The 57,671-nt window shown below is 67.8% G+C and carries 51 protein-coding genes and 1 tRNA gene (1 of these 52 running past the window's edge); 22 read left to right on the top strand and 30 right to left on the bottom strand.

The window, feature by feature from the left end; translation table 11 throughout:
- Positions 1 to 43 precede the first annotated feature (43 nt).
- The 12 genes from TY25_RS23535 to uraD form a co-directional block, all read right to left on the bottom strand.
- Positions 44 to 916 carry an NAD(P)-dependent oxidoreductase gene (locus tag TY25_RS23535; protein WP_042259275.1) on the bottom strand — a complete coding sequence of 291 codons (873 nt, stop codon included), beginning with the start codon at positions 914 to 916 and terminating at the stop codon, positions 44 to 46.
- Complete coding sequence (locus TY25_RS23540; protein WP_042259277.1) at positions 913 to 1,716, bottom strand: hydroxypyruvate isomerase family protein; 804 nt, start codon at positions 1,714 to 1,716, stop codon at positions 913 to 915. Before TY25_RS23540 ends, TY25_RS23535 begins: the two co-directional genes overlap by 4 nt.
- Positions 1,713 to 2,093 carry an allophanate hydrolase-related protein gene (locus TY25_RS23545; protein ID WP_029895475.1) on the bottom strand — a complete coding sequence of 127 codons (381 nt, stop codon included), beginning with the start codon at positions 2,091 to 2,093 and terminating at the stop codon, positions 1,713 to 1,715. Before TY25_RS23545 ends, TY25_RS23540 begins: the two co-directional genes overlap by 4 nt.
- A gap of 145 nt (positions 2,094 to 2,238) precedes the next feature.
- Positions 2,239 to 3,306 carry an XdhC family protein gene (locus TY25_RS23550; protein WP_042259279.1) on the bottom strand — a complete coding sequence of 356 codons (1,068 nt, stop codon included), beginning with the start codon at positions 3,304 to 3,306 and terminating at the stop codon, positions 2,239 to 2,241.
- Between the two features lie 13 nt (positions 3,307 to 3,319).
- Positions 3,320 to 4,762, bottom strand: a complete 1,443-nt coding sequence (locus TY25_RS23555) for an NCS2 family permease (RefSeq protein ID WP_042259281.1) — start codon at positions 4,760 to 4,762, stop codon at positions 3,320 to 3,322.
- 149 nt (positions 4,763 to 4,911) lie between these two features.
- Positions 4,912 to 7,245 (bottom strand): xanthine dehydrogenase family protein molybdopterin-binding subunit, encoded by a 2,334-nt coding sequence (locus TY25_RS23560; protein ID WP_172595831.1) that lies wholly within the window; start codon positions 7,243 to 7,245, stop codon positions 4,912 to 4,914.
- On the bottom strand, positions 7,242 to 8,591 hold the full coding sequence (locus TY25_RS23565) for an 8-oxoguanine deaminase (RefSeq protein ID WP_042259284.1): 1,350 nt from the start codon (positions 8,589 to 8,591) through the stop codon (positions 7,242 to 7,244). Before TY25_RS23565 ends, TY25_RS23560 begins: the two co-directional genes overlap by 4 nt.
- A complete protein-coding gene (locus TY25_RS23570; RefSeq protein ID WP_042259287.1) occupies positions 8,588 to 9,061 on the bottom strand; it encodes a (2Fe-2S)-binding protein in 474 nt (157 codons plus the stop codon). Before TY25_RS23570 ends, TY25_RS23565 begins: the two co-directional genes overlap by 4 nt.
- Complete coding sequence (locus TY25_RS23575) at positions 9,061 to 9,930, bottom strand: FAD binding domain-containing protein (protein ID WP_042259289.1); 870 nt, start codon at positions 9,928 to 9,930, stop codon at positions 9,061 to 9,063. The genes TY25_RS23570 and TY25_RS23575 overlap by 1 nt, the downstream gene beginning before the upstream one ends.
- A 2-nt stretch (positions 9,931 to 9,932) precedes the next feature.
- Positions 9,933 to 10,808, bottom strand: a complete 876-nt coding sequence (gene pucL / locus TY25_RS23580; RefSeq protein WP_042259290.1) for a factor-independent urate hydroxylase — start codon at positions 10,806 to 10,808, stop codon at positions 9,933 to 9,935.
- A 4-nt stretch (positions 10,809 to 10,812) separates the two neighbouring features.
- Positions 10,813 to 11,112: a hydroxyisourate hydrolase gene (gene uraH, locus TY25_RS23585; protein WP_042259293.1), complete on the bottom strand. Its 300-nt coding sequence runs from the start codon at positions 11,110 to 11,112 to the stop codon at positions 10,813 to 10,815.
- The gene (gene uraD / locus TY25_RS23590) at positions 11,109 to 11,621 is read right to left on the bottom strand and encodes a 2-oxo-4-hydroxy-4-carboxy-5-ureidoimidazoline decarboxylase (protein ID WP_042259296.1); all 513 of its coding nucleotides are present in this window, start codon (positions 11,619 to 11,621) and stop codon (positions 11,109 to 11,111) included. The genes uraH and uraD overlap by 4 nt, the downstream gene beginning before the upstream one ends.
- 162 nt (positions 11,622 to 11,783) lie before the next feature.
- On the opposite strand from uraD, the gene TY25_RS23595 reads away from it, so the two are divergent.
- Entirely contained in the window at positions 11,784 to 13,289 is a 1,506-nt protein-coding gene (locus TY25_RS23595) for a PucR family transcriptional regulator (RefSeq protein WP_042259298.1), read from the top strand.
- Positions 13,290 to 13,355: 66 nt separating this feature from the next.
- On the opposite strand, the gene TY25_RS23600 is transcribed toward TY25_RS23595, so the two are convergent.
- The gene (locus TY25_RS23600) at positions 13,356 to 13,889 is read right to left on the bottom strand and encodes a MarR family winged helix-turn-helix transcriptional regulator (protein ID WP_042259300.1); all 534 of its coding nucleotides are present in this window, start codon (positions 13,887 to 13,889) and stop codon (positions 13,356 to 13,358) included.
- 77 nt (positions 13,890 to 13,966) lie between these two features.
- Here TY25_RS23600 and TY25_RS23605 point away from each other — a divergent pair, with 77 nt between their 5' ends.
- From TY25_RS23605 to TY25_RS23615, 3 genes are all read left to right on the top strand, one after another.
- Positions 13,967 to 14,686, top strand: coding sequence for an SDR family NAD(P)-dependent oxidoreductase (locus tag TY25_RS23605; RefSeq protein WP_042259302.1), 720 nt, complete (start codon positions 13,967 to 13,969; stop codon positions 14,684 to 14,686).
- 122 nt (positions 14,687 to 14,808) lie between these two features.
- Positions 14,809 to 15,741 carry a family 2A encapsulin nanocompartment shell protein gene (locus tag TY25_RS23610; protein ID WP_042259305.1) on the top strand — a complete coding sequence of 311 codons (933 nt, stop codon included), beginning with the start codon at positions 14,809 to 14,811 and terminating at the stop codon, positions 15,739 to 15,741.
- Positions 15,713 to 17,737, top strand: a complete 2,025-nt coding sequence (locus TY25_RS23615) for a family 2A encapsulin nanocompartment cargo protein cysteine desulfurase (protein ID WP_226887386.1) — start codon at positions 15,713 to 15,715, stop codon at positions 17,735 to 17,737. Before TY25_RS23610 ends, TY25_RS23615 begins: the two co-directional genes overlap by 29 nt.
- Positions 17,738 to 17,821: 84 nt before the next feature.
- Here TY25_RS23615 and TY25_RS23620 read toward each other — a convergent pair whose 3' ends face one another.
- Complete coding sequence (locus TY25_RS23620) at positions 17,822 to 18,835, bottom strand: polysaccharide deacetylase family protein (RefSeq protein WP_042259308.1); 1,014 nt, start codon at positions 18,833 to 18,835, stop codon at positions 17,822 to 17,824.
- Between the two features lie 204 nt (positions 18,836 to 19,039).
- Between TY25_RS23620 and TY25_RS23625 the strand changes: the two genes are divergently transcribed.
- Positions 19,040 to 20,554 carry a putative glycoside hydrolase gene (locus tag TY25_RS23625; RefSeq protein ID WP_052383146.1) on the top strand — a complete coding sequence of 505 codons (1,515 nt, stop codon included), beginning with the start codon at positions 19,040 to 19,042 and terminating at the stop codon, positions 20,552 to 20,554.
- A gap of 58 nt (positions 20,555 to 20,612) precedes the next feature.
- On the opposite strand, the gene TY25_RS23630 is transcribed toward TY25_RS23625, so the two are convergent.
- Positions 20,613 to 21,329: an SDR family NAD(P)-dependent oxidoreductase gene (locus TY25_RS23630; protein ID WP_042259312.1), complete on the bottom strand. Its 717-nt coding sequence runs from the start codon at positions 21,327 to 21,329 to the stop codon at positions 20,613 to 20,615.
- A gap of 88 nt (positions 21,330 to 21,417) precedes the next feature.
- Between TY25_RS23630 and TY25_RS23635 the strand changes: the two genes are divergently transcribed.
- From TY25_RS23635 to rpoB, 3 genes are all read left to right on the top strand, one after another.
- On the top strand, positions 21,418 to 21,972 hold the full coding sequence (locus TY25_RS23635; protein ID WP_052383147.1) for a TetR/AcrR family transcriptional regulator: 555 nt from the start codon (positions 21,418 to 21,420) through the stop codon (positions 21,970 to 21,972).
- 28 nt (positions 21,973 to 22,000) lie between these two features.
- Positions 22,001 to 22,780 carry an alpha/beta fold hydrolase gene (locus TY25_RS23640; protein ID WP_042259316.1) on the top strand — a complete coding sequence of 260 codons (780 nt, stop codon included), beginning with the start codon at positions 22,001 to 22,003 and terminating at the stop codon, positions 22,778 to 22,780.
- 340 nt (positions 22,781 to 23,120) lie between these two features.
- Positions 23,121 to 26,600, top strand: a complete 3,480-nt coding sequence (gene rpoB / locus TY25_RS23645) for a DNA-directed RNA polymerase subunit beta (protein ID WP_088607226.1) — start codon at positions 23,121 to 23,123, stop codon at positions 26,598 to 26,600.
- Positions 26,601 to 26,655: 55 nt separating this feature from the next.
- On the opposite strand, the gene TY25_RS23650 is transcribed toward rpoB, so the two are convergent.
- The gene (locus TY25_RS23650; RefSeq protein WP_042259317.1) at positions 26,656 to 28,191 is read right to left on the bottom strand and encodes a DHA2 family efflux MFS transporter permease subunit; all 1,536 of its coding nucleotides are present in this window, start codon (positions 28,189 to 28,191) and stop codon (positions 26,656 to 26,658) included.
- 4 nt (positions 28,192 to 28,195) lie between these two features.
- Positions 28,196 to 29,122 carry a 4-hydroxy-tetrahydrodipicolinate synthase gene (gene dapA / locus TY25_RS23655; protein WP_042259319.1) on the bottom strand — a complete coding sequence of 309 codons (927 nt, stop codon included), beginning with the start codon at positions 29,120 to 29,122 and terminating at the stop codon, positions 28,196 to 28,198.
- 71 nt (positions 29,123 to 29,193) lie between these two features.
- On the opposite strand from dapA, the gene TY25_RS23660 reads away from it, so the two are divergent.
- From TY25_RS23660 to TY25_RS23675, 4 genes are all read left to right on the top strand, one after another.
- Positions 29,194 to 30,063, top strand: coding sequence for a LysR family transcriptional regulator (locus tag TY25_RS23660; protein WP_042259322.1), 870 nt, complete (start codon positions 29,194 to 29,196; stop codon positions 30,061 to 30,063).
- Positions 30,064 to 30,152: 89 nt separating this feature from the next.
- Positions 30,153 to 31,601: an MFS transporter gene (locus tag TY25_RS23665; RefSeq protein ID WP_042259324.1), complete on the top strand. Its 1,449-nt coding sequence runs from the start codon at positions 30,153 to 30,155 to the stop codon at positions 31,599 to 31,601.
- Positions 31,602 to 31,662: 61 nt separating this feature from the next.
- A complete protein-coding gene (locus TY25_RS23670) occupies positions 31,663 to 32,307 on the top strand; it encodes a class I SAM-dependent methyltransferase (protein WP_042259327.1) in 645 nt (214 codons plus the stop codon).
- Between the two features lie 147 nt (positions 32,308 to 32,454).
- Positions 32,455 to 33,168 carry a PAS and ANTAR domain-containing protein gene (locus tag TY25_RS23675; RefSeq protein WP_226887387.1) on the top strand — a complete coding sequence of 238 codons (714 nt, stop codon included), beginning with the start codon at positions 32,455 to 32,457 and terminating at the stop codon, positions 33,166 to 33,168.
- Between the two features lie 46 nt (positions 33,169 to 33,214).
- Here TY25_RS23675 and TY25_RS23680 read toward each other — a convergent pair whose 3' ends face one another.
- The 7 genes from TY25_RS23680 to TY25_RS23710 all read right to left on the bottom strand — a co-directional run bounded on the left by TY25_RS23680 (position 33,215) and on the right by TY25_RS23710 (position 41,430).
- Positions 33,215 to 34,579 carry an APC family permease gene (locus TY25_RS23680; RefSeq protein WP_042259329.1) on the bottom strand — a complete coding sequence of 455 codons (1,365 nt, stop codon included), beginning with the start codon at positions 34,577 to 34,579 and terminating at the stop codon, positions 33,215 to 33,217.
- Positions 34,580 to 34,628: 49 nt separating this feature from the next.
- A complete protein-coding gene (locus TY25_RS23685; RefSeq protein ID WP_052383148.1) occupies positions 34,629 to 37,535 on the bottom strand; it encodes an AfsR/SARP family transcriptional regulator in 2,907 nt (968 codons plus the stop codon).
- A 317-nt stretch (positions 37,536 to 37,852) separates the two neighbouring features.
- Positions 37,853 to 38,383 carry a hypothetical protein gene (locus tag TY25_RS23690; RefSeq protein ID WP_042259331.1) on the bottom strand — a complete coding sequence of 177 codons (531 nt, stop codon included), beginning with the start codon at positions 38,381 to 38,383 and terminating at the stop codon, positions 37,853 to 37,855.
- Positions 38,380 to 38,949: a TetR/AcrR family transcriptional regulator gene (locus TY25_RS23695; RefSeq protein WP_042259333.1), complete on the bottom strand. Its 570-nt coding sequence runs from the start codon at positions 38,947 to 38,949 to the stop codon at positions 38,380 to 38,382. The genes TY25_RS23690 and TY25_RS23695 overlap by 4 nt, the downstream gene beginning before the upstream one ends.
- A gap of 63 nt (positions 38,950 to 39,012) precedes the next feature.
- Positions 39,013 to 40,167, bottom strand: coding sequence for a hypothetical protein (locus TY25_RS23700; protein WP_226887388.1), 1,155 nt, complete (start codon positions 40,165 to 40,167; stop codon positions 39,013 to 39,015).
- Between the two features lie 111 nt (positions 40,168 to 40,278).
- A complete protein-coding gene (locus TY25_RS23705; RefSeq protein ID WP_042259335.1) occupies positions 40,279 to 40,704 on the bottom strand; it encodes a tautomerase family protein in 426 nt (141 codons plus the stop codon).
- A 24-nt stretch (positions 40,705 to 40,728) separates the two neighbouring features.
- Positions 40,729 to 41,430: an SDR family oxidoreductase gene (locus tag TY25_RS23710; RefSeq protein ID WP_042259337.1), complete on the bottom strand. Its 702-nt coding sequence runs from the start codon at positions 41,428 to 41,430 to the stop codon at positions 40,729 to 40,731.
- Positions 41,431 to 41,521: 91 nt separating this feature from the next.
- On the opposite strand from TY25_RS23710, the gene TY25_RS23715 reads away from it, so the two are divergent.
- On the top strand, positions 41,522 to 41,995 hold the full coding sequence (locus TY25_RS23715; protein WP_042259468.1) for a winged helix-turn-helix transcriptional regulator: 474 nt from the start codon (positions 41,522 to 41,524) through the stop codon (positions 41,993 to 41,995).
- Here the strand turns inward: TY25_RS23715 and TY25_RS23720 are convergent.
- The gene (locus TY25_RS23720; RefSeq protein WP_052383149.1) at positions 41,988 to 43,346 is read right to left on the bottom strand and encodes a glycosyltransferase; all 1,359 of its coding nucleotides are present in this window, start codon (positions 43,344 to 43,346) and stop codon (positions 41,988 to 41,990) included. The genes TY25_RS23715 and TY25_RS23720 overlap by 8 nt on opposite strands.
- Before the next feature lie 241 nt (positions 43,347 to 43,587).
- Between TY25_RS23720 and TY25_RS23725 the strand changes: the two genes are divergently transcribed.
- Positions 43,588 to 44,943 (top strand): glycoside hydrolase family 5 protein, encoded by a 1,356-nt coding sequence (locus tag TY25_RS23725; RefSeq protein ID WP_052383150.1) that lies wholly within the window; start codon positions 43,588 to 43,590, stop codon positions 44,941 to 44,943.
- Positions 44,944 to 44,999: 56 nt separating this feature from the next.
- The gene (locus TY25_RS23730) at positions 45,000 to 45,986 is read left to right on the top strand and encodes a GDSL-type esterase/lipase family protein (protein WP_042259338.1); all 987 of its coding nucleotides are present in this window, start codon (positions 45,000 to 45,002) and stop codon (positions 45,984 to 45,986) included.
- A gap of 45 nt (positions 45,987 to 46,031) precedes the next feature.
- Here TY25_RS23730 and TY25_RS23735 read toward each other — a convergent pair whose 3' ends face one another.
- Positions 46,032 to 46,832, bottom strand: coding sequence for an SDR family NAD(P)-dependent oxidoreductase (locus TY25_RS23735; RefSeq protein ID WP_042259340.1), 801 nt, complete (start codon positions 46,830 to 46,832; stop codon positions 46,032 to 46,034).
- Positions 46,833 to 47,014: 182 nt separating this feature from the next.
- Between TY25_RS23735 and TY25_RS23740 the strand changes: the two genes are divergently transcribed.
- Both TY25_RS23740 and TY25_RS23745 read left to right on the top strand, forming a co-directional pair.
- The gene (locus tag TY25_RS23740; RefSeq protein WP_042259341.1) at positions 47,015 to 47,725 is read left to right on the top strand and encodes an enoyl-CoA hydratase/isomerase family protein; all 711 of its coding nucleotides are present in this window, start codon (positions 47,015 to 47,017) and stop codon (positions 47,723 to 47,725) included.
- A 205-nt stretch (positions 47,726 to 47,930) separates the two neighbouring features.
- Entirely contained in the window at positions 47,931 to 48,872 is a 942-nt protein-coding gene (locus TY25_RS23745; protein ID WP_042259343.1) for a helix-turn-helix domain-containing protein, read from the top strand.
- Between the two features lie 6 nt (positions 48,873 to 48,878).
- Here the strand turns inward: TY25_RS23745 and TY25_RS23750 are convergent, their stop codons facing one another.
- Positions 48,879 to 50,255, bottom strand: a complete 1,377-nt coding sequence (locus TY25_RS23750) for a lipase family protein (RefSeq protein ID WP_042259345.1) — start codon at positions 50,253 to 50,255, stop codon at positions 48,879 to 48,881.
- Positions 50,256 to 50,633: 378 nt separating this feature from the next.
- Here TY25_RS23750 and TY25_RS43250 point away from each other — a divergent pair, with 378 nt between their 5' ends.
- Genes TY25_RS43250 through TY25_RS23765 form a run of 3 tightly spaced genes read left to right on the top strand, consistent with a single transcriptional unit; the run spans position 50,634 to position 53,150 of the window.
- The gene (locus TY25_RS43250) at positions 50,634 to 50,975 is read left to right on the top strand and encodes a hypothetical protein (RefSeq protein WP_162184221.1); all 342 of its coding nucleotides are present in this window, start codon (positions 50,634 to 50,636) and stop codon (positions 50,973 to 50,975) included.
- 46 nt (positions 50,976 to 51,021) lie between these two features.
- Positions 51,022 to 51,924 carry an SGNH/GDSL hydrolase family protein gene (locus TY25_RS23760; RefSeq protein ID WP_052383151.1) on the top strand — a complete coding sequence of 301 codons (903 nt, stop codon included), beginning with the start codon at positions 51,022 to 51,024 and terminating at the stop codon, positions 51,922 to 51,924.
- Complete coding sequence (locus tag TY25_RS23765; RefSeq protein ID WP_042259349.1) at positions 51,921 to 53,150, top strand: acyltransferase family protein; 1,230 nt, start codon at positions 51,921 to 51,923, stop codon at positions 53,148 to 53,150. Before TY25_RS23760 ends, TY25_RS23765 begins: the two co-directional genes overlap by 4 nt.
- A gap of 1 nt (position 53,151) precedes the next feature.
- Here the strand turns inward: TY25_RS23765 and TY25_RS23770 are convergent, their stop codons facing one another.
- Complete coding sequence (locus TY25_RS23770) at positions 53,152 to 53,808, bottom strand: TetR/AcrR family transcriptional regulator (protein WP_052383152.1); 657 nt, start codon at positions 53,806 to 53,808, stop codon at positions 53,152 to 53,154.
- A 185-nt stretch (positions 53,809 to 53,993) separates the two neighbouring features.
- Complete coding sequence (locus TY25_RS23775; RefSeq protein WP_042259478.1) at positions 53,994 to 54,734, bottom strand: GAF and ANTAR domain-containing protein; 741 nt, start codon at positions 54,732 to 54,734, stop codon at positions 53,994 to 53,996.
- A gap of 205 nt (positions 54,735 to 54,939) precedes the next feature.
- On the opposite strand from TY25_RS23775, the gene TY25_RS23780 reads away from it, so the two are divergent.
- A tRNA-Pro gene (locus TY25_RS23780) sits at positions 54,940 to 55,013 on the top strand.
- Between the two features lie 46 nt (positions 55,014 to 55,059).
- On the opposite strand, the gene TY25_RS23785 is transcribed toward TY25_RS23780, so the two are convergent.
- A complete protein-coding gene (locus tag TY25_RS23785; RefSeq protein ID WP_226887389.1) occupies positions 55,060 to 56,061 on the bottom strand; it encodes a tyrosine-type recombinase/integrase in 1,002 nt (333 codons plus the stop codon).
- A gap of 245 nt (positions 56,062 to 56,306) precedes the next feature.
- Between TY25_RS23785 and TY25_RS41840 the strand changes: the two genes are divergently transcribed.
- Positions 56,307 to 57,671 carry the 5' portion of an ABC transporter ATP-binding protein gene (locus TY25_RS41840; protein WP_236639141.1) on the top strand. The gene runs 129 nt beyond the window's last position, so only the first 1,365 of its 1,494 coding nucleotides appear in the window; the start codon lies at positions 56,307 to 56,309; its stop codon lies beyond the right edge, outside the window.

Consider the following 57,671-nt stretch of genomic DNA (forward strand, 5'->3'; position numbering starts at 1 on the left):
ACCTCCTCGTTGTGCCGCGCGGCTCGCCCGCTCGTCACGGCGTTCATTCGCCCTTGCCCGACAGTGCTTCGGCCACCAGCAGCAGCCCGGAATGATCCAGCGAGCCATAGCCCATCGCCCTGGCCGCGGCGATCAACTGCGCGGTCAGCGCGCCCATCGGAATGGCGACCTCAGCCTCGCGCGCGGCCGCCTGGATGATGCCCATGTCCTTGTGGTGCAGGTCGATCCGGAAACCGGGGACGAAGTTGCGGGCCAGCATGGTCTCGCGCTTGAGCTCGAGGATCTTGCTGCCCGCGAGGCCACCCGCCAGCACGTCCAGACCCTTAGCCGCGTCCGCGCCGAGATTCTCCATCAGCAAGATGGCCTCGGCGACAAGGGCGTACGTCCCGCCGACCACGAGCTGGTTGGCCGCCTTGACGCATTGACCCGCGCCGTTGCCGCCGACCAGCGCGAAGGTCTTGCCGAGCGCCTGGAAGATCGGTGTCGCCGCGTCGAAGTCGGCCTGCGTGCCGCCGACCATGATGGACAGGGCGGCGTTGACCGCGCCGGCCTCGCCGCCGCTCACCGGCGCGTCCAGCACCCGCAGGCGGTTCTTCTTGCCTTCGGCCGCTGTCCATTTGGCCGTCTTCGGGGTGATCGTGGAGAAGTCGATGTACAGCGTGCCCGGCTCGGCGTGCGTGACGATATCGCCGAACACCTCTTCGATCTGCTCGTCCTGCGGCAGCATCGTGATCACGATGTCCTTGTCGCGCACCGCCTCCGCGACGCTGGCCGCAGTGGAACCGCCTGCCGCTTTGAGCTTTTCCAGCCCGTTGGGACCGATGTCGTAGCCGGTGACCTCGTGACCGGCCGCGACGAGGTGCCCCGCCATCGGGCTGCCCATGATCCCGAGGCCGATAAATCCGATCTTCCTCATGCGTTGATCCACTTCCAATCCAGCTCGGGGTCTTTGTATTCGAGGCCGATCCAGCCGTCGTAGCCTGCGGCGGCGAGGGTGGCGAAGAGGGTGGCGAAGTCCAGTTCGCCGGTGCCCGGCCTGCCGCGGCCGGGATCGTCCGCGATCTGCACGTGGCCGATGTGACGTGCGTGGGTCTTGATCACCTCGAGCAGGTTCTCGTCCATCCGCGCCAGGTGATACAGGTCGCAGAGGAAACGCACATTCGGCTCGCCGGTCTGCTCGACCACGCGCACGGCGTGCTCGGCGCTGACGATCGGATACTGCGGCGACTCATGCGCGTTCAGCGCCTCGACCAAGACGACGGCATCGATCCGGGCGGCGGCGCGGGCGGCCAGGCGCAGATTCTCCAGCGCGAGCTCATCCTGCCGCGCCGGATCCTCACCCGCGATCCGGTTGCCGTACAACGCGTTCAGCGCACGGCACCCGGTGCGTTCGGCGACGCCCACGGCCACGTCGATGTTGTCCCGGAAGCGGGCGACCTCGCCGGGCACCGACACCAGTCCCCGGCCCGCCGGAATCAGATCGATGAAATTCAACCCGATCAGCGCTACGCCGGCGTCCTCGAGCGCCCGCACGAACGCGTCGATTTCTTTGTCGCCCGGCACCGGATTCTCGCCGAAGGGCCACCAGAATTCGACTGCGTCGAATCCCGCGGCTTTCGCCGCGGCGGGCCGCTCCAGCAGCGGCAGATCGGTGAAAAGAATCGAGCAGTTGACGTCGAATTTCGGGAGACCGGACTCCCCTGCGTATTGCTTCACTCAGCTCCTTCGCGATATTTCTTCCAGCTGCCCACGCGGGTGATGTCGATCAGCTCCGGGTAGGACGTCGGCGGTTTGCGCAGCACCATGGACAACACCGAGCGCCCGTCGTCGAGCTCGATCGCGCCGAGCTCCAGTTCGGGCGGCTCCGCCGGCAACAGGTGTTCCCGCAGCACGTCCATGGGCACGTCGAACAGCTCACCGCTGATCGAGTGGCCGCCGTCGGCCGCCGGGTCCAGGCCGGGGAACCGGTCGCCCACCGAGAAGAATCGGTAGCGCGGCGCCGTTTTCGCCTCGCCGGCGAACGGCGCCCCGTGCAGCAGATGATTGAGCGGCCCTCCGCGCATGGCGGAACCGTTCAGAAAAATCAACGGCATGTTCGGGTCCTTTGTCTAGAATTTCACCAAGTATGCAGGCATGGCATATTTTTCGGATAGCCGAGATCAACCCGAAATCGGCCGATCATTCCGAAGCAGAATTTGTATGAAGCTCCAGCGCCGAAAGTATCGCGGCGCCGCGCGGTCACCAGGTGGGAATCAGATCCCGGTGAATGGGTCCGCCGCTCGCGCGCAACGGCTGGGCCGATCCGCCCCGGCGGACCGCGACGATCTCCGCGGCGATGGACACCGCGGTCTCCTCCGCGGTGCGCCCGCCGAGATCGAGTCCGATCGGTGAATGCAGCGCGGACAGTTCGGCTTCCGACAGGCCTGCGGCCCGCAGACTCGCCATCCGATCCTCGTGCGTGCGTCGCGATCCCATCGCGCCGACGTAGGCGACGGGCAGCCGTAATGCCAACTCCAGCAGCGGAATATCGAACTTCGCATCATGGGTGAGCACGCACAGCACGGTGCGCGCGTCGACCGTGGTGTGCCGCAGGTACCGGTCGGGCCAGTCCACCACGACCTCGTGGGCGTCCGGAAAGCGCGCCTTGGTGGCGAACACCGGACGGGCATCGCAGACGGTCACCCGATAGCCCAGGAAGCGACCGATCCGGGTGAGCGCCGCGGCGAAATCTATGGCGCCGAAGACGATCATCCGTGGTGGCGGCACAGAGGATTCCACAAACACGGTGGCTTCCCGGTCACCGCAACCGATCACCCGCAGGCCGGTGCTGCCCGCGTCGAGCATCGCCCTCGCCTCCGCCGCGACCACCGGGTCGAAGGTGGCGCCCAGCGTCCACCACGAACCCAAAGCCATCGTCGCGCCGGAGTTCAGGTCGCGAACCAGGGCCACCGGCTCGACCGAGCGCAGCAGTGCCTCGATGGTGCCGAAGTCGGCGGGGGTGATCGGTTGCACGAACACTTCGATGGTGCCGCCGCAGGTCAGCCCGACGGCGAAGGCGTCGTCGTCGCTGTAGCCGAAGGTTTCGCGCACCGGCTGCCCGGTGCGCAGGGCCTCGCGACAGAGCTCGTACACCGCGCCCTCGACGCAGCCACCGGAAACACTGCCGATGACAACGCCTTCGGCGTCCACCGCGAGGGCGGCGCCGGGCGGTCGCGGCGCGCTGCCGCTGACGCCGATGACGGTGGCGACGGCGTAGGACTTGCCCGCCGTGTGCCAGTGCAGGAGTTCTGTCGCGAGGTCACGCATGGTTGTTGCCGTTCTATCCGCCGAGCAGTAGTTCGATGGCCGAGATGCCGAAATAGGCGGCGAACACCACGCCCACCACCCAGATGAGCCAATGGATTTCGCGGAACTTCCCGCGCGCCGCCTTGATCACCACGTAGGCGATGACGCCCGCGCCGACCCCGTTGGTGATCGAATAGGTGAACGGCATCAGCACGATGGTCAGGAAGGCGGGGACCGCGACTTCCAGATCGGACCAGTCGATCTTGCGGGCCTGGGTCATCATCAGCGCGCCGACCAGCACCAGCGCCGGGGCGGCCGCCTGGATCGGCACCACCGCGGCCAAGGGCGTGAAAAAGACCGCCAGGCAGAACAATCCACCGGTTACCACGCTGGTCAAGCCGGTACGAGCACCCTCACCGACGCCCGTAGCAGACTCGACGTAGACGGTGTTGCCCGCCCCGCCACTGAGACCACCGATGATCTGGCCGACGCCGTCGACGGTCAGCACCTTGCCGAGGCCGGGCATGGTGCCCTTCTCGTCGAGCAGACCCGCCTCGTCGCAGACGCCGAACACGGTGCCCATGGCGTCGAAGAAGCCGGTGAGCACGAGCGTGAACAGCACGACGCCGGCGACCAGCCCACCGGCCTTAGCGAACCCGCCGATCAGATCGATGTCGAACAGCAGACCGAAGTCCGGCGCGGCGAACAGCCCGTCGGGCGTCTCCGGCACGACCGGGCCCCAGGTCTTGGGATCGATCTTCGCCAGCGAATTCACCACGATGGCCAGCACCGTGGCGATGGCGATGCTGATCAGGATGGCGCCGGGCACCTTACGGATGAACAGCGCCAGCATGAGCAGCAGCCCGACCGCGAAAATCACTACGGGCCAACCGGAAAGGTGCCCGCCCGCGCCGAGGGTCACCGGCGGGCCGGTCTGCGCACCGTGCCCGACCACCCCGGCCGACACCAGCCCGATCATCGCGATGAACATGCCGATCCCGACACCGATGGCGTTCTTGAGCGCGAGCGGGATGGCGTTGATGATCATCGTGCGCAACCCGGTGGCCGCCAGGATCACGATGATCACGCCCATCAGCACCACCAGGCCCATGGCTTGCGGCCAGGTCATGTGCGGGGCCGCCTGGAAGGCGACCACCGGCACTACACCCAGACCCGCGGCCAGCGCCAGCGGTACATTGCCGACCAGGCCCATCAGAATGGTGCTCAGGCCCGCGGAAAACGCGGTGGCGGTAGTGAGTTGCGCGATGCTGAGGGTGTTGCCGTCGACGTCCTGGACCCCGCCGATGATCAGCGGGACGAGCAGGATAACGTAGGCCATCGCGACGAAAGTGGTGATACCGCCGCGGATCTCGCGCGATACCGAGGTCTTGCGGTCACTCAGCCGGAAGTAGCGGTCGAGCGCGGACCTTCCGGTGGCCGGCTCCGGTACGGAGGAGTGGGTCTGTACTTGGGTCATGGCGTGCCCTCCTCGGGGCATGGCCGACCTACGATCCGGCTGCGTCGCCGGATCGCGTGGTTCGGTTTGCTGTTGTGGGACCTGTGCTGTGTTGTCCACACCGGCAACGGGACTCCGTCACCGGCGTGGACGAGCACCGTCCCTGTTGATCAACTGCTCCGGATGATGTCTTCCGGACGCACCGGCACTCGGTTGATGTGCACGGTTCCTCCCGCCGAGCGGCACGCGTCCCGTATGGCGGCGACGATCGCGGGAGTCGAGGAGAGCGTGGGTGGCTCTCCGGCGCCGCGCAGCCCGTATGGGGCGTGCGGGTCGGCGTTTTCGAGAATCTCGAGCCGCTGTGGCGGCGAGTCGAGAATCGTGGGAATCAGATAGTCGGTGAACGAAGGGTTGAGCACCTTGCCGTCGCGGACCTGGATCTCCTCCATGACCGCGAGGCCGAGGCCTTGCGCGGAACCACCGTGGATCTGGCCCTCCAGCGAGAGCCGGTTCATGATCTTGCCGACGTCCTGAACCGCGTCCAGCGCAACCACTTTGACCAGACCGAGTTCGGTGTCGACATCCACCACCGCGCGGTGCACGCACAGGGCCAGCTGGGTGTGGCTGTCCCCCTGACCGGTGACCGGATCCATGCCGGTGGTCGGCTTGTGGTGGTATTTCCTGGTCTCCTCGATGATTTCGTCACCGAGCAGATCGACGATCGCGGCGAACACCTCGCCGGTGCCCGACACCACCTTGCCGCCGACCAGCCGCAGGCCGCGGGTGGCGCCGAAACGCCCCTGGGCGAGGGCGAGTACGCGCATGCGCACCGCTTCACACGCGGCCTTCACCGCGCCACCGGTCATGTAGGTCTGCCGGGAGGCCGACGAGGAACCCGCGCTGTCGATCTGGTTGTCGGCGGGGTGAATGGTCACCTTCTCGATACCGAGTTCGGTCCGCGCGATCTGCGCTTCGACCGTGACCAGTCCCTGTCCCACTTCGGCGGCGGCGGTGTGCACCAGCGCGACGGGTTCGCCGCCGATCACCTCGAGGCGCACCCGCGCGGTCGAGTAGTCGTCGAAACCCTCGGAGAAGCAGATGTTCTTGATGCCGACGCCGTAGCCGACGCCGCGCACCACACCTTCACCGTGTGTGGTCTGCGAAGCGCCGCCGGGCAGGTTCCGGATGTCGGCCGCGTCCAGCGGCGCGGGCAGCGGCATGTCGCGCAACTGCCCGAGCATCTCGGCCATCGGCATCGGCGCGTGCACCACCTGGCCGGTCGCCAGCTTGGAACCCTGCGATACCGCGTTCACCTGACGGACGTACACCGGGTCGAGGTCGAGCGCCTGCGCCAGCTTGTCCATCATCGACTCGTGCGCGAAACAGGCTTGTACCGCACCGAATCCGCGCATCGCACCGCACGGCGGATTGTTGGTGTACACGCCGTAGGCATCGATCTTGATGTGCGGAACCTCGTAGGGGCCCAACGCCAGTGAGGACGCGTTGCCGGTGACGTTGAGCGTGGCGGAGGTGTAGGCACCGCCGTCGAGCACGATCCGCACCTCGGCGAAGACGATCTTGCCCGCGCGGGTGGCGCCGTACTCGTAGCGCAGCTGCGCCGGATGCCGGTGCACGTGCCCGAAGAACGACTCCTCCCGGTTGTACACCATCTTGATCGGCCTACCGGTGTAGAGCGCGAGCATGCCCGCGTGGATCTGCATCGAAATGTCTTCGCGGCCACCGAACGCGCCGCCGACGCCGGCCATGGTCATCCGGATCTGGTCCGGGGACAGGTCGAGACAGGGACCGATCTGATCGAGATCGTTGTGCATCCACTGGGTGGCGACGTAGAAGTCGAGCCCGCCGTCCTCGCCCGGCGCGACCAGCCCGGCCTCCGGGCCGAGGAACGCCTGATCCTGGATGCCGACCTCGTATTCGCCGGTCACCACGACATCGGACATGGCACGGCCGACCGCGATATCGCCGACCCGGACCGGCTGGTGCCGGGCGATGCCGCCCCGCTCCTGCACCTTGTTGGTTTCGGGGTCGGCGACCACCGCGAGCGGATCGATGATGGGGGTCAGCACCTCCCATTCGATGGCGATCACTTCGACCGCGCGCCGGGCGATCTCGGGATGATCCGCGGCGACCAGCGCGATCGGCTCACCGTGGTGGCGCACCTCATCGAAGGCGAGAACCGGTTGGTCCCAGGTCATGTCGAGGCCGTAACACTTGCGGCCGGGCACATCCTCGTGGGTGAGCACCGCGTGCACGCCCGGCAACGCGAGCGCCGCGCTGATGTCCATGCCGAGGATGCGCGCCCGCGGGTGCGGACTGCGCAGCGTGGCGCCCCACAGCATGCCGTCCATCCACATGTCCGAGGCATAGGCGAACTCGCCCTTGACCTTCAGCGTGCCGTCGGGTCGCAGCGGGCTCTCGCCGATACCGCCCTTGCCGGGCGCGGCGACCTCACCCGGGAAGCGGGTGCTCCGTACCGCGGTCATCGTGCTTCCTCCCGTTCCAATAGCCGCTTGCGCGCGGCGGCGCCGGCTCGGCCGACCGCGTCGTGCGACACGGTGCGCAGTTCGTCGTCGGCCACGACGGTCCGGCCGCCGACGAACAACCGCGCCAGCGGCGGTGTCGGGCCGAACACCAGGGTGCAGACGGGATCTGTGACCGCGGCACGGAAACCGTCCACCCGCCACATCGCGATATCGGCGAGCTTGCCGACCTCGAGGCTGCCGATCTCCTGCTGCCGCCCGAGATTGCGGGCACCACCCAGGGTGCCGATCTCCAGGGCCTGGCGCGCGGTGAGCGCGGTGGGACCGTGCACGGCGCGCTGGAACAGCATGGCCTGGCGCAATTCTCCCGCCATCGAGGTCAGTTCGCTGGAGGCCGCGCCGTCCACGCCCAGGCCGACGGTCGCGCCGGCGCGCAAAAGCTCGGAGACTCGGGCGATTCCGGCGCCGAGCCGGGCATTGGAGCTGGGGCAGTGCGCCGATCCGGTGCCGGTCTCGGCGAAGCGCCGGATATCCGCGTCGTGCAGGTGCACCGCGTGCGCGAACCAGACGTCGGCACCGAGCCAGCCGAGCTTGTCCATGTATTCCACCGGCGTGCAACCCATCTGCTCGCGGCAGTGCACTTCCTCGTCCAGCGTCTCGGCGAGGTGGGTGTGCAGCCGCACGCCCTTGGTGCGGGCCAGCAGGGCGGCGTCGGTCATCAGGCCCTCGCTCACCGAGAACGGCGAGCACGGCGCGACCGCGACCCGCAGCATCGAGTCGAACGACGGATCGTGGTACTTGTCAATGGTTTCCGCGGTGTTCAGCAGGATCTCGTCGCGATCCTCCACGACCTCGTCCGGCGGCAGGCCGCCCGCGGACTGCCCGCGGTCCATCGAGCCGCGGCACGGATGGAACCGCAGACCGATCTCGTGTGCCGCGCGGACCTCGGCGTCGAACAGGTCACCACGTCCCTTGGGGAACACATAGTGGTGGTCGCTGCTGGTGGTGCAGCCGGTCAGGGCGAGCCAGCCCAGCCCCGCCGAGGCCGCGCCGTAGACCACCTCCGCGTCCATGCCCGCCCAGGTGCGGTAGAGCCCGGTGAGCCATTCGAACAGCGTGGCGTCCTGGTACAGCCCCTGGGTCGCCCACTGGTAGAGGTGGTGGTGGGTGTTGACCAAGCCGGGGGTGACCAGGCAGCCGGTGCCGTCGACCCGCTGCGCGCCGGGCACGACCGGCGCGGGACCGGCGCCGAGCGTTTCGATCCGGCCGTCGGCGATCACCAGGTAGCCGGACGGGATCTCCGGGCCGACCACCGGTGCGAGGTAGGCGTTTTCGATGACGGTCTTCATCGGGCCGCCGCTTTCCGCTGCGCCGCGAGCCGCACGGCGTCCAGGATCTTCTCGTAACCGGTGCAGCGGCACAGGTTTCCGGCCAGGGCCTCGCGGATCTCCACATCGGACGGATCCGGATTGTGCTCGATCAGGTCGTGCGCCTGCACGATGAGACCCGGTGTGCAGAAACCACATTGCACCGCGCCGGCCTCGACGAACGCCTGCTGCATCGGATCCAGCTTCGCCCCGTCGGCCAGCCCTTCCACGGTGCGCACCGAGCGGCCCTCGGCCTGGCCGGCCGCCACCAGGCAGGAGCAGACCGGCGTGCCGTCCAAATAGACCGTGCACGAACCGCATTCGCCTTGCTCGCAGGCATTCTTGGAGCCGGGCAGGCCCATCCGCTCGCGCAGCATGTAGAGCAGGCTCTCGCCCTCCCACACGTCGTCCACGGTCTCCTGCGAGCCGTTCACGTCGAACCTCACGCGCATCAGGCCGCCTTCCTTTCTGTCAGATAGTCCGTCCAGGCCCAGCCCAGGGTGCGGCGAGCCAGTACCGAGAGGGCGTGTTTGCGGTAGTCCGCGGTGCCGCGGACGTCATCGATCGGCTTGGCCGCGGCGGCGACGAGCGCACCGAATTCGCGCAGCACGCTTTCGCGCAGCGGCGTCGCCTGCTGCCACGGCAACTGGGTCGACAGGAATTCCTCGGCCGACCCGGCGCGCAGCGGTGTCGGACCGGACGATCCGATGCCGGTGCGGACCGTCCCGCTGCCGGGGTACAGCGCGATCGCGAACGAGCACACCGCGATCACCATCGCGTTGCGCGTGCCGACCTTCGAAAAGTATTGCGGCCCTTCGGCGGGCGGCAACCAGATCGCCCGGATCAGCTCGTCCGGCTCGAGCGCGGTCTTACGCACCCAGATGTAGAAGTCGTCGATCGGGATCATCCGGGTGCCGCGGGCCGCGGACTCGACCTCGACGACCGCGTCCCCGGCGAGCAGCGCGGGATGGGCGTCACCGGCCGGGGACGCCCCGCCCAGATTGCCGCCGACCGTGCCGCGATTGCGGATCTGCGGCGAGCCGACGGTGCGCGAGGCCTGCGCCAGACCGGGCAACTGTTTGCCGAGCCGGTTGATGATCTTGACGTACGGCACACCGGAACCGATCCGGATCCGGCCGTCGATCTCCTTGTGGTCGAACAGTTCCCGGCACGGGTTGAGATCGAGCAGGGCATTCGGCCTGCCCTTGTCGAAGTTGAGTTCGACCATCATGTCGGTGCCGCCTTGAATGGGCACCGCGTCCGGTCGATCGGCCTTGATGGCCAGGGCATCGGCCCAGCTGCTCGGTCGCAAGAAATCCATCGTCACTCCCACGCCGGGCCGGCGGCCGGCGCGTCCTCGCGCAGGACCGTGCCCTCGATCAGGCCGTACGGGCGGTCGGCGGCGTAGAACACCTCGTTGTCGTTGGTCAGGCCGAACGCGGACAGGTCGACCACGAAGTGATGTTTGTTCGGCAGCGACAGCCGCACCTCGCCGATCTCCGGGCAGGCGGCGAGTACCCGCTCGCCCATCGCGTACAGCGTCTGCTGCAACGAGTAGCTGTAGGTCTCGGCGAACGCCGCCAGCAGTGCGCCGCGCGCCTCGCGGTAGGTCTTGTCCCAATCGCTCGGCTCGGCGATGAAGCGCCACTCCGCGTTGACCTCGGTGGCCAGGATGCGGTCGTAGGCTTCTTTCAGGGTCGTGTACTTGTCCTTGAGATAGCCGTGGAACTCCGAACCGGTGGAGTTGAGCACCACCAGGCCCTGCAAACCCGCTACCACCCAGGTCTTTTCGCCGTCGTGGTGCACCCGCGCGATGCGGGTCTCCTGACCGGAGCGGACGAACGAGTGCTGATCGTCACCGGGATTCAGCACGATCCGCTCCCAGGCGTATTCCTCGACGCTGACCCGCGCGTGCCGGATGGTCGGCTGCGAGCCGACGAAATGCTGTGCCAGCAGGACACCGAACGCCTCGGGCGAGGTGATCCCGTGCTCCTTGGCGAAGGCGAAGACGGTGTTCTTCTGCGTGTCCGTCGGCAGGACCGCGCCGTTGTCGCCGGTGAGGTGCACGTCGTCCATGTCGCCGGAGAGCGCCACACCGACATTGAGATCGCGGATCTCGTGCACGCCACCATTTTTCGTCACGCTGACGACGTGGGTCTCCGCCTTGCCGTATCGGTTCGGCCCGAGCTTGATCGACATTGTTTCAGCTACCTCGATAAGTGGAGTAGGAATACGGACTGAGCAGCAACGGCACGTGGTAGTGCGCTGCCGGGTCGGCGACGGTGAAGTCGATCGCGACCGTGGGATAGAACGGACTGATCTCTCCCGTCTCGAAAGTCAGCCGGTGCGTACCGGTTCCGGGTGCGGGCAGGTCCTTGACGCGGCCGTCGTCGTCGGTGCGCCGTTCGGCGAGCACCGTGCCGTCCATGTCCGAGAGCCGGACCAGCATCCCGGCGGCGGGGCGGCCGGTGACCGCGTTGAGCACGTGCGTGGACAGACTCACTGCTCCCCCAGCAGCTTTCGCACCCGCAGCCGGGTGATGTCGGCGAGCTCGCTCTGTACCTCGAGCCGCTCGTCGAGCACCGAATTGTCCAGGCGCAGCCGCAATTCGGCGAGGATCTCGGTGGCGGTGCGGCCGGTGGCACGGATCAGGAAGACGTGACCGAAGCGCTCTTCGTAGGCGAGATTGCCCGCGGCGAGTTCGGCCCGCACGGCGGCGTCGGCGGTCGCGGCACCGGACTGTTCCCCGCGCGACCAGCTCGCCTCCCGCTCGGACAGTTCGGCCTTGGCGCGGTCACCGATGCGCGGATGCGCCGCGAGCGCCTCCTCGACATCCGGCCAACTCAGCTCGCACACCGTGGCGACGGCCGCGGCGACGAGGCTCGCGGTGTCGGCGTAGGGCCGGGCCGCCGCGACCTTCTGCGCCCACTGCCGGGACGCACAGCAGGTCAGCAGTTCCTGTTCGACCCGGTCCGGAGGCAACGAGTTGAGCCATCCGATGTCGCCTGCCATCTGACCTCCTGTAGGGGGTTGCCAATCTGTTCCGCAAGTACACCCGCCGAGCAACGCCGCAGCCAGAAACGAGAAATCTGAACTGTGCGCCAGTTCACACCGAAGTCTTTGTGTGAATGTCCAAGGGCATTCACCAGGGGGTTGACTGTTAGCCTTCGCACCGTGCGCCTCAGATCCCTGCTGACCATGGCGGACCTCGGGCTCGAGCTCGTCACCGGCGAGGACGAGCTGGACCGGTTCGTCCGCTGGGTGGTGACCACCGACATGCTCGACCCCGGTCGCTACCTCTCCGGTGGGGAACTCGTCCTCACCGGCATGCAGTGGCGCCACGACCCGGCCGACAGCGAGGTGTTCGTCCGCGCGCTCGCCCAGGCGGGCGTGGCCGGGCTGGCCGCGGGCGATGCCCGCTACGGCGGTGCGCCCCCGGATGTGGTCGAGGCCTGTCGCAAGCATCGGATCCCGCTGTTCCGGGTCCCGGAGAACATCGCGTTCGCCCAGGTCACCGAGCAGATCACGCGAAATCTGTCGACCGGGCGCGCCGCGGACCTGACCGCGATCCTGGACCGGCACCGCCAGCTCGTCTCAGGCGCCGGGCTCGGCTCGGTGCTCGAGTTGATCGAACGCGATCTCGGCATGCGCTGCTGGGTGGTCTCCTCGACCGGCCGGGCGGTGGCCGGGCCTCCCACCGCGCCACCGTCCGAGGTGACCACCGCGTTCCTCAGCGCCCGCCGCCTGCCGACGGCGTTCCGGCCGGAGAGCGGCCGGTTTTCCCTGTTCGCGGTGGACGAGCACCGCACATCGCGGGCGGCCGACTGGTTCCTCGTGTTCGAGGGCGACTACACCGAGTGGCCGGAGGAGCGTCGCGCGCTGGCCGGTGAGCTGGCCGCGGTCGTCTCGCTCGAACGCGCCCGCCAGGACGACCGGCAGAGCGCCGAGGGACGGCTCGCCCAGGAACTGATCGAGCTGATCGTCTCCGACGCCAAGCCCGCGGAGATCATCTCCCGCCTCGAACTCACCGGACTCGGACCGGCGGAGACCTATATCGCCGTCGCCGCGGCCGCCGACGACACCTTGCGCCCCGGGGAATTACGCGTCCTGTTGCGCGAAATACTTTACGGCAGAAGGCCCGCCGCAGGCGTGGTGGACGGCGAGGCGATCGCGCTCATCCCCGCCGGGCCGGATAGTCCGGTCATCGACGAGATCAACCGCGCGGTAACGGCTTTGGCGCCGGGGCTGGGCGGCAGCCGACTATCCATCGGCGTCAGCGGCGTGGTCGACGGCGAGGGTCTGCGCGGCGCGGTGGAGGAGGCGCGCTACGCGCGCCGGATGGCGGCGGGTCGCTTGCAACCGGCCAGCGTCGTGGGCCACGACGAACTGGCCACCCACATGCTGTTGCTCGCCTCGGTTCCCGACGAGGTCCGCCGCATGTTCCGGCTGCGTCTGCTCGATCCGCTCACCACCTACGACCAGGACAATCGCGCCGATCTCGTGCACACGCTGGAGACGTTCCTCGAGGTATCGGGCTCGTGGACCAAATGCGCCGACCTCCTGCACGTGCACGTGAACACCCTGCGCTACCGCATCCAGCGCATCGAAGAACTCACCGGGCGCGATCTGTCCCGCCTGGAAGACCGCGTCGACTTCTTCCTGGCGCTCGCGCTGCGCTGAGCGCCGGCGTCGCCGCAGTGCTCGAATCATTTTGCTGTCGTAGCCAATTCGACGGCAGGCTCAAACCTAAGGTGCGCCGACCTGGGTGATCTTGTACGTACCGAGGCGGGTCATCAGATCCTGATGCAGCACACGCAGCAGTTCGGTCAGGTCGGATTGCTGGGCGCGGGTGAGACCGGAGAGCAGCTCCGACTCCCGGCCGAGGACCTGGTCGACCAGCCGTTCGACCAAAGCGTGCCCGGCACCGGTCAATTCGACGATCACCCCGCGCGAGCCGTCGCCGAGCGGGGCGCGGGTCACCAGGCCTTCGGTTTCGGCCCGCGCGACGCGCTGGGAGATCGCGCCCGCGGTGAGCATCGTCTGCTCCTTGAGCTGCCGGGTGGTCAGCCGGTAGGGCGCGCCGCTGCGGCGCAGCACGCCGAGCAGGTCGAGGGTGGCCGTGTCGACTCCTTCGGCGGCCAGCACCCGGCGGCGATCGTCACCGAATGTCTTGGCCAGCTGCCAGATTCGGGTCACCACCCCGATGCCGTCGACCGGAGTGCCCGGCCGCTCCCGCTGCCACGCCATCGCGATCGCGTCGACCGGATCGTCGGGATCCATGCGCACCTCCTGGTTGCGTTTAGCCCTAAACAAGAGCTACGGTTTAGATCTAAACGTACCCCATATGAGAGGTAGACATGCCACGCAACATTGTGGTGACCGGTGGCGCAACCGGAATCGGCCGGGCGATCGCCGCGGCCTTCGCGACCGCGGGCGACGCCGTGGTGATCACCGGACGACGCGCCGAGGCGCTCCGCGCGACCGCCACCGAACTCGGCATCACCGACCGGGTCTGCGACGCCACCGATCCCGTACAGATCGAAGCGCTGGCCTCCGCGCTGCCCGAACGGATCGACGTCCTGGTCAACAACGCGGGCGGCAACACCGACTTCGACCAGGACTCCCCCACCGACCTGGCCGCCGTGGCCGCCGCCTGGCGCGCGAACCTCGACGCGAACCTGATCAGCGCGGTGCTGATGACCACGGCACTGCGCGACCGCCTGGCCGCGGGCGGGACCGTGATCAACATCGGGTCCATCGCCGCAGACAAGGGGGCGGGCGCGTACGGCGCGGCCAAGGCCGGTCTCGCCTCGTGGAACATGCAACTGTCCGCCGAACTCGGCCCTCGGGGGGTCACCGCGAACGTCATCGCCCCCGGCTACATCGCCGACACCGAGTTCTTCCGTGACCGGCTGACCGAGCAGCGCCGCGCTGCGCTCATCGCCGCTACCCACACCGGGCGGCCCGGTCTCCCCGAGGACATCGCTTCCGCGGCAACCTATCTCGCCTCGCCGGGCGCACGTCAGCTGACCGGTCAGGTGTTGGCGGTCAACGGCGGCGAGCGCACGAGCCGGTGAGCGACCGCCGACCGCGGCGCGCGGAGCGAGGCGGCGAATAGGGTCTATCCGGGCAACCGGCGCGGCAGGGTCTAGCATGAGCGGGCTGGTAACGGTGGATTTGCCGATCCCAAGGTGGTTCGATGACCAAAGCTGTTCCACAGCCGGTGGCGTTGGGCGATGAAGCGGCCCGCACCCTGGCGAACGCCACGAAGACCGTGCCGCAGATGGAGTCGATCACTCCGCGGTGGTTGGTCCATCTGTTGAACTGGGTACCCGTCGAAGCCGGTATCTACCGACGTAACCGGGTTACCCACGAACAAACCGTCGATATCCAGTGCGACAACTTCGACGAGTCTCCGCTGCCGGAGACCTTTATCGACTACGAGCGGGACCCGCGCGAGTACCGGCTCAAGGCCGTGCACACCATCCTCGATGTGCACACGCGCGTCTCCGATCTGTATTCGAGTCCGCACGATCAGATAGCTCAGCAGTTGCGCTTGACCATCGAAGCGATCAAGGAGCACCAAGAGGGCGAGCTGATCAACAGTCCGGATTACGGTCTGATCGCCAATACGGCCAAGAAGCAACGGCTCTCGACGATCGCCGGCCCGCCGACGCCCGACGACCTCGACAATCTGATCACCACGGTCTGGAAGGAGCCCGGCTTCTTCCTGACCCACCCGCAGGGCATCGCCGCGTTCGGGCGGGAATGCACCCGGCGCGGTGTGCCGCCGCCGACGGTGAGCATGTTCGGATCCCAGTTCTTGACCTGGCGCGGGATCCCGATCATTCCGTCGGACAAGGTGCCGGTGGAACGCGGTAAGACCAAGTTCCTGCTGATCCGCACCGGCGAGGCCCGCCAGGGCGTGGTCGGCCTGTACCAGCCGGGGCTGGCAGGCGAACAGGGACCGGGGCTTTCGGTGAAGTTCATGGGTATCGATCGCAGCGCGATCGCGTCGTATCTGGTGTCGCTGTACTGCTCGTTGGCCGTCCTGACCGACGACGCGGTGGCAGTGCTCGACGGAGCCGAGGTGGGCAAGTTCCATGACTACGCACCGACCTACCGGAGCTGACATCTCGCGCCCAGCCGACGACGGTGGTGCCGGGTGGCTGCCGGACGAGGCGACGCTGAATCGTCTTGCCGGCGAATTCTTCTCGGCGCTGCCGTCGGCGTCGGCGGCCCTGCCCGCCACACCGGCGGGCGTGAGCGTGGCACAGCCGGACTTCCCGACGTCGCCGCCGAATGTGCCTGTGCCGTCACCGGTGCCGACGGCGACTTCCCCGGGCGCGCCGGGGTTTTCGGGTGCCCCGCACCCGGGCGCGCATCCGCCGGTGGGTACGTCGGGCGCGACCGGCACCGGACGCGAGGCACCGGGTACCTACGTCCCCGGTGTGTCCGGTGTCGAAGTGCCGTCGGGTACTGCGACCCCTGCTGTAGCGACATCGGATACGGCGCAAGGAGTCTCGGGCAGCCCGCCGCCGGGCGGTCGAACTCCGGAACCCTCCGTGCCCGGCGCGGCGTCCGCGGCGACTCCGAGATCCGCCGGCGCTGCACCGCCCGGTGGCGCCACTCCCGTCCCGTACGTACCGACCTGGGGCAGCGACGTTCCGATGTCGGACGCGGCCGGGCGGTCGTCGAACTCGGCGGTGAACCCCGCAGACGTCCACCGCGATCCGTTCCTCGCCGCACTGCCCTCGCTCCGGGAAGTGCTGTCTCCGCAGCGCTTTCCCGAGGCCGCGCGGCAACCGTCGACGGCGCCGAGCTTCTATTTCCTGGAGCCCACGGCGGCGGCACCGGTCCCGAGCGGTATCGCGCCGAACCGTTTCCCCGCCGCGCACCCACCGTTCGACGTGCACGCGGTGCGCAACGATTTCCCGATCCTGCGGGAGCAGGTGAACGGCCATCCGCTGGTCTGGTTCGACAACGCCGCGACCACGCAGAAGCCACGGGCGGTGATCGAGCGCATCGCGCGCTTCTACGAACACGAGAACTCCAATATCCACCGCGCCGCACACGAATTGGCGGCGCGCTCCACCGATGCCTACGAGCAGGCCCGCGATATCGTGGCTCAGTTCATCGGCGCGGCTTCGGCCGAGGAGATCATCTTCGTCCGCGGCGCGACCGAGGGCATCAACCTGATCGCACAGACCTGGGGCCGCAAGAATCTGCGTGCGGGCGACGAGATCGTCATCTCCCATCTGGAACACCACGCGAACATCGTGCCCTGGCAGCTGCTGGCGGCCGAGACCGGCGCCCAGCTGCGGGTCATCCCGGTGGACGACAACGGTGAGCTGCTGCTCGGCGAATACACCCGGCTGCTTTCCGATCGCACCAAACTCGTTTCGGTGACCCATGTCTCGAACGCGCTCGGCACCATCACGCCGGTGCGCGAGATCGTCGCCGAGGCGCAGCGCGCGGGTGCGGTCACGCTCGTCGACGGCGCGCAATCGGTGCCGCACGCCGCCATCGATGTGCGCTCGATCGGCGCGGACTTCTTCGTGTTCTCCGGCCACAAGGTGTTCGGCCCCACCGGAATCGGCGTGGTCTACGGGAAATCCGAGGTACTGCAGGACGTACCGCCGTGGCAGGGCGGGGGCAACATGATCAGCGACGTGACCCTGGAACGTTCGCTGTTCCAGCCGCCCCCCGGGCGATTCGAGGCGGGCACCGGGAATATCGCCGACGCGGTCGGTCTCGGTGCCGCGATCGAGTACGTCCAGCGCCTCGGTATGGACGCCATCGCCCGCTACGAGCACGGGCTGCTCGAGTACGCGACGCCGCGGGTCGCCGCGGTGCCGGGTGTCCGGCTGGTGGGCACCGCCGCGGAGAAGGCGAGCGTGCTCTCCTTCGTCATGGCGGGTCACGAACCGATCGAGGTCGGTAAAGCCTTGAACGAGAAGGGCATCGCGGTCCGGGCGGGGCACCACTGCGCCCAGCCCATCCTGCGACGGCTGGGTCTGGAGGCGACGGTGCGCCCGTCGTTCGCCTTCTACAACACCTGCGCGGAGATCGACCGGATGGTCGCCGCTCTCGAAGAATTGGCAGTGCGCACCCCGCGATCGCGCTGAGCGCTGCACCTTCGATCACACCGAGGCAGCAGGGAGGATCCCCCGGCTGCCTCGGTGTTTCCCGTTGAGCAGGCCCGGCCGCGATCAGTAGGACTGCGCCCGATCTGACCAATGTGCGTTCAACTCGCCGGACACGCCTGCCGGAAAAATGATCTTGATCGGGTTACCGTCCGAGGTGTAACGCTGGTCGGGGCGCTCGGCAAGCCGGTCGAGCCAATACGTCGAGTCGAAGGCGACCGGCTCTCTGCCCGAACGGATTCGCGGCACCGCGGTGCGGTCGATGGAACCGAACGGGGACGGAGCGGGCTCGGCGCCGACCAGCATGACGGAGTCGAAGGCGTAGTGGGTGCCTGCCCAGTCGCCCGCGACGGCCAGGGCGCGGTCGGCCGGATAGATCCCGAGCGGCAACGCCATGGTGCGCACCGGACCGGGCGTCGCGGCCGTGATCGCGCGGACGTTCTCGGCCAGCTCGCGCTGCACGCCGGCGCCGTCGAGCTGACCGAGGTTCGCGTGGGCGGCGGTGTGGGCGCCGATCTCGTAGCCGTGCGCCGCGAGCCAGGACAGTGCGCGCTCGTTGCCCGCGAAGGGCTCGTTGTTGACATAAAAGGTTGCGGTAGGGGCGAAGTCGGGATGCTCGGCGCGGAACTGCTCGAGGATGCCGAGCGCGGTGTCGGGTGCGGGCTGCCCGTTGTCGGTGAACGAGACCTGACTCAGGGTCGAATCGTCGAAGGTGAGGACCACGGGATGGGTGCCTGCGGGGATGTCGATGGCAGCGGAGGCATAAGCCGACGCGGTCACCGGCCGATAGTTCTCCCGGTACAGCCGATCGAGCTCGGCCCGGAACTTGGCCGGGGTCTGGTCGTACTCGCTGACCGGCGCCGCGGACAGCTGGTGATACATCAGGATCGGCACGACCCCGAGTTCGTTCGCCTGCACCGCAACGGGATCGGGCGCCGGTGCGACCGCGGACACGGCGTCCGCCGTCGCGCTCACCCGCTGGTCCCCTACGGCGGATTCCGCCGCGGTACATCCCGTGCCGGCCGCGAACAACAATGCCGACAACATAACTCGAACACCGATCGTTGTGCTCTTCGCCATCGGTCCAACGCTACGCGAACTCGCCGATTTTCCCATGGAGGACATTGACCGAAAGTAATCGCGACAGTGCGGCACAGCCGGGATAGTAGAAACATCTTCGAACGAAAGTTGGTGTGCGCGTTGCTCGAATGGGTCCGCCTTACAGGACACCGACGGTTGACGGCAGTAATTGTTACCGCAGCCTTATCGATTCTCGTCGCTTCTGTGACCATCAGCTCGGTCCGGGCCGAACCCACCGGTTTGACGGTGACCGGTGTGCCCGCGGGCACGATCGGCGCGACGGCCTTGTCCGCCTTGACATTGCGGGTGGACGCGCGCGATCACGATCCGCGCGCCATGCGACTCGAGCTGGACGGCGAGCCGGTCACCGGACAGGTCGAGGGCAATTCCGTGGTGTACAGACCGGAGAGACTAGCCAGTGGGGGGCACAGATTCACCGCCGAGATCCCGGCCGGGGGCGCGTTCGGCTTCTTGCGGACGGGCCCGGGGGCGACCGAGACCTTCACCGTGGACAACGACGCACCTGTGCTCGAGGTGAGCCAACCGGCGAACGTGACGTCCTACCGTCAGCCGGTCACCGTGCGCGGCAAAGCCCAAGGCGCAGAACGCGTATCGATCGGCGATCAGACCGCGGCCCCCGCGGCCGACGGAACATTCGAGATCCCCCTCCCGCGCGCACCGATCGGCGCGCGCGTGGTCGCGGTCGATCTCGCGGGCAACGAAACCACCCAGCCGATCACCACGGCCATGGAGACGGCACCGATCCGGGCGGTCCACGTCACCGCGCACGCGTGGTCGCACGAGGGGCTGCGCGAGGACGTGCTGAACCTGGCCCGCGACGGCCGGATCGACACGGTCCAGCTCGATATCAAGGACGAGGACGGCGTCGTCGGCTACGACTCCCAGGTGCCGCTCGCCCGCGAGTCCGGCGCCGTCGAGGCGATCTACGACGCGCCCGCCGCACTGCGGCAACTGCACGACATGGGCCTGCGCGTAGTCGGCCGCATCGTCGCGTTCCGCGACAGCCGGATGGCCGAATGGGCCTGGCACGCCGGGCATCCGGACTGGGTCATCCAGAACCCCGGCGGCGGACCCTACGCGAGCAAATACGGGCCGATCGCGTTCACCAATTTCGCCAGTCCCGAAATGCGCCGATACAACATCGATCTCGCCGTCGAGGCGGCGAAACTCGGTTTCGACGGCATCATGTACGACTACATCCGCCGCCCCGACGGTGACCTCTCGCAGATGGTGTTCCCCGGATCCACCGAGTCCCCGAGCATTTCGATCGCCGAGTTCCTGCGCGAGAGCCGCGATCCCGTGCGCGACGCGGGCGCCGATCAGAGCGCCGCCGTCTTCGGCATCGCCTCGACCCGCCCGGACCAGATCGCGCAGGACATTCCGCGCATGGCCCGCCACGTCGACTACATCGCACCGATGCTGTATCCGTCGCATTGGAACGCGGGTGAGTACGGCGTCGCGAACCCCGACTCCCAGCCTTACGACATCGTGTTCCGCTCACTCCAGGACTTCCGCGCCCAGACCCAGGGCACCGGCGCGAAAATCGTGCCCTGGCTCCAGGATTTCAGCCTCGGCGTGAACTACGGCCCGCACGAGGTGCAGGCTCAGATCGATGCGTCCCGCGACGCGGGCGTGCACGGCTTCTTCCTCTGGAGCCCGACGGTGCGGTACCACCTGGCGGGCGCGGCACCCGCCTGAGTCCGCTTGGCGCGCAACGGCAGATGGAGTGCGTCACGGCTCCATCTGCCCTCCGGGCTCACCCGCTGAACACGTCGAACACTTCTTCGGCCCGGTCCCGGGCGCGGTACATGTCCCAGGCCTTGTCGGCGAGTTCGTCGGGGTCGAGGGTGTGGCCCGCCGCATCACCGAAATGCCCGGGAGCCGCGGTGACCATGGCGTGGATGTCACCGCGCTCGATCAGGCCGCCGATGGTCAGGGTGCCCGCGTAGACACCGCGGCCGGCGAGACCGGCGTGCAATGTGACCGCGTAGTTGCGCAACGCAGCCGAGGCCAAGGCCAGTTGCCCGAGCATCGGCATGGGCAGCACGCTGGAGAGCCCGCCCGCGAACAGCAGTCCGCCGGAACCGCGTTCGAGCATGCCCGGCAGGACCTCGCGCACCAGCTCCAGCGCGGGCCAGACCAGTTCGAAGCCGGATTGTGCGGTCGCCACGTCTATTTCGGTGATGTCGGCGAGCGGGGCGGCAGGCTGGGTCGTCGCAGGCCCGTAGTAGGCCACTTCCACCTCCCCGCCGATCGCGGCCAGCGCGGACTTCAACTGGGCGGGATCGGTGATGTCGGCAGCCTGGGCCGTGGCATCGATTCCCTGCGCGGCAAGGTCTTTCAAATACTGCTCGTGCCGAGCCGGGCTGCGCGAGATCAGCGCGACCCGGAAGCCTTCGCGGCCGAAGCGCGCGGCCATCGACATGCCGAGGCCGGGACCGGCGCCGACGATCACCGCTGTTGCTGGGGACATCTCTCTCCTCCTGGATCTTGAGGGGCTCCTCATTTTCAGAAGGTAGCACGAAATCGAGGAGCCCCTCGACTTTTGTAGGATGGTCCCCATGACCAGACCGCTGCGCCGTGACGCGGCCCGCAACCGCGAGAAGCTGCTGCGCGAAGCCGCGGATGTATTCACCGAGCAGGGCCTGGACGGTTCCCTGGAGGAGATCGCGCGCCGCGCCGGAGTGAGCATCGGCACGCTGTACAACCACTTCCCGCACCGGGACGCGCTGATCGAAGCGCTGCTCCCACCCCGTTTGGCAGCGCTGGACGAGTTCGCCGTCCGCGCGGCGGCCGAGCCGGACGCCTGGGCGGCGCTCACCGGATTCCTCGAAGATCTACTCGGCCAGATGACCGCCGACCGCGGCCTGCTCGAGGCTCTCACTCGCGATCACCCCGCCGCCGACCAGCTGGCCGCGGCCTGCCATCGCGGCATGTCGCACTTGGCCACCCTGTTGGAACGGGCCCGGCGCGCGGGCGTGCTGCGCGCGGACGCGAGCGACGAGGACGTGACGAATCTGGTATGGGCGCTGTCGCTGCTCGGCGAGGCCACCGGCTCCCCCGCCTGGCGGCGCTGCCTGGAATTCGTGTTCGACGGCCTGCGTTCGAGCAAGTAGACCGACCCCTCGCGAAAGGATCAGTACTGTGCCGCATGCCAAGGCCGCCGACGGCGTTCGCCTCGCGTACCAGACCGCGGGCGCCGGCACACCGCTGGTCCTGCTCGCCGGACAGGCCAACAACCACCACTGGTGGGACGGGATCCGCACGGACTTCGAAACCCGGTATCGCACCGTCACTCTCGACTGGCGCGGCACCGGCGACAGCGACAAACCCGACGAGGCGTACAGCACAGTGGGTTTCGCCGCGGATGTGGTCGCCGTGCTCGACGATCTCGGGATCGAGCGGGCGGCGGTGTACGGCACGTCGATGGGCGGGCGGGTCGGCCAGTGGCTGGCGGCCCGGCATCCGGATCGGGTGCACGCACTGGTACTCGGCTGCACGTCACCGGGTGGCAGGCACAGCGTCGAACGCGGCCCCGAGATCAGGCAGTCACTCATCCAGCCCGACGCGACCGCGGCCCGGCAGGCGCTGCTGGAGTTGATGTACACACCGGAGTGGCTGGCCCGCACGCCCGGCCCGTTCACTACGCTCGGCGACCCCGCGATGCCCGCCTACGCCAAGCGCAGGCACCTGGTCGCGAGCAACAAGCACAACGCGTGGGACGTGCTGCCGGAGATCGGCGCGCCGACGCTGGTGGTGCACGGCACCGAGGACCGATTCAATCCCGTGGCGAATGCGCCGCTGCTGGCCGAGCGGATCCCGCACGCGCGCATGCAGCTGATCCCCGGCGCTCGACACGCCTACTTCGATGAGTTCCGCGAGGTGGCCGGCTCGCTCGTCCTGGATTTCCTCGATGCGACCTGATCCTCGAACGTATCCACCCCCGCTCCCTTTTCAGTATATCCAATTAATCAGCCAATTGTCAAAACCTTGACTTCATAAGTGCCGCAGAGTTAATCTATAAATGCGGGAAACATTCGAAACGGATTCGATCCGAGCAAATAACTTCGAATGCCTATTGCGCTGCCGGAAATCTGCGAGTAATTTGAGGCGTTGCGCAGGCCGCCTCCTGTCCGGACTCTCGAATCAAACAGCAGTGAGTATCACCGTTCGCGGTGATGCTCACTTTCTTGCTGATGCGTGAGCTCTGTCCGCAGGCGTGCACGTGCAATTCGTCAGCAGCGAAGTCCCGAAAGGACGCACCGTGCCCGTATCGCCCCAGTCCGACGCCGATCACGCCGTGGCCTTTGCCGCTATCCCCGGAGCGCCGCACCGGTTGTCTTTCGCCAGAGTGCAAGAACCCATCGATGTGCCCAAGCTGCTCGACCTGCAAACCGATTCGTTCGGCCGGCTGATCGGCGCATCGGACTGGCGCGCCAGGGCGCTTGCACGCGGCGAAACCGACCCGGTCGGCGGACTCGGGGAAATACTCGCGGAACTGTCCCCGATCGAGGATTTCGCCGGCACCATGTCCCTGTCTTTCTCCGATCCTCGGTTCGAAGAGGTCAAGGCCTCCATCGAGGAGTGCAAAGACAAGGACATGACCTACGCGGCGCCGCTGTTCGTCACCGCGGAGTTCATCAACAACAACACCGGTGAGATCAAGAGCCAGACGGTCTTCATGGGTGATTTCCCGATGATGACCGACAAGGGCACGTTCATCATCAACGGCACCGAGCGCGTCGTCGTCTCACAGCTGACCCGCTCGCCCGGAGTTTATTTCGATCAATCGGTGGACAAGACCACCGACAAGAATCTGTACAACGTGCGCGTCATCCCGTCGCGTGGCGCGTGGCTGGAGTTCGACGTCGACAAGCGCGACACCGTCGGCGTCCGCATCGACCGTAAGCGTCGCCAGCCCGTCACGGTGCTGCTGAAGGCGCTCGGCTGGAGTCCGGAACAGATCGCCGAGCGGTTCGGCTTCTCCGAGGTCATGCTGTCGACCCTGGCGAAGGACCACACGAACGGGGCCGACGAGGCGCTGCTGGACATCCATCGCAAGCTGCGTCCGGGCGAGCCGCCGACCAAGGAGTCCGCGCAGACCCTGCTGGAGAACCTGTTCTTCAAGGAGAAGCGCTACGACCTCGCCCGCGTGGGTCGCTACAAGACCAACAAGAAGCTCGGCATCACCGACAGCACGGCGACCACGCTCACCGAGACGGACCTGATCGCGACCATCGAGTACCTGGCGCACCTGCACGCCGGCGACAAGACGATGACGGGGCCCGGCGGTGCCGAGATCCCGGTCGAGATCGACGACATCGACCACTTCGGCAACCGTCGCGTCCGTACCGTCGGCGAGCTGATCCAGAACCAGATCCGCATCGGCCTGTCCCGGATGGAACGGGTCGTCCGCGAGCGGATGACCACCCAGGACGTCGAGGCGATCACACCGCAGACCCTGATCAACATTCGCCCGGTGAGCGCGTCGATCAAGGAGTTCTTCGGCACCTCCCAGCTCTCGCAGTTCATGATGCAGGACAACCCGCTCGCCGGGCTCACGCACAAGCGTCGCCTGTCCGCCCTCGGCCCCGGCGGCCTGACCAGGGAACGCGCCAGCCTCGAGGTGCGCGACATCCATTTCAGCCACTACGGCCGGATGTGCCCGATCGAGACGCCGGAAGGCCCGAGTATCGGTCTCATCGGCTACCTTTCGGTGTACGCACGGGTCAATCCGTTCGGCTTCATCGAGACGCCGTACCGCCGGGTCGTCGGCGGACAGGTCACCGACGAGATCGTCTACCTCACCGCCGACGAAGAAGAGCGCTACGTGCGCGCGCAGGCCAACTCACCAGTCGACGCCGACCGGCGCCTGTCCGAAAGCAAGGTGCTGGCACGGCGTTTCGGTGAGGAGGTGGAATACGTCGCCCCCGCCGAGGTCGACTTCATGGATGTCTCACCGCGCCAGATGGTGTCGGTCGCCTCGGCAATGATTCCCTTCCTGGAGCACGACGACGCCAACCGTGCCCTGATGGGTGCGAACATGCAGCGTCAGGCCGTGCCGCTGATCCGTTCCGAGGCCCCGATCGTCGGTACCGGCATGGAATTGCGCGCGTCCATCGACGCAGGCGACCTGGTTCTCAATGACAAAGCCGGTGTGGTGGAAGAGGTTTCGGCCGACTACATCACCGTGATGGCCGATGACGGCACCCGGCGCAGTTATCGGCTGCGCAAGTTCGCGCGGTCGAATCAAGGCAACTGCTACAACCAGCGACCGATCGTGGACGAGGGTCAGCGGGTCGAGACCGGTCAGGTGCTCGCCGATGGACCGTGCACCGAGAACGGTGAGATGGCGCTGGGCAAGAACCTGCTCGTGGCGATCATGCCGTGGGAGGGCCACAACTACGAGGACGCGATCATCCTGTCGCAGCGCCTCGTGGAAGAGGACGTGCTGACCTCGATCCACATCGAAGAGCACGAGATCGACGCCCGCGACACCAAGCTCGGCGCCGAGGAGATCACCCGCGATATCCCCAACGTCTCCGACGAGGTCCTGGCCGACCTCGACGAGCGTGGCATCGTGCGCATCGGCGCCGAGGTCCGCTACGGCGACATCCTGGTCGGCAAGGTCACCCCCAAGGGCGAGACCGAGCTGACCCCGGAAGAGCGGTTGCTGCGCGCGATCTTCGGGGAGAAGGCCCGCGAGGTGCGCGACACCTCGCTCAAGGTGCCCCACGGCGAGTCCGGCAAGGTCATCGGTATCCGGGTGTTCTCCCGCGAGGACGACGACGACCTGCCTCCCGGTGTGAACGAGCTGGTGCGCGTCTACGTCGCGCAGAAGCGCAAGATCCAAGACGGTGACAAGCTCGCCGGCCGCCACGGCAACAAGGGTGTCATCGGCAAGATCCTGCCCACCGAGGACATGCCCTTCCTGCCCGACGGCACCCCGGTCGACATCATCCTCAACACCCACGGTGTGCCGCGGCGTATGAACATCGGCCAGATCCTGGAAACCCACCTCGGGTGGATCGGCAAGGCCGGCTGGGAGATTCAGGGGGAACCGGATTGGGCCGCGGCACTGCCCGAAGCGCTGCGGTCTGCGCCGCCGAACAGCAATCTCGCGACGCCGGTCTTCGACGGCGCCCAGGATGCCGAGCTGGCCGGGCTGCTCGGGTCGACGCTGCCTAATCGGGACGGCGACGTGCTGGTGGGCGCGGACGGGAAAGCGACGCTGCTCGACGGGCGTTCGGGTGAACCGTTCCCGTACCCGGTGGCGGTCGGCTACATGTACATCCTGAAGCTGCACCACCTGGTCGACGACAAGATCCACGCCCGCTCGACCGGTCCGTACTCGATGATCACCCAGCAGCCGCTCGGCGGTAAGGCCCAGTTCGGTGGCCAGCGCTTCGGTGAAATGGAGTGCTGGGCGATGCAGGCCTACGGCGCGGCTTACACGCTGCAGGAACTGCTCACCATCAAGTCCGACGACATAGTGGGCCGGGTGAAGGTCTACGAGGCGATCGTCAAGGGCGAGAACGTGCCCGAGCCGGGCATTCCGGAGTCGTTCAAGGTGCTCCTCAAGGAACTCCAGTCGCTGTGCCTCAACGTCGAAGTCCTTTCCGCCGAAGGCGTTGCGATCGAGATGCGTGACGGCAACGACGAGGACCTCGAGCGCGCGGCGGCGAACCTGGGCATCAACCTGTCCAGGAACGAAGCCGCCACCGTCGACGACCTGCCCGGCTGACCGACGCTACGCGTGCCGAGATCGTCACCGGCGGTGACGATCTCGGCACGGGCACTCAAACGTGGACCGCAGCCACCGCATCGACCGCGTCGGGATTCTTCGGCTTGGTCCGCGGCAGGAAGAACGCCGGTATCAGGGTGAGCACGATCAGCACCAGCGCCACGATGTAGGTGTGACTGAATGCCGTTGCGGCCTGGTCCAATCCGGCCTCCAGCACGCCCGGCGGCAGCTGACTCGCCAGTTCGGGCTTGGTGGTCGCGGCGATCGCGGGTAGCGCGAACTCCCGATCGTTCAGCAGGGCGGTCAGCACCACCGAGATCGTCGCGGTGCCGATCGAACCGCCGGTCTGGTTGATGATGTTCATCAGGGTCGAGCCGCGGGCGACCTGCTGGTGGGTCAGCGTCTGGATCGCCGCGGTCATGATCGGCATCATGGTGCAGCCCATGCCGAGACCCATCACGAACAGGGCGGCCAGCATCATCGGATACGACGTGTCCACCTTCAGCTGCACGAAGAACGCGGTGCTTACCGCGATCAACGCGATGCCGACCAGCACGATCTTGCCCGGGCCGATCTTGTCGACCAGCTTGCCCGCCACCGGCATGGTGAGCATCGCGCCCAATCCCTGTGGCACCAGCAACAATCCGGTCTGCAACGCCGATTCGCCGCGCACCTGTTGCAGATAGGCCGACAGCAGCAGGCTGCCGCCGAAGAAGGCGATCGCGAACAGCACCATGGTGAGCACCGAGAAGGTCAGCGCCCGGTTGCGGAACAGGTGCAGATCGATCAACGGGTGCTCGGTGCGCAGCGCGTGGAAGACGAACGCCACCAACAGGATCAAGCCGATGATCGCGGGCAGCAGCACCTTGGTCGCGAGCACCGTGCCCTCGCCGGGGATCGACGAGACGCCGAACAGGAACAACGCCAGGCCCGGCGAGGCGAGCAGCATGCCGACGAAGTCGAACGACTCCGCCGGTTCCGGCTTGTCGGCGGGGAACACCACCTGCGCCAGGATGAGCGCGACGATGCCGATCGGCAGGTTGATCAAGAAGATCCACTGCCAATGGAATTCGATCAGCCAGCCGCCGAGGATGGGGCCGCAGATCGGGCCGAGCAGCATCGGCACACCGAGCACCGCCATCACCCGGCCGACCCGCTGCGGACCGGCCGCGTGCGTCATGATCGTCATGCCGAGCGGCATCAGCATGCCGCCGCCGATGCCCTGCACCACACGGAAGGCGATGAGCGACTGGATGTTCCAGGCCAGCGCGCAGAGCACCGACCCGAGCACGAAGAAGGCGAGCGCCGCCATGTACAGGCGCTTGGTGCCGAATCGGTCCGCGGCCCACCCGGTGAGCGGAATGACCGTGGCCAGGGCGAGGGTGTAGCCGGTCACGGTCCACGCGGCGATGGCGTAGCTCGTGTCGAAAGTGTCCTGGAAGGTGGGCAACGCGATATTGACGACGGTGATGTCGAGAATCGACATGATCGCGCCGAGTACCACGACGCCCGCCACCTTGAAGACCGCCGCGTCTAGTTTGTCGGCGGTCGGATCAGGCGTCGTCGCCTGCGTATCCGGAGGTTGTGTCACCGCTTCAGCGTTGCACTTCTTCAGCCGCTACACCAGCAAATTGTCCTGCCATTCGCGAGAAAAGTTCGATTTCGGCCAGGGCGGCCGCGGTCGCGACCGCACCGGCCGGCAGCAGCGGTAGCCGGACCGCCGGACTCGGAATCCGGCCCTGAGCCGCGAGAACGGCCTTGATCACGGTAGGGTTGGGCTCGGCGAAGAGGGCGGCCGACAGCGCGGCCAGCCGGTGCCCGAGTGCGCGCGCCTCCCCGACCCGGCCGTCGCGCCAGGCCGTGATGAGCGCGGTGAACGGCGCGGTGGCCACGATGCCGGAGGCCAGGATCCCGCCCTCGGCGCCGAGCGCCAGCAGCGGCGAGACGAACAGGTCGTCGCCCGCCAGCACGGCGAAGTCCGCGGGACGTGCGCCCATCAGCGCGATCGTGGCGTCGTCGATGCTGCCGACGGCGTGTTTGACGCCGATGATGTTCGGGTGCGCGGCGATATCGAGCAGGGTCTCCGCGCAGAGCGTGCGGCCGGTGCGATAAGGAATGTTGTAGACCACCAGCGGCACCGGGCTGCCGCCGGCCAGCGCCCGGAAGTGCGCGAGCACCCCGGCCTCGGTGGGCCGGGTGTAGTACGGCACGACCGTGAGCGCGGCCGCGATCTGCCCCGACAGCGCGGCCAGCGCGTCGGCGGAGTCGGCCGTCGAGTTCGAGCCGGCGCCGACGATCAAGGGCGCGTTGTGTTCCCGGCACACGCTCGCGCAGATGTCGATGACCCGCGCGCGTTCGGCCGGGGTCAGCGTCGCCGCTTCGGCGGTGGTGCCGAGCGCGACCAGGCCGGTCGCGCCCTCGGCGAGCGCCGAGTGGGCCAATCCGGCCAGCGCGTCGGCGGCCAGGGCGTTCTCGGCGGTGAACGGCGTGACAAGAGGGACGAAAAGGCCTGCGAGCGTCATGGTTATGAGGGTGACGGGCGCAAAGCGTCAGGTCCAGTTCACATTTCTACATTCGAGCATAAGCTGACCTGATGCTCGACATTCGCAAACTGCGCCTGCTGCGCGAGCTCTCGCACCGGGAGACCATCGCGGCGGTCGCCGAGGCGCTGGCCTACACACCGTCGGCGGTATCGCAGCAACTCACGGCGCTGGAACGAGAAGCGGGCGTGCCGCTGCTCGAACGGACCGGGCGGCGGGTCACCCTCACCCCGGCCGCCCGCACACTGGTCGAGCACGCCGAAACCATCCTCGCGGTGCTCGAACAGGCCGCCGCCGACCTGGCAACGGCGCGTACCGAACTCGCCGGCACGCTGCGGATCGGCGCCTTTCCCACCGCCATTCGCACCATTCTCTCCCCGGCGCTCGTCGCGCTGAGCCGGGATCATCCCCGTCTCGAACTGATGGTCACCGAGATCGATCCGGCGACGGCGCCCGCCGCGTTGCGTGCGGAAGCGCTCGACGTCGCGCTGGTGCAGGAATACGACTATGTGCCGGTCGAACCCGACCCCGCACTCGACACCGAGCCGCTGCTGGAAGAGACGATCTATCTGGCCGCGCCCACCGCCGAACCGCTCGTCGCGTACCGCGAAACCGCTTGGATCGCAGGGATTCCCGACACGCTGTGCTACACGATGACCGTCCGGGCCTGCCAGGCAGCAGGTTTCACGCCGCGGGTCCGCCATCACGCCGACGATTTCGGCACCGTGCTCGCGCTCGTCGCGGCCGGGCAGGGGGTCGCGCTGGTGCCGCAGCTCGGCGCGCTGGACTGCCCGGCCGAGGTCACGCTGACCCCGCTGCCGGCCCGGCGGCGCACCCACCTGGCGTATCGGCGCGGCACCGGCAATCACCCGGCGGTCCGGGCAGCCCGCGCGGCGCTGGTCACGACCGCGAACGCCGGGTGACGCCCGGGTCGGCCCGCGCCGCGTAGGACCGCTGATTATCCGGTGCGGCCCCGGGTAACCGTCGGTCAGTAACCGGGAGGTGGTGGCCTGTGCGGACGATATCGACCGATATCCCGGCGCGCCTGGATCGATTGCCGTGGTCGCGCTGGCACTGGATGGTGGTGATCGGGCTGGGGTCGGTCTGGATCCTGGACGGCCTCGAGGTCACCGTCGTCGGTAGCGTGGCGAGCCGATTGTCCGAGCCAGGCAGCGGGATAGACATCACCGCCGCACAGGTTTCCGGCGTGGCGGCCGCGATGTACGTCACCGGCGCGTGCACCGGGGCGCTGTTCTTCGGTTGGCTCACCGACAGATTCGGCCGCAAGAAGCTCTTCCTGATCACCCTCGCGGTGTACTTGATCGCGACGGCGCTGACCGCCGTCTCGTTCTCGATGTGGTGGTTCATCCTCTTCCGCTTCTTCACCGGGTTCGGAATCGGCGGCGAGTACGCGGCGATCAACTCCGCGATCGATGAGCTGATCCCGCGAAAATACCGCGGCCGCATCGACATCGTGATCAACGGGACCTATTGGCTCGGCGCGGTGGGCGGTGCGCTGCTGTCCATCGTCGCGCTGAACACCGATTGGTTCGCACCGAATATCGGCTGGCGCTTGACCTTTGCGCTCGGCGCGGTGTTCGGACTGATCATTCTGGTGGTGCGCAGGCATGTACCGGAAAGCCCGCGCTGGATGTTCATCCACGAGCGCGAGGACGGCGCCGAACGGATCGTCGCCGATATCGAGAAACAGGTCCGCACCGATACCGGCGCCGAACTGGAAGACGTGTCGGAGCAACGGATCGAGATCGAACAGCGGCGCACCATCAGCTTCCGCGAGATCGCGGCGGTGATGGTGCGGCACTATCCGCGCCGCAGCGCGCTCGGGCTCGCCCTGTTCGTCGGCCAGGCGTTCCTGTACAACGCCATCACCTTCAATTACGCGCTCATCCTGGCGAAATCGTTCGACGTGCCCGACGATCGGGTCGGCTACTACTTCGCGGTGATCTGCTTCGGCAACTTCCTCGGGCCGCTGCTGCTGGGCCGGTTGTTCGACACCGTCGGACGCAAGCCGATGATCGCGGGCTGTTATATCGGCTCGGCGGTCCTGTTGTTCGGCACCGCATGGCTTTTCGCGGCGGGTCAGCTCTCCGCGGTGACCTTGACCGCGTGCTGGACCGTGGTGCTCTTCGTCGCCTCCTGCGGGGCGAGCGCGGCATATCTGACGGTGAGCGAGATCTTCCCGATGGAGACCCGCGCGATGGCCATCGCGTTCTTCTACGCGATCGGCACCTTCGCGGGCGGCGTGGCCGGTCCGCTGGTGTTCTCGAAGTTGTCCGCCGACGGCGACCCGGGCAAGACCGCGCTCGCCTTCGCCATCGGCGCGGCCACGATGTTCGCCGCGGGCCTGGTCGAGCTGGCCTACGGCGTGCGCGCGGAAGGCCGCTCGCTCGAGGACATCGCCACACCGCTGAGTGCCACGTCGAAAAGCTCGGCGACCTGATCTGGGCAAATTGTCTCAGACAATCTAAACTCGAGCCTGCCGATCCGCCGAAGGGACAACGATGTCAGCCACCACGCCACCGGCCCGCGCGTACAACCGACTGGTGACCTCCGGCTGGAACCGGCTCGCCACCATCTACAACAATCCGCTCGCGCAGCGGGTCCTGTATCGGCCGCCGCAGGACGAGATCATCGACCGGTTGCGCCGCGCGGATATCCGCCGGATCGCCGACGTCGGCTGCGGCACCGGCATTCTCGCCGCCCGCATCCAGCAGGAGTTGCAGCCGGACGTGATCTACGGCTGCGACGCCTCCCCCGGCATGCTGCGGCAGGCGAAAGCCCGCTCCGGACAGGTGAACTGGATCAACCGCCGGGCCGAGGACCTCGGCCTGCCCGCGGGCGCGGTCGACGCCGTCGTCTCCACCCACGCCTTCCACTTCTTCGACCAGCCCGGCGCGCTGGCCGAGTTCCACCGGATCCTTTCCCCCGGTGGGCTACTCGCGATCGTCGTGATCAACCCGCGCAGCCGGTTCGCGCCGCTGCTGCAACCCACTCCGCTCCAGGGGGTCGCCTACTTTCCGCCGCCCGCCGAAATGCGGGAGCTGATCGAGGCGGCGGGCTTCCGGGTGGTCGAGCAACGACCGGTGCGCCGGCCCGTCCCCGAAGCGTTCGTCCCGGACCAGCTGACCGTCGCGCGCAGCGGCTGAAATCTCGGCGTGCCTCGCCGACGGGCTGTCGGCGGCGCGCGGTAATCTTGTCGCTCGGAACGCGCTGCCCCAGACCCCGCCAGCCGACCACACAGCAACGAAATCGGTCGAGGTGGGAAGGGGCAGTTCGTGGATCAGCCTGTCGATATGCCGGATATCACGCGGGGTGACGGCAGCCAAGGCGCGGCGACACCACTGCTCGTACCCGGAACCGAACCGGTCCATCCGATCGAGGAGGTCCTCGGCGCGGGCGCGTGGCAGAACGCGGGCACCTTCCGGTTCTGGCTGGCCGACGAGCGCTGGGAATGGTCCGACGAGGTCGCGCAGATCCACGGCTACGCCCCGGGCACGGTCCAGCCGACCACCGAACTGCTGCTCTCCCACAAACATCCGGACGATCGGGAACAGGTCGCCAACACCATCGCGCGCACCGTCGAAACCGGTGAGCCGTTCTGCAGCAGACACCGGATCATCGATACCCGAGGACGGGTACGCCACGTGCTGGTGGTCGGTGACGACATGCACGACGACAAGGCGAGAGTGGTCGGTACCTCCGGCTATTACGTCGATATCACCGACACGCTGGCCGAGGATCGCAGGCAAACCCTCGACGGCGCCCTGCCCGAGCTGTACACCGCCCGCGCCGCGATCGAACAGGCCAAAGGCGCGCTGCGGCTGGTCTACGGGATCAGCGCCGACCAAGCCTTCCGCGTGCTCGTCTGGCGCTCCCAGGAGACCGGTGTCGCACTGCGCGTCCTGGCCACCCAGCTACTCGCCGAGCTCACCACCCTGGACGGCCCGATGGTCGAACTCCGCACCCGCTTCGACCATCTGCTGCTCACCGTCCACGAACGCATGTGATGACGGGCTGTGCCATTTGTCCTCGGTGAGAGTGGTGCCGGGCGCATTACGCCCTTCCCTCATCGGCGCGGGCAAAACGTTCGTCCGGCTCGGTGTCGGCGGACTCTCTGGCCCGTAGTTCGCCGCCGTTGCGGGCGCGGACCGCGTTGATGGCAGCGAGCGCGATGCCGAGGGCGACCAGGATCAGGCCGCGCAACCACACCTCGCCCTCGATCCGGGTGAACAGGAACAGGCACGACGCCAGGCCCAGCCACGGGATGAACACCGGCACCCGGAAATGGTCCGGTTCCCCGCCCGCGGCGCGGCGCAGCACCAGCACCGCGGCGTTGACGGCGGCGAACACGACGAGCAGCAACAGCACCAGAGTGGCTGCGAGCGAATCGACTTCGCCGGTCGAGGCGAGCACCAGGGAGACCGCGGAGGTCGCCAGGATCGCCACCCACGGCGTCCGCCGCCCCGGCAGCACCCGGGCGAAGAGCGGCGGCAGCAAGCCGTCCCGGGCCATGCCGTAGGTCAGCCGGGACGACATGATGCCGGTGAGCAGCGCCCCGTTCGCCACCGCCACCAGCGCGATCAGACTGAACAACCAATCCGGCAGCTCCCCGGCCGCCCGCACCACCTCGAGCAGCGGACCACTGGACCCGCTCAGTTGTCCGGTGGGCACACTGGCACTGGCCACGAAGCCGATCAGCACGTAGACCACCCCCGCGGTGAGCAGCGCGCCAAACAGCGCCCGCGGATACGAGCGCCGCGGGTTCTCGATCTCTTCGGCCAGATTCACCGAGGTCTCGAACCCGACGAACGAGTAGAACGCGAGCACGGTCCCGGCGAGTACCGCGCCGAACGGCCCGTGCTCGGCGGTGCCGACCTCGGTGACGCGATGCAGGTCGCCGTCGCCGCGCGCGATGATCCACGCGCCGAGCCCGATGATCAGGACCAGCCCGCCCAATTCGATCAGCGTCGCCGCGACATTGGCGCGCAGGGACTCTTTGATCCCGCGAATGTTGAGCGCGGCCAGCGCGGCCAGGAAGACCACCACGACCGCCGCCGCGGGCAACGAGATCAGCGCCTGCAGGTAGTCCCCGGCGAAGGCCCGGGCCAGCGCGCCCACCGAGACCAGCCCGGCCGCCAGCATGCAGAATCCGACGAACGAGCCGGCGGCGGGCCCGAATGCCGTGGTGACGTAGTGCGCGGACCCGCCCGCCCGCGGATACCGGGTCGCCAATTCGGCGTAGGACGCCGCGGTGAGGGTGGCGAGCGCGAGCGCGACCAGCAGGGGCAGCCAGACCGCGCCGCCGCTCTCCCCCGCCACCGAACCGACCAGCACATAGACGCCGGCGCCGAGGGTGTCGCCGAGTATGAAGAAATACAGCAGGGGTGTACTCACCGTCCGCTTCAACGCGAGGGTCATGCTGGTCCGATACCCAGATGATCTCTGTTGAAGCGCCGGCCCTCCGAGTTCAGCCGGCAGTGAGTGTGGCGGGCACCGGGTTCTCGGCCGGACGCCCGGGCACAGGCAAGCCGATATGGCGCCGCGATTGCGCGACTTTGCGCATGATCGGCTCGGCTTCCTCGCCGCGCCCGGCGGCGGTGAGCGCGCGGCTGTACACCCGCATGGCGCGCAGCCGACGCACCGTGGCCGAGACCTCGGTGAGCGCCCGCACGGCCTCCGCCGCGATCGGCACCGCGGCTTCGGCATCGCCGCTGCAGAGGGTCACCTCGGCGAGCCGGGCCAGCGCCCAGCCCTCCTGATGCCGGCGTCCGTCACGGCGGGCCACCGCGAGCGCCCGCTCGCACAGTTCCCGGCCTTCCGCCGGATCGCCCCGCTGCAACGTCGCGAAACCCAACTCGTGCAACGCCATTGATTCGAGCCGCAGGCTTCCCACCATGCGCGCGAGGAACAGGGCTTTGCCCGCGGCCTCGACCGCTTCCGGCCAGCGCCGCGCGTCGCAGTAGGCGCGGGCCAGGGTCGCCCAGCCCATCCCCTCGCTCCACTGGTTGCCGTCCTGGCGGCCCAGTTCGATGGCCCGCCGGAAGTGCTCCACGGCCACATCCACCTTTTCCTGGTAGGCCATGGCCGTGCCGAGCATCTGTTCGGCGAGGATGGCGCCGGGGCGGTCGCCCGCCTCGCGCAGCATCGCACCGGCCTGGCGCAGGATGTGCCCGGCACTCAGATCGCCCATGCCGACCAACCGGGCGACGGCGGCGGCCAGTTGGGCGCGCGCGGTGGTCCGCAGGTCGCCGTCGTTCTCCGCGGCGTGACTCATCAATTCGAGCGCCTCGGCCACCTGCGGCAGATGCTCGCCGGCGTCCCCGCCGACGGCCAGCGACAGCGCGAGATCGACTGCGAGCGCGCGGGTCTGCGCCCCGGGCAGTTCGGTGACCTGCCGATAGAGCGCGACCAGGCCGGATCGCTCGGTCATCGCCCATACGGCACATTGCCGTTCGTCGGTGAAGCGCTGCCCGGCCCGCTCGGTGACGGCGTAATACTCCGTGCCGACACCCGGATCGCGAAGTTCCACAATGTTTTTCGCGCTCGCCAGATAGAAGTCGAGCAGCCTGCGCAGGGCGAACGGCCATTCCTGCTGCTGCAACCGACCGGCCACGCCGCGGGCGAACAGCCGCAACAGGTCGTGATAGCGGTAGCGGCCCCATTCCGGGGTCTGCAACATGCCCAGATCGACCAGTGCTTCGCAAAGCCGCTCGGCCTCGGCCGGCTCCCGGTCGATCAGCGCGGCGATCGCGGCGACCGACAGGTCGGGCGCGTCGGAGAACGAGACCAGGACGAACACGCGCGCCAGCTCGGGCGCGAGTTGCCGGTAACTGTCCCGGAACACGTGTTCCACACTGGTATTGCCGACCGTGAGTTCGGCGAGCCGGCCGCGCTCGTCGGCCAGCCGCTCGGCCACGGCGGCGAGCCGCCAGTTCGGCCGGCTCGCCAGCCGCGCGCCGACGATCCGCAGCGAAACCGGCAGATGCCCGCACGCGTGTAGGATTTCGCGCGCGGCGTCCGGCTCGTCCGATACCCGCCGCACCGAAGCCATGCGCTCCAACAGCGTCAGCGATTCGTCCGGGGTGAGCACGTCCAGCGGAACCAGCCGCGCGCCGAACAATTCCGCCAGGCTCGAACGGCTGGTCACCAGTACCGCCGCCGTGCCGGGACCGGGCAGCAGCGGGGTGAGGTGCTCGACGTCGCGCGCGTTGTCCAGCACCAGCAGCGCTCGCTTGTCCGCCACGGTGTCGCGCCACAGCGCGGTGCGCTCGGTCAGCTCCGCGGGCAGCTCGCCGGGCTCGGTGCCGAACGCGCGCAACGCGACCGCCAGCAGCACCTCGGCCGAGCGCGGATGTTCGTCCATGCCACCGAGATCGAGGTACAGCACGCCGTCCGGATAGTGTTTGCGCGCGCGATGCGCGAGATGCACTGCCAGCGTGGTCTTTCCGACACCGCCGAGGCCGGTTATCGCGATCACGGGGCGCCCGGTGCAGTCCGCGTCGAGCAGTCCGCCCAACTCCCGGGCCAGTTCCGCGCGCCCGACGAAGTCGGCGATATCCGGCGGCAACTGCGCCGGGACGCGCGGGAGATCGAAGCTCTTCGGAGCGGGCGGCGGTTCGTAGGCGGGCTCGGTGTCCATCGACTCGGCCAACAGGATCTGCTGATGCAGGCGCACCAGCTCCGGCCCGGGCTCCAGGCCGAGTTCATCGGCGAGCAGCCGGCGCGCGGTCCGGTAGACCTCCAGCGCCTCGACCCGCCTGCCGCTGCGGTGCAGCGCGATCATCAGCAGTTCGTACCACCGCTCGCAGTGCGGATCGGCGGCGATCAGCGCCTCCGACTCCGCGACGGCGGTCGCGTACCGGCCGAGATCCAGCGCCACCGAGACCCCGACTTCGTACATCGCCAGGCGCAACCGATCCAGCCGCGTCCGCTCACCTTCGGCCCAGGGGCCGGGCAGCCCGATCAGCGGATCGCCGCGCCACAGCTGCTGGGCAGCGGCCAGCTTGGCGTTCGCGTCGTCGGCCGCGCCCGCTCGCCGATCGGCTTCCGCGGCCGCGATCAGGTCCTCGACCGCGATGACGTCGAACTCCACCGGCACCCCGAGGCGGTAGCCGCCGCGCGTAGAATCGAGCCACTCGGTCCCCGCACCCGGGTGCCCGTGCGCGTCGAACTGCCTGCGCAGGGCGAGCACATGATTGCGCAGCACACTGCCGGCGGTCTTGGGCGGGCGCGCGGACCACAGGCGCGCGACCAATTGCGTCGTCGAAAGCGTGCGTCCGGGCTCGGCCGCGAGCATGGCCAGTACGGCCAGCAACTGCGGGGCGGCGAGGTCGAGCTGCTTGTCGCCCAGCCAGACCTCGACCGGGCCCAACATCCGTAACCGAAGTGCGGCCGGCCCCGCCCCGTCGAGTCCTGAACATTGCTGCGGTGCCACTCGAATCCCTCACATCCCGTCAGCGCAGACCATGCCGGTACAGCGGACTCACCGGAATATGCGAGCAGTTAGGCGACCACCGGTCGCCGTCACCTCTGCGGATGGCAAGTCGGCCATGTAATGACCGTAGAAGCGTGCCGACCGGACGGCAATCCGAGATTACCCGAAGATGATCGAGAAATTACGGGGCGGTGCGACAAGCGCTGCGCCGACCTCGGACCGGGGATCCTACCTGGCACCAGTGCGCGCCGGCGATCTCACCGGGCACCTTCGGGCAGCAGATGCGCGAGCAGCAACTTGATCAGCAGCACCGGAGCGAACCACGCCAGCGCATGCGGCACCGTCAGCACGCTGGTCACGCCGACGATCGCGAAGGCCGTGACCCCGAACGCGATCGGCCGACGCAGCTCCTCCGGCGAGATCGTGACCGCGACCGCGCCGATCATCGCGAGTGCGTAGACGACCAGCGCGCTCGTCCAGGTGAAGCCCGGCACCACCGCCGCCAAGATGAACGGCTGTAGGTGGATCGCGACGAAGCCGAGATGGTGGGCGGCGGTCCGGCCGGGTCGGTGGTACCAGCGTTTCGCCGAGTCCGTCGCATTGACGACGGCGCCGCCGAACATGTCGAAGGCGACCACGGCGACGATCGCGGCTCGCCACACCGCCAGGTCGGCGTGCAGGCTCAGCGCGAAAGCTGTTGCCGCACCGGCGAATGCCGCCGCGAAAGCGGTGGTGACCTCGCCGTGGCTCGCGTTCGGAGCGATCAGTCGATCGGTGAGCGTGGTCATTTCCGGATTCCTTCCACACAGAGCTGCACCAGCGGGTCGGCCAGCTCGCGCAGCGAGACCTGCGGGTCGGCCAGCGCCTGCACCAGGCAGCCCTCGATCGCGCCGACGATCACCGCGGCATGGCGAGTGTCGATGCCGTCGCGGAGTTCGCCGTCGGCCTGCGCCTGAGCGAGGAGATCGGCGACGGCGTCACGGTATTCGCGATACATGGCGGCCAGGTCGAGCGGCGGATTCGAGGCCCATACGTCCAGCAGCACGCGTGCGTGATCCGGATGCGCGGCGAGCAGGTCCACGATGCCGCGCACCAGACGCGTCAATCGCGTCAGCCCGCTCCCCGCACCGAGGTCGCCGAGCACCTTCGCGGCCCGTGCCGAATAACTCTCGAAAACGCCGGACAGCAACGCATCCCGGCTGTCGAAGTACAGATACACACTGCCCTTCGCGATGCCGGCCGCCGCCGCGACATCCTCGATCCGCGCCGCCGCGAACCCTTTACGAGCGAACACCCGAACAGCGGCGTCGAGGATCTCCTCCTGCCGCGCAACCCGATCAACTCTCTTCGGCACAGGCTTATTATGAATGACCAGTCAGTCATAAATCAACCCCCGCGGCACGCACTCGGCGCATGCCTACGGACGCATATCGTCCTGGCCGCGAACGCTGCCGGGCGCCGGATTCCAACCGCTGGGGCCGAAGACCCACCGTTCGTTGCTGCCGTCACGGGTGTCGTAGGTGGCGCCGAACGGCAGGTGCGTGACCTCTCCGCTGTAGTACGCCAAGCGGAGCATGTCGACGGCCAGCCAGTAGGCGTGATGGGCAGCCGTCGATTCCCACTCCGCGCGTTCGAGTGCCGTCAGGAAGTGCTCGTCGCGGCGTAAAGCGTCGCCGTTCGGGCAAGTCCAGTACAGCACTCGCTCCGGACCGCTGTAGCCGCGCGGGACCAGCTCGCGCGGCGTGCCGCACACAGCGCACGGTCCCACCGCCCGCGGCGCGAAACGGTCTCTCAGCCAATGCAGGTCGATGATGCTGTGCTCGGTGTCGCGGGCACAACTGCCGCCGGCCGGGACCGCACAGTCCGGACAACGCATGTCCTTGAATCCGTCGCCGGTATCGGGCCAGCCGGCGGGCCACCGCGCACCGCAGCGCAGGCAACGGAACTGCGCCCGCTGGGCGGCGGTAACCGAGAACTGCGTGACGAACCCAGGCTTGTCGCGCAACGGCCCCAAATACCCGGGATAGGTGCCCAACTCCGCGCGCGGCCATCCGCCTGCTCGCTCCTGCGGCCACAGCAGGCCGATGACCTCGTGCACCGCCTGTCGATCCCAGGCCACGCCGGGTCGAGCCGGAAGCCTTGCGGCATTGAGATACTCGGTCAAATCGTCGAGGTCCGACAGCGATGACGCGTTCTTCCGCGCGAGCTCCCATACCCCGGTTTCGTCGTACCCGGCCCGGAGTGCCGCCGGTATATCGGCCCATTGCAACGCGATTCGAATCTGGTCCTGATGCCTGCGCTCGGCCGCGGCTCGGGCGGCCGATGCCGCGCGCTCGTCCGCGCTGCCCGGCCACGGCTCCACCGACCGATCGCCGTACACCCGGCGGGGTAGCCCCGTCAGCGCCCCGGCACCGGGCGGAAGCACATCCTCGTCGTGATAGTAGCCGTGCCGGCGGCCCGCCTGTCGATCGAACTCGGCGAACCCCGCCTTCATTCTGGCGATATCTTCCTTGCTGATCTTCTGCGAGTCCTCCGGCGGCCTGAAATGGCGCCCACCGACTTCCTGCGTCACCGCTCACCCTCCCCGTCACGGCCTGAAATTCGTGCAGACGAACGGTACCTGGCGTCTGCCGTCGAGCCGAGTCGACACCGACGGAAGGCGGTTCGGGGCCGGGTGCCCGGCTCAGTATGGGAGTGCTGAATTATGTTCGGCCCAGAGCTTTTCGGTGGCGGAGCCGCCGGGTGGGGGGACCAGGCCGTTGATCATCCAGAGGTCTTCGCTGGTTTCGTCGGCGTGGAACTCCCAGTGCAGGTTCGGGTGCCGGGCCAGGTGGGGGTGCAGGATGGTCTTGATCCATTGCGCAGTGCGGCGGCGGCTTTCCCGGTCGGGATTGCGGCGAGCAATGTGGTCGATGACGACGCGCACGCCGGCCGGGGTGGGTTCGCCGCCGACGTAGAAGTTCTCCGGACGGGTTTCCTGGAAGACGGTGACGACGTAGAACCTCGGCAGGCCGACCTTTTCGTAGTGGTCGGCGATACGCATGGCCAACTGGCGTTTCTCGTCGTCACCGAAAACGCCGGGCGTGTGATGGATTGTCCACAGGGGCATGACTTTTCGTACTCCTAGGCGAGATCAGCGGGCGACCGCGAAGGTCAACCGCTCGACCGGACCGGACAGCGCCGCCTTGACCTCCACAGTGACGGCGTCGGCGAGCACTTCGGTGTCCCCCGCCGCCACGCCGTCCAGGATCCGCGCGGCGATCTCGACGGGCGTGGCCTTGGGCTGGGCGACGGCGGCGACCATGTCGGTATCAATGAAGCCCGCGTGCACCCCGACGACCTGGGTCCGCTGCCGCGCCAACTCGACTCGCAGCGAGTTGGTGACCGACCACGCCGCCGCCTTGGACGCCCCGTACGCACCACTGCCCGCCAGCCAGGACAGCACCGAGTGCATGTTCACCAGTGCCCCACCGCCGTTCGCGGCCAGGATCGGCGCGAACGCCCGCGCCACGCGCAGCGGCCCGAACACGTTGACGTCGAATGTCTCGGTGACACTGTCGAAGTCGCCCGTCGACAAGGCCGCCGGCAGCAATATTCCGGCGTTGTTGAACACGATCTCGGCATCGGAAGCAAGCTCCGCCAGCTCCGCGACCGATTCGGCGGAACGCACCTCGAGCGCGGCGGTGATCACCTCCGGGCGCGGATCCGAGTATGCCGAGCGGGCAGTGGAGTACACCTTGCGCGCCCCGCGCGCCAGCAGTTCGTCGACCAGTGCCGCACCGAGCCCGCGCCGACCACCGGTCACCACGGCCACCTTGCCTGCTATTGCCACCATGCATCCTCCATCTTAGTAACGATGTCGTTAGTTAGATGGAAGCACAGCATCGCTGACTAACGCAAGCGTTAGTTATACTGGCCGGGTGGCGATGGAGTTCGAGAGAAAGTTGCGCGACCGCGACGCGTGGTCGATCGGCGAAGGCTGTTCGGCCGAGCGCGTCCTGCGCCTGCTGAGCACCAGGACGGTGTTTCTCGTGATTCGCGAATGCTTCTACGGCACAACACGGTTCGAGGACTTCGTGAGCCGCATCGACACCTCCGCCCCTGCGGTGTCCCGGGCGCTCAAACAGCTGGAAGGCGCGGGCATCGTCGCGCGCGTGCCCTATCGAGAGCCCGGAAAACGAATCCACGACGAGTACCGCCTGACGGCGTCCGGTGAGGACATGCTGCCGGTGTTCCTGTCGCTGGTGCAGTGGGGCGACAAATACCTGCAGGACGGCCGCCCGCCGCTGACCTTCGTCGACGCGGAGACCGGCCGACCCCTACGGGTCCGGATCACCACCGAGCCCGTCCCGGAACCGTCCTCGGACGATATCGAGATCCGGCTGAACCCGGCTAGGTGAGCCTGCGGGCATCCTCGCCGTCACCGCGCACCAGCGGTTCCATTTCGCCGGGCGTGATCGCCGGAAATGTCCCGCTCTCCGTCCGTCGCACGACTCGCGGCACGGATCGCGTTGCGGCGCTTCGATTTCCGGCGCGGAAAAGTTGCCGTTCGAGCAAGTCTGCGCCGTGCGGGGTGCCGCCCGCCGCGGCGAAACCCGCCGCGACCCGTTCCGCCCCGGCCCGGCAGGTCAGTGCCCGATCGATCGCGGCCCGCAGATTCGACACGCTCATCCGCTTTTTCGGCACCCAGGTGCCCGCCTCGTTCGTCACCACGCGGCGCGCGACTTCGGACTGATCCCGCCCGAACGGCACGACGCACACCGGCACACCCGCGGCGAGCGCCTTCTGCGTGATGCCCATCCCGCCGTGCGACACGACGACGGCCGTGCGGTCGAGCAACAAGTGATGCGGCAGAAAGGATTCGACCCGAGCGTTCGCTGGTACCCGAAAGGTCGCCGGGTCGATCGCGCCGGTGGTGACCACCGTGCACACATCGCTGTCCGCGAGCGCGTCCATCGCGGCCTGCGCCAGTTGCCCGTCGTCCTGGAATTCGGTGGAGCAGGTGACCAGGGCCAGTGGCCGATCGATCTCGTCGAGCCACCCCGGACGCTCACCCGCGGGAGCCCACAGGCCGGGACCGATCTGCCGCACCGAGTCGGGCCAGTCGCTGCGCTCGTCGTCGAACGGCGGCGCGGTGAAGTTCAACAGCAGCGGAGGCTGTTCCAGATAGTCGAGCGCATGATCCAGCGCGGCCAACCCGTACTGGCGCCGCGCATCGTTGAGCGCGGGCAGCATGTCGTCCCACAGCCGGTTCAACACCCACTGGACTCCGCTGTCACGCAACCGCCCGAGCGGCCCGGACATGGGATACAGCCCGGGCCCGAACGGCGGTACCTCCCGCGATCGGATCGGCAGCAGCATCGGCGCCCACGAGGCCCACGGCAGTCCGCTCGCCGCGGCGTAGGTCTGCGCGCCCACCGTCGTCACATCGACCAGCAGCGCGTCCGGACGTTCGGCGCGCACCGCGCCGCGAATGGCCGCGATCTCGTCCGGGATCCGCGCCACCAGAGCACGCATGGCGGCCCGCAGCGCGCCGATCTTCGAAGTAGCCGCCCAATCGTCGAGGGTGTCCTGCGCCAACCGCGCGGGCAGCTCGATAACGTCGATACCCAGCCGATCGAGAGCTTTCTCACTTCCCGGGAGCGTCATCACGGTGACGTCGTGTCCCCGCTTTACCAGTTCTGCCAGGACCGGAGCTATCGGATAGAGGTGGCCCTTGGCCGGCGAAGTGAATGCCAGGATCTTGGTCATGACTCAAGCTAACTCATAGCTATCACTATTGCAGCCTAGGTCGAATGCTACGTTGTGGACCATGAGCTTCTGGGGTGGCCGTCGACGTAGCGCGCTCAATTTGTGCACATCAACAGTTTTGACGGCGCTGAGCCTGACGATCGGTGCAACTTCAGCTGCGGCAACCGACCCGAATTCCGGAGAAATCGGACTTCCTGCGCAATCTTCTGGCAAATGGCTAACCGACAGCGCCGGGCGGGTCGTGGTGCTGCACGGCGAGAACATCGCCGACAAACGTGCGCCATATCTCCCTTCCGCCGCCGGATTCGGGGCCGAAGATGCCGAACTGCTCGCGCGCGAGGGCTTCAACGCGGTCCGGCTCGCCCTCTTCTGGGCCGCCGCCGAGCCGGTCGCCGGCCAGTACGACGACGCCTATCTCTCCGATATCGCGCGAACCGTCGGCCTGCTGCACGAGCACGGCATCGTGACCGAACTGGAGTTCCACCAGGACATCTGGTCCGCGAAGTACGGCGGGGACGGCGCACCGGACTGGGCCGCGATCGACGACGGATTACCCAGCGGCGCAAGCGATCTGGTAGCCGCGAACCTGTCGAATATCGCCTATTGGCGCGCCACCGACAATTTCTATGCCAATCGGCCCGGCCCCGGCGGTATCGGCATCCGGGACAGGTTCTTGCGGATGTGGACCCACGTGGCCGGATTCTTCGCGGGCACACCGGGTTTGATCGGCTACGGGCCGCTGAACCAACCGCCCGCGGGCGCGGCGTTCCTGCCGTGCCTGGCCGATGCCTGCCCGACGGTGACGGTCGAGCACTTGCGCGCGCTCAACCGGGACGCCACCGCCGCGATCCGGCAGGGCGACCCCGCCACCCCGGTGTGGGTGGCACCGCTGATCACCGCCAACTACGGCACACGGCCCGAGCTGGGCCGACCACCGGACGCGAACGTCGTGTACGGCTTCAACTCCTACTGTGTGGTCGCGGCGCTGCAGGGCGGCGGCGGACTGGGTTGCGCGCCGCAGTGGGAGGCGAGCGTCGCTCGCGCGGCGGAATATTCGGCAGTGGCCGACGTACCGGCGGTCGTCACGGAGTTCGGTGCGACAGGCGCGGCCGACGCGCTGAGCGAGACCGCGGAGATCTTCGACCGCAACCAGAACAGCTGGCTGCACTGGACATATTTCGGTGGTGACCCGGCCACCGTGTCCAAAGACGCTGACGCACAGGCCATCGTGACCGACGGCCACGCCCCGCGCACCCCCGGCAACGTACGCGAAGCCAACCTCGACGCGCTGGCCCGCCCCTATCCGCAGCTCACCGCGGGCACACCCGGGCCTTGGCGCTTCGACCGCGGCACAGGCGTGTTCACCTACTCGTGGCGCACCGCGCGGGTCACCGGCGGGGTCTTCGACGACGGCGCCGAAACGGTCATCGCGGTGCCGCAGCGGCAATACCGCGCGGGCTACCACTTGCGCATCGACGGCGGCACAAGGGTTTCCGAGCCGGGCGCGACGCAGCTGCGGATCGCGTCCTGTCCTGGCGCCGGACAGGTCGCGGTGACGGTGCTCCCGGGCACCGGGCCCGATCAGCAGAGCTGTTGAGCCTGCGCGCGAAACATCCGGCTCGGCCGGACCACCCGAGAAAGAGGACGACACCGATGAAGGTCTTGCGAATCAGTTCGGTTGTCGCCACCGCGATAGCGATGGCGACGGTGTGCCTGGCTCCGGCCGCGACGGCGGCCGAACCCGGCGTCCGCTACGTGGCATTCGGGGACAGCATGACCGTGGCGCCGCACGGTGGCGGCGACGGTGTGTTCGGTCTGCCCGCGTACCAGGCGCAGCCGAAGACCGTGCCGGCGCCCAATCCGCTGGCCTGCGCGCGCAGTAACTTCGGCTGGCCCTCGATCATGGCCGCGCAGCGGGGGCTCGGCGCACCGCAAACCGGCGACTGGGCCGACTACGCCTGCCAGTCCGCCACCACCGACACCGAGCCCGTGAACAACCTGCGCACGCAGATCGATCAATCCATCCACGACGGAATGCTCGGACCCGCAACGCGATTGGTGACCATCCAGATCTCGGCCAACGACGTCTGGCACCCCGGGCAGGTCTCCAACTACGCCTACACGCTCGCCATGTGCCTCACCGATATCGTGCGCGGCTGCGACTACCGCACCGATCCGGACCACTACATCGACGCCGACGCGATCACCGGACCCAACCTGGCGCACCGGCTCACCGCGGGCCTCCGCGGCGACATGATCGGCGCCGTCCGCGCCGCCGCACCCCACGCGCAGATCCGCCTGGTCGGCTACGAGGACCAGAACCCACCGCCGGGTGTCCCCTTCACCTGCTTCTCCGTCTTCGGCCTGCGCTTCCAGTGGCCGCAATACCGAACCGCCTACGCGCACAAGCTGACCGACAACATCGAGAACGCGATGAGCGCGGCCGCCGACCAGATCGGCATCGGCTTCTGGTCCCTGCGACCGGTCGGCATCGGCCGCGACCTCTGCGCCCCCGCCACCCACTGGACCGGCCTCGCCGACCCCGGCGAACCGTTCTTCCCCTTCCACCCCAACCTACAGGCGCACTTCGACCAAGGCTCGTTCCTCAACAGGATCCGACTGGCGGAAGGCATCGCCTAGGGGTGAAGCCGGATCGGCCGAGCTGTCAACAGGTTTCAGTACACCTCACTGGACTCTCCGGTAGACCGCGCGCACGAGCGGGCTTATCAACGCGCGCGGAGTGTACTGACCACAGAAGGTCTGTACCTTGGCGAAGACGCCCGGAACGACCCGGCGGCGCCCGTCGGCCAAGCCCGAAAGCGCCTCGGCGGCAGCCCGTTCCGCACTCACCCAGCACAGCGCGGGCAGCATCGTGTCCAGCTTCGGCACCCCCGCCACCTCCGCGTACTCGGTACGGACCGGGCCGGGCGCGAGCAGTGTGCACCGTACACCGGTGCCCGCCAGCTCACCGTGCAACGATTCGGCCAGGGTGTTGGCGAACGCTTTGCCCGCCGCGTAGGTGGCGTTACCGGGTCCGGGTTGGTTGCCCGCGGTGGAGCCGGTGATGAGGATCGCGCCCGCGTCCCGGTGCACCATCCCGGGCAGCACGGCTAGCGTGAGATCGTGCATCGCGACGCAGTTCAGTTCCACCTGCTGCCGCTCCCGGGCCGGATCGGCTTGCGCGAGTTCACCATAGGTTGCGAAGCCGGCGTTATTGCACAGCACCGTGATCTCGCGTTCGGACAGCTCCGCGCACAGTTTCGCGCGGGCGTCCCGGTCGGACAGGTCGACGGCGCGGATCTCGGCCGCGACCCGATAGCTGCCGGACAGCCGGTCGGCGAGGGCACGCAGCCGATCCGCACGCCGCGCCACCAGGATCAGCGAATGGCCCTGCCGGGCCAAACCTTCCGCGAGCGCTTCGCCGATACCGGAGGACGCTCCCGTGACGACCGCGCGAGCGGTGGGTGTGGGTGCGGGCAAACTCATCGGATTCTCCTCGCTGTTCAGAATGGGGTCAGCGCGTGCGCCGTCACCGTGGCGCCGACTGTCACCAATGTTCGCAGTGCACCCGGCCCGTTGCGGTGACTGTCCCCTGCCGCGATGCGCCGGAAGTGCGCCGCGTGGTGTGTCAGCCTTATCCGCGCGAGGTGAGGCGCTATGTTGCCCGGATGCCGTATCTGCGACGAGAAGGACCGGTGTTCATCGCGCATCTGGGCAACAGGGATGAACGGGACACGGAGAACAGATTCAATCCCGAGTGGATCGCGGCGTTGGACGCGATCCTCGACGAGGCCACCACCACCGGCGGACCCGCCGCCCTGGTCACCACCGGTACCGGGAAGTTCTACTCGACCGGTGCCGACCTGGCCTGGGCCGCAGCACATCCCGACGCTATCGACGCCTATCTCACCGACCTGCAACGCCTGCTCGCCCGCATCCTCACACTGCCCATTCCGACGGTTGCCGCGGTGAACGGGCACGTCTTCGGCGCGGGTGCGTTCCTCGCCGTCGCCCACGACCGACGCATCATGCGCAGCGACCGCGGCTACTTCTGTTTCCCCGGCGTGACGCTCGGCGCCGACTACGCCCCGGCATCGGTAGAGCTGGTGCAGTCCCGTTTGCCCGCGCATCTGGCCCACCACGCGCTGGTCTCCGGTCAGCGCTACAACGGTCCCGACGCCCTCGCCGCGGGTCTGGTCGACGCCGTCGCCGATGACGACGCCGTCCTGCCCGCCGCGATCCGGTACGCCGAAGGGCTGGCCCACACCAGCGGACCGGTGCTCGGGCACATCAAATCGTGCCTGCACACCGCGGCGGCGAACGCCCTGCGCGAACCGGTCACCGGCTACAACCACCACGCGCTCGCCAGCCAGTCCTAGCCCCTGTCGCCGCGACCGCACCGACGAAGTCCGGGTCGGTGCGGCCGCGCCGGACAGGCCATCGCCCCGTTCCTGTTTGAGCCGTCCACTTCTGGGTAACGCCGCACGGAACGTCACGGCGACACGCCGGACGCCACGAGCGGCACCTCGATGCGACCACGGTGTTCGTTCCCAGGCAGTGCCGATACAGGAACGAGGATGCACCGTGCGCACTCTGTCTTTCGACAGCCATAACCTAGGCGCGATCGAGGAATTCCTGAACAGCGCCTACACGACCATGAGCATCGGCAACGGCAGCCCGCAAGACGCGTCGGCGCGGATCCGGCGCGACATACTCGGCGCGGTGAGCCTGGATCAGCTGGATCTCGGTTTCGACATGAGCTACGACGCCGATCCACTGGAACGGGTGTGCCTGTGCGCGGTGCAGACCGGCGCGATCGAGGAAACCTATCGCGACGTGGGCACGGATGTGTTCCACCCGGGCGAGGTCGGCCTGCTGACCCCGCCGGACCTGCCGTACCGCGGGACGATCCGCACCGCCCGCTACAGCATCACGATGTTCGACCCGGCGCTGCTGTCCCGGATGTGCGGTGCGCTAGGCAAGCCCGTCCGCTTCACCGGCCACAAGCCCACCAGCGCGGCGGCGGCCCGGCGGCTGAAACGCGCGATCGAACATCTGCAAGAGGTCGCCGCGGATTTCGCCGCTCCCCCGAGCCCGCTCGTCGCGGCCACGCTCACCGACTATCTGGCCGCGACCGTGCTGGACACGCTGCCCACGACCGTGGCCACCGAACCGACCGCGACGGACCGGCGCGATGCCCACCCGGACGTGGTGCGACGCGCCATCGCCTACATCGAGACGCACCTCGCCGAGGACATCGCCGTCGCCGATATCGCGACCGCCGCGTTCGTCTCCGTGCGCGCGCTGCAGCTGGCCTTCCGCAAGCACCTCGACACCACCCCGCTGGCGCTGCTGCGCCGGCTACGCTTGGCCGCGGCACACGAGCAACTGCGTGCCGCGGTCCCCGGCGCGCACGTCACGGTGACCACCGTCGCCCACCGGTGGGGATTCACCCATACGGGACGGTTCGCGATCGAGTACAAGCGGGTCTACGGCCAGCACCCGAGCCGAACTCTGCAGAGCTGAAACACTTTACGGGTGTGTACCCGCACCGACAGGCAGGCCCGTCACCAGACCGGCGATGGCAGGCCACGTCTCGGCGAGCAGCGCGATGAAATCGCCGTCGGTGAACGTGGAGAACGGACTGTCGATCGCGCAACCCGGGCTCGCCGCAACGCCGTTGAGCCGGTCGATGATGAACTGGTAGCCCTTCGGCAGCCAGCCCGGGATACCGACGACATGTTCGGCGAAGAACTCGCGCGTGTAGCCGAGCGAGACCTCGGGATTGCGACAGTACTTGTCCACCAGCCGATCTACGCCCGGACTCGGGATGAACTCGTCGTTCTGAGCTTGATAGATGTACATCGGCACGTCCGGATCGCGTTTGCCCAACTCCTGCGCGGTGATGGCGGCGCTCAGCTCCGGGATGTCCAGCACGTCACCGGGGCCGGTGTAGGACCCCAGATAGTTCCACCACGGGAAGAACGCGGAACCCTGTGTGTGGCAGAGCATTCCCTTGATCGAAGTCATGAAGCGGCCGAACCAGTCGAATTCGGTGTCGAGCACGTGCTGCACCTCCGGGTATTCCGTCGCGAAACCCCGCAGGGCCGCCCCGATCAGTCCCGCGCCGAGGTTGAAGTTGTTGGAGCGCAGCACCGCTCGTAGATCAGCCATCGCGACGCCGCCCATCGTGACGCCGACGATATTGATCTCCGAGGCGTACGCGCCGTGGTTCTCCGCGACCCAGCCCGTCGGGATCGAACCACCCGAGTAGCCCATCACCCCCACCCGCGCGTCCGGAGTCAGTTGCGCGGGGCGGAAGTTCTGCGCCGCCCTGATGCCGTCGAGAGTGGCCTGACCACCCAGAATCGCCGCGCCGTAGGCGGACCCCGGCCCCTGGTAGTCCGGGATCGACACCACCCAGCCCTGCGATATTCCCAGGGCGATGGCCAGCGACACCTCCGCCGAGTTCACATAGTCGACAGGTATCGAACCTTGTTGCACCACATACGACATCGCGCAGTACTGCGCCGTGGAGTCCTCCGCGACCTGATAGGACAGCAGCTTGAAGCCTTCCGCCGGTGCGGGACCACGCGGCTTGACGACGGTGGTGACCGTCGCGATCGGATTTCCGTGGCTGTCGTTGGTGCGATACAGCAGCTGCCACGCGTCGATGTTGAACGGAACGAGCGACAGCAACGCGGGCGTGATCATCCTGGCCTTGATGATGCCGCCCGGCGGAGTGTCGGCGATGACGTTCGCCGGTGCCTTGTAGAAGGGGTCCAACTCCGGCGGGAGGACCAGTACCGGCAACGGCGCGATCGGCACGTCCCGCGGAGCGGGTGCGGCTCGCCCGAGGACCGGGGTCGATGCCAGTACGACCACGCAGAGCAGGACGGCCAGGGTCATGCCTCGACGGCCGGAGCGGGGTTCATGAGTAGCAACGTTGCGCCACATGGGTACCTCATTTTCTCGCGGTCACCGGCGGATCGTCGGCGACCAGAATGAAATGATAAGGCAGATTATCAGAATTGCGCGGTTATCGTGATCGCTTCGCAACCATCACACACGGCCGCCTTGCTTGATTTGATCGCAGCTCATGGCCACCCATTGCCCCTCACCGACGTGAACTGTGATACAAGTCACCTTCTCACAGCTATTTCCTGGCATCACCGAAACACATCTGATAATTTCGCCTATCAGTTGCGGAATAGCAAATCTCCACACTCGGTTGGCACGCAGAGAACCCATGCGGGGATGGGCGGCGTTGCCGGAAAGGAATCCTCGATGAACGCACCCCGGACCGCCGCCGCACTGACGGCGGGCACCCTCCTCTTGAGCAGCTGGCTGCTCACGGCTTGCTCGAGCGACACGACCTCACCCACCCCTGCCGCGACGACCAGTCGTGGTGCGCCGACCCCCTCGACAACCGAGGTGCCGTTCCCCACCAGCGCGGTGCCAGAACCGTTGCCTACCAGTACCTTCCCGGTCCCGAGCACCGTCCCGAGCACGGTCGCGCCGCCGGTGTACCGCCCACCGGTCTCCGAGGCGCCGCGACCGCAAGCGCCCGCGCCGCAAGCACCGCCGGAACTTCCGGACCCGGGTTTCGCCCCGCGGCCAGGGTACTGACTCCGGCCCCCACGTGCTCCAGCCCCCACGTGCAGGAGAGGAACCAGTGCAACCGAACTCGACGATTTCCCGTCTCTGCATCACCGCGACCGCGACGCTGTGTACATTCGCGCACGCCGCCACCGCGAGTGCCACGCCCGAACCCGCCGGGGCCCGGATCGTGGTGCTCGGCGATTCGTTCGCCTCGAATTCCATAGGGACGGACCAGCACTCGAGCCAGTGCGACCGGAACCCGCGTTCCTGGCCCAATCAGCTGGCGCAGACGACCGGCGCGACCCTGGTCGACGTGTCCTGCGCCGGAGCGGCGCTCGACACCGGCACCGGCTGGAACCTCGCCCACCAGGCAAGGAAAGCCGCCGATGCCGCGGCCTTCGGTGCCGGAACCGAGGCCGTCCTGCTCCAATTCGGGCTCAACGACATTTGGGGCGACAACGACGTCGTCGCGTTGAACGTCGTGCTGCGCTGCGCGATCAACCTGCTGCAGGGATGCGAGCCCGATGCCGCCGGGCAGGGCCGGCTGCCGGACCTGAGCCGGATCACTCCGGAGAACTATGCCGCCCGCATCGCCCGGGTCATCGCATACGTCCGCTACTACGCTCCGCACGCACGTATCGCACTGGTCGGCTATCCCGAATTCTTCGACCCCGCCGGCACGACGGCCTGTCTCGGGCTGTTCGGTCTCGGCACGCTGGTGCAGCCGCGGGCGGCGGGACTCGCGGCCTATCTCGCGGCATTGCGCGCGGCCACCGCGGGTGCCGCGGCCGCGCTCGGGATCGAGTATTTCGATACCGCGGCGGCCTATCGCGGCCACGGGATGTGCTCAGCGGAGCCGTGGCTCAACGGAATCGGCGATCCCCGCGCCGAGTTGCTCGGCATCCCCGGGCATCCGTCACAGCGCGGTGACGCCGCGACCGCAGCGGGCATACGGCAGATGCTCGGGCCGCCGTGACGATCGAAGACACCCGCGCGCCCGTAGGCTTTGCCGCGCAAAGACCTGCCCAGCTCCCCTCACTCACCGGCATGCGCTGGTGGGCGGCGTCAGCGGTTTTCGCGTTGCACGCCGTGGTCTTCCTGCCCGCGTATCCGTTCCAGCACAGCGAGACCTTCCGGCGCATCCACACGGTCCTGCCGATGCAGCTCGGCGCGGCGGGTGTGACGTTCTTCTTCGTACTGTCGGGGTTCATCCTCTACTGGAACCGCCGACCGGGCGACAGCGCCAAATCTTTTCTACGCCGCAGGTTTCTGAAGATCTATCCGACACACTTACTCACGCTGGTGTTCTTGCTCGTCGTGGCACCGGTGCCGCTGGCGCGAGCGGTGGTCTGGGTGCCGAATCTGCTGCTGATCCACACCTGGGTGCCCGGTTGGACGGCACTCGGCGGGCTCAATGTGCCCTCGTGGTCGCTGGTCGCGGAAGTTCTGTTCTACCTTTCCTTTCCGGTCCTCGCGCCGTACGTCGACCGGCTCCGCGACCACCAGATCCTGCCCTGCCTGATCGCGGTCTTCGTGATGATCGTCGCATTGCACTGCGCCTGCTATCTTTTCGCGGACGGGCCGAAAGGCGTGGCGAACATCTTCGTGCCACGCCTGCTGCCCGGCGATGTGACACCGGAGCACGAGATACATTCCGCGCCAGTATGGTTCGCTCAGGATTCCATCCCTGTCACACCGTCGTACTGGCTGAGCTACAACTTCCCGCCCAGCCGCCTGCTCGAGTTCTACATCGGTGCGCTCACGGCCAAACTCGTCATGGTCGGCCGGTTCACCGCGACTCGATACCGCTACCCCTTGCTGCTGTTGGCCGCCGGGTACGCGCTCACCTGGGTGGTGCCGTTGAACTTCAAGCTGTCGGTGCCGATCATCCTGCCCGCCGCGTACGTCATCGCCACCGCATGCTGCCGCGACACGGCCGGATACCGCGGGCTCAACGCGAGCCGTCCGCTGGTCTGGCTCGGCGATCTCTCCTTCGCCTTCTACCTGGTGCAGTATCCGATCATGGTGACCGTCACCCAGACCTGGATGAGCGGCCATCGCTACGACATCCGGGGTTGGCTCGCCTGGTCCGCGGTCTGTCTCGTGCTCTCGATCACGCTCGCGGCAGCCGTCTTTCGCTACATCGACCGGCCCATCACCCAGTGGGCGCGCTCGATCGATCGACGGCAGTGCGCCGACTGAGTCACGGCAGCAGCGGGCCCACCGCGTCGAGGTAGATCCGGGCGAGCTGGTCTGCGAGTTCGTCGGTGCCGGCTCCGACGAATTCGGCGAACACGGGCTCGGCGTTCACCCACTCCTGGATCGCGTAGATCACCGCACCCATGGTCGCGATCGCCGCGAACGCGAACGGCCGCGACGCGATCTCGCCGCGTTCGGCCGCGATCTCGGCCTGCGACACGAACAATCGGGCGAATCGCCTGCGCCGCTCCCTACGCCAGATCTCGACGGTATCGGCGACCCGCACGATCTCGACGAAACACATCCGCGCCGCCCGCCGATTCGGGCACGTGGCCGCCAGGAACGCCCGGAACGTCACCGCCGCCCGCGTCGCGAAATCGGCCTCGTCCGTTTCGACGAGGGCCGCGGCCACCCGTTCCGCCGCACGCGCGTCGAACTCGTCCACCGCCGCGATCAGCAACTGATCGAGCGCACCGAACTCTTCATAGAAGGAGCGATACGAAACCCGTGCCGCCGTGCACAATTCGCCGATGGACGTGCCGGGATACCCGCGCTCGCCGAACAGCTCCACCGCCGCGTCCAGCATCCGCCGCCGACGCTCGGACGCCCGCTCGTCAGCGCTGCGCCCGCGATAAACCCGCCCGCCGGCCTCCTCGCCCACCAGACCACCTCGCCTCCGATTCGGCAATCGTCAACGCCTGAGCGTAGCCGTGCCCGAGGGTCGGCAAGCAACGACTCAGACAACGCCGCCGACTACCTCGACGGCGATCAAGCGGACCGATCCCGCGGTGCCCGATCCCCCACGCCGGAGCGCGAATTCATCTCGGGCACCGCGGCCGGACAGTGTCAGCTCGGTTTATGGTTGCCGTGCGCGAGGATCACGCGCGCATCGATGGTCCGCTCCACCACCGCCCGCGCCAGATCCGGCAGCCGGCCGCGGGAGTGACGCGCGTAACCCCGCAACGCGTGGAACGCCGTCTCCGGATCCAGATCGCCCTGCGCGGCCAGTATCCCCTTCGCCTGCTCGATCACGATCCTGGTCTCCAGCGCCGACTGCAGCTGCCCGTTCACCGTCTTGTGGTCGGCGAGCTGCCGCGCCCGCAGGATCGCGATGCTCGCGATATCGGCCATCGCCTGCCCCACCACCAGATCGTCCTCCGACAGCCGCGTCTGCCCGTGACTGAACAGATTCAGCGCCCCCACCCGGTCCGTGCGCAACCGCATCGGCAACGCATACACCGACCGGAACCCCTCCACCAGAGCCTGTTTCGCGAACGCCGGCCACCGATCCTGGGCCGCCTCCAAATCCTCGACGACCACCCGTTCACTGGTCCGATAGCACTGCAGGCACGGCCCGTCCTGCGCCTGGATCTGTAGCAGCTCCAGCCATCGAGTCGCCTCACTCGTGGAAGCCAGCACCCGCAACTCCCCGTCGTCGCGCGCCAACAGCACCGCCGCGGTATCGACCTCCAGCAGGTCCACCGCCCGATCCAGCAGCCCCTGCACGACGTCCACCGGGTCGTACTCCTCCACCAGTGAGTCCGCCAGCTGCACAAACGCCTCAACCAGCCGCCGCTCCCGCCGCATGACCGCCGCCTCCTTCGCGCTTCCCGGCACCCGTGCCTGTCACTGACCGTGCCGAGTCCCGAATGCCCCGACAACACGTCATCAATCGCCCGAATCCGACGACCCCCATCACACTCCGACCCCCGCGCCACGCCGTCTACCAGCCGATTAGCTCCACCGCCCGCCCCTGGGGTAATCTCTTCGAGCGCGCAGCAATGAGCGCAAACGGGCTGTGGCGCAGCTTGGTAGCGCACCTGACTGGGGGTCAGGTGGTCGCAGGTTCAAATCCTGTCAGCCCGACAGTGAAAAACCCCTTCTGACCTCGGTCGGAAGGGGTTTGCTCGTTTCAGACAATGCGCAGTTGGGGACCATTTGGGGACCGCTGAGGCGCTCGCAGGTGGATCGAGAGCAAGTTGCCGTCGTTCTGGAGCGCCTCGATATCGGGGTGAAGGTACCGCTGGGTGATCCGGGGATCGGTGTGCCCTGCGATCTGCTGGAGCCGATGCAGCGGGACGCCAGCGTCAGCGAACCAGGTGAGCCCGGTATGCCGGAGATCATGCTGGCGCAGGTGTTCGTAGCCGAGATTGGCAACGACCTCGTGCCACCTCGTCGCCTTCCGCAGCACACCCGTTTGAATCCGGCCACCACGCGGGCCGACGAACAGGCGCGCATCAGGGCGACCGTTGGCGGCTTGAATCCGCTTGAGCACCAACGGACGAATGTCCTCGATGATCGGAATCTTGCGCGAGCGCTTGCCCTTCGTGCCCTTGTCCTTCAGGCCGCCGGGACCGGGTGAGGTTTGCCGACGAAGCCGCCAGACCCATTCGGTTGTGTCGATATCACCAACGCGGCAGCCGGACACCTCACCAATCCGAACCGCCGTGCAGGCCGCGAAGATCACGACGTCACCCCAGCCCCGATATTCGTCCGCCGACGCGGCAACCAACGAGTCAGCCAGCGTGGTCAGCGTCCCCCAGTCCGGGAGCGCCAGCGTTCGCGGATCATCGAGTTCGTCTTCGTACCGCTCGTACTGCCGCTGCCACCCGACGACCTCGACACGGTTCCTCTCGATTATCTCATCGCGGACGGCCTGGTCCATGACCCGAGACAGCGCGGCAAGCCCGTTCTTGACTGCCGATTTGCTGACACCATCCGCGATCCAGTTCATGACCGCACGGTCCGCGACTCCAGCGGTAATCATGGTCACCGGCAGATGCCCGATTGCCGGAACAACGCGCCGCTCCCACGCAGGCAAGTAAGCATCGCCAACGGTCTTCTCCTCCAGGCCGCGCATTGCGGTGTCCCAGTGGGCTTTTCCGTAGTCCGCCAGCGTGGCAGTCGCGGTCACGGGGTCGACGCCACGGGCAGCTGCACGCCGGATGCGGTCTACCCATTCCTGTGCCTCTTATCGCGTATCGAAGGCTCACGACTTGGACGGCCGACGCTTCGTCACCGGATCGACCCATCGGACTCGGGCTCGGGCTCGGAATGGTGTGGCCCGACTTCGCTCCTCGATGTCTGCGCGAATCTCGACTCCGAGCGGGATCACATCCACTTTCGATGCCATCAAGCCACCGCGGGGTCAATGCGTCGGTGTTCCAGGTAGGCCATGATGTCGGCGCCGCAGTACCGGGTAACTCTGCCGGATATCTGCACGTAAGGCGGCCCTTGCGGCGGGCGGGCGGTGCGCCAGCGCCGAAGGCGCGACCACGCATCCGGGCGGCGGACTCTACGATCGCCGAGAGCCGTCAGGCACGGCTGTCGACCCTGTGGCTGCGTACCCGGCTGTTTCCGGTGGTGGAGATCGCTTGCGCGCTACCGGTGGTGGGCGTGCTGCTGTTCGGGGGCTGGTCGCATCGCAACGACATGATCTCCCTGGGCGCCGTCGTCGCCGCAGCGCTCTACCTACAGCGGCTGATCGATCCGCTGAACTTGTTCATGATGTGGCTGGACCAGATCCAAAGCGCCACTGCCGCATTCGCCAGAATCGAGGGAATCGCCGCCGCGCGAGCGCCGCGAGCCGACCCGGATCCCTCGGCCATCACCGAGCCTGCCGATGACCGAATAGTCTGCGCCGGCGTGCATTTCGCCTACGGAAACAGCCGCAGTGTCCTGCACGGTGTCGACCTCGATATCCGGCCCGGCGAACGGCTCGCCATCGTCGGGCCCTCCGGTGCAGGCAAATCCACCCTCGGACGGTTGATCGCCGGGATCGAGGCACCCGACCAGGGTTCGATCACCGTCGGCGGTGTGCCGATCGCCGGGCTCGCCCCGGATCGGCTGCGCCGCCAGATCATCCTGATCACCCAGGAACACCATGTCTTCCGCGACACCCTGCGCGAGAACCTGCGCTTGGCCGCCCCAACCGCCACCGACGACGAGCTGGCCGCCGCCCTCGCGGCCGTCGGCGCGAGCTGGGCCACCGAGCTTCCAGAGGATCCCGGTACCCTGCTGGACGGTCGGCATCGTCTCGATGATGCTCGAGCACAGCAACTTTCGCTAGCCCGCGTGGTACTGGCCGATCCGCATACGTTGGTCCTGGACGAGGCCACCGCGATGCTCGATCCGACCACCGCCCGCGATACCGAACGTAGCCTGGCCGCCATCCTGTCCGGCCGGACGGTCATCGCCATCGCCCACCGCCTGCAGACCGCACACGACGCCGACCGCATCGCGGTCATGGAGGACGGCCGCATCACCGAACTAGGCACCCACACCGAACTGCTCACCCGGGACGGTAGCTACGCCGCCCTCTGCGCACCTGGCACGGCTGACCACATCACCTCCCCGGTATCGCTGACGATCACCCGCGACAGAGATACGAATACATTTGCGCCTCCTCGAAAGCGACGTCGTGCGCGCACGTGGGTGATCAGTGTGAGGACATGTCGGATCGCGTCGGTGTTCAGGGTCTGCGTTGGGCGGGTTGCCGTTATTGGACGCGGATGGTGGGGCCGG

It is taken from the genome of Nocardia brasiliensis NBRC 14402, assembly GCF_000308475.2.
GTDB lineage: Bacteria > Actinomycetota > Actinomycetes > Mycobacteriales > Mycobacteriaceae > Nocardia > Nocardia brasiliensis.

Excerpts from the sequence above, each read along its gene's own strand:
- TY25_RS23560 (WP_172595831.1), bottom strand. The coding sequence starts at position 7,245 with ATGACCGCGGTACGGAGCACCCGCTTCCCGGGTGAGGTCGCCGCGCCC.
- TY25_RS23675 (WP_226887387.1), top strand. The coding sequence starts at position 32,455 with ATGCCGGATATCACGCGGGGTGACGGCAGCCAAGGCGCGGCGACACCA.
- dapA (WP_042259319.1), bottom strand. The coding sequence starts at position 29,122 with ATGACGCTCGCAGGCCTTTTCGTCCCTCTTGTCACGCCGTTCACCGCC.
- pucL (WP_042259290.1), bottom strand. The coding sequence starts at position 10,808 with ATGTCGATCAAGCTCGGGCCGAACCGATACGGCAAGGCGGAGACCCAC.
- TY25_RS23630 (WP_042259312.1), bottom strand. The coding sequence starts at position 21,329 with ATGTCCCCAGCAACAGCGGTGATCGTCGGCGCCGGTCCCGGCCTCGGC.
- TY25_RS23610 (WP_042259305.1), top strand. The coding sequence starts at position 14,809 with ATGACCAAAGCTGTTCCACAGCCGGTGGCGTTGGGCGATGAAGCGGCC.
- TY25_RS23705 (WP_042259335.1), bottom strand. The coding sequence starts at position 40,704 with ATGCCCCTGTGGACAATCCATCACACGCCCGGCGTTTTCGGTGACGAC.
- uraD (WP_042259296.1), bottom strand. The coding sequence starts at position 11,621 with ATGGCAGGCGACATCGGATGGCTCAACTCGTTGCCTCCGGACCGGGTC.
- TY25_RS43250 (WP_162184221.1), top strand. The coding sequence starts at position 50,634 with ATGAACGCACCCCGGACCGCCGCCGCACTGACGGCGGGCACCCTCCTC.
- TY25_RS23690 (WP_042259331.1), bottom strand. The coding sequence starts at position 38,383 with ATGACCACGCTCACCGATCGACTGATCGCTCCGAACGCGAGCCACGGC.
- TY25_RS23715 (WP_042259468.1), top strand. The coding sequence starts at position 41,522 with ATGGAGTTCGAGAGAAAGTTGCGCGACCGCGACGCGTGGTCGATCGGC.
- TY25_RS23620 (WP_042259308.1), bottom strand. The coding sequence starts at position 18,835 with ATGGCGAAGAGCACAACGATCGGTGTTCGAGTTATGTTGTCGGCATTG.
- TY25_RS23635 (WP_052383147.1), top strand. The coding sequence starts at position 21,418 with ATGACCAGACCGCTGCGCCGTGACGCGGCCCGCAACCGCGAGAAGCTG.
- TY25_RS23710 (WP_042259337.1), bottom strand. The coding sequence starts at position 41,430 with ATGGTGGCAATAGCAGGCAAGGTGGCCGTGGTGACCGGTGGTCGGCGC.
- TY25_RS23570 (WP_042259287.1), bottom strand. The coding sequence starts at position 9,061 with ATGCGCGTGAGGTTCGACGTGAACGGCTCGCAGGAGACCGTGGACGAC.
- TY25_RS23720 (WP_052383149.1), bottom strand. The coding sequence starts at position 43,346 with ATGACCAAGATCCTGGCATTCACTTCGCCGGCCAAGGGCCACCTCTAT.
- TY25_RS23685 (WP_052383148.1), bottom strand. The coding sequence starts at position 37,535 with ATGTTGGGCCCGGTCGAGGTCTGGCTGGGCGACAAGCAGCTCGACCTC.
- TY25_RS23605 (WP_042259302.1), top strand. The coding sequence starts at position 13,967 with ATGCCACGCAACATTGTGGTGACCGGTGGCGCAACCGGAATCGGCCGG.
- TY25_RS23535 (WP_042259275.1), bottom strand. The coding sequence starts at position 916 with ATGAGGAAGATCGGATTTATCGGCCTCGGGATCATGGGCAGCCCGATG.
- TY25_RS23670 (WP_042259327.1), top strand. The coding sequence starts at position 31,663 with ATGTCAGCCACCACGCCACCGGCCCGCGCGTACAACCGACTGGTGACC.
- TY25_RS23730 (WP_042259338.1), top strand. The coding sequence starts at position 45,000 with ATGAAGGTCTTGCGAATCAGTTCGGTTGTCGCCACCGCGATAGCGATG.
- TY25_RS23565 (WP_042259284.1), bottom strand. The coding sequence starts at position 8,591 with ATGAAGACCGTCATCGAAAACGCCTACCTCGCACCGGTGGTCGGCCCG.
- TY25_RS23545 (WP_029895475.1), bottom strand. The coding sequence starts at position 2,093 with ATGCCGTTGATTTTTCTGAACGGTTCCGCCATGCGCGGAGGGCCGCTC.
- TY25_RS23660 (WP_042259322.1), top strand. The coding sequence starts at position 29,194 with ATGCTCGACATTCGCAAACTGCGCCTGCTGCGCGAGCTCTCGCACCGG.
- TY25_RS23575 (WP_042259289.1), bottom strand. The coding sequence starts at position 9,930 with ATGGATTTCTTGCGACCGAGCAGCTGGGCCGATGCCCTGGCCATCAAG.
- TY25_RS23680 (WP_042259329.1), bottom strand. The coding sequence starts at position 34,579 with ATGACCCTCGCGTTGAAGCGGACGGTGAGTACACCCCTGCTGTATTTC.
- TY25_RS23735 (WP_042259340.1), bottom strand. The coding sequence starts at position 46,832 with ATGAGTTTGCCCGCACCCACACCCACCGCTCGCGCGGTCGTCACGGGA.
- TY25_RS23750 (WP_042259345.1), bottom strand. The coding sequence starts at position 50,255 with ATGACCCTGGCCGTCCTGCTCTGCGTGGTCGTACTGGCATCGACCCCG.
- TY25_RS23555 (WP_042259281.1), bottom strand. The coding sequence starts at position 4,762 with ATGACCCAAGTACAGACCCACTCCTCCGTACCGGAGCCGGCCACCGGA.
- TY25_RS23615 (WP_226887386.1), top strand. The coding sequence starts at position 15,713 with ATGACTACGCACCGACCTACCGGAGCTGACATCTCGCGCCCAGCCGAC.
- TY25_RS23550 (WP_042259279.1), bottom strand. The coding sequence starts at position 3,306 with ATGCGTGACCTCGCGACAGAACTCCTGCACTGGCACACGGCGGGCAAG.
- TY25_RS23600 (WP_042259300.1), bottom strand. The coding sequence starts at position 13,889 with ATGGATCCCGACGATCCGGTCGACGCGATCGCGATGGCGTGGCAGCGG.
- TY25_RS23740 (WP_042259341.1), top strand. The coding sequence starts at position 47,015 with ATGCCGTATCTGCGACGAGAAGGACCGGTGTTCATCGCGCATCTGGGC.
- TY25_RS23775 (WP_042259478.1), bottom strand. The coding sequence starts at position 54,734 with ATGCGGCGGGAGCGGCGGCTGGTTGAGGCGTTTGTGCAGCTGGCGGAC.